Genomic DNA, 57,130 nt, shown 5'->3' on the forward strand with positions numbered 1-57,130 from the left:
GCCCGCCACGGCACGGACGGGTCGATCGTCGATCCCGGCCGCGCGTACATGTGCAGGTTGCCGGGGCATTCGGTGTCGTAGCCGAAGGAGTGCGGGAGGATCATGTTCCCGGTCTTGCGTTCGGCGGTGTGGCGCAGGTGGTCGATGAGGCCCCTGATCCCGCGCAGCATGGCCTCGCTCGCGACGTCCTGGGAGCGGATCATGCCTACGATCGAGTAGAAGCCCTCGTTGCGACCCACGTCCTCGATGTAGCCGGCGGCGTTCCCCTCGCCGCGTTCCTTTCCGCGTCCCTCGTAAATGTGGCCGTGCGGGCAGACGAGGTAGTTGTAGGCGATGTCTCCTTCGAATTCGCCGCCGGTCTTGTGTTTCACGTAGACCTCGGCGACCGCCTCGCGGCAGTCCTCCTCCGTCAGAAGGTTGCCGGTGCTGCCGGCGCCGAGGTAGTGCAGGAACACGCCCATGTGACCGGACCACAGCGGATTCTGACTGGGCACGGGATCAGCGGAGGCGTGTTGCCGCAGGTGCGAGGGGGCGTACTGTCCCCAGGTGGCACGCCGGTTGATGGTGATGGCCACGGTTCCTCGCTCCGGTCAGCAGGCGTAGTGCGGGTCGTGGATGTAGTCCGCGTCGTCGGTGAACCAGCGGTGGCCGCTGATCGCGTTGTCCGCCCAGCCGCCGTCGAGGAACCTCTCGTAGCCGAGGGACAGGTCGGCGTAGTAGCTGCCCGCCTCGATGCAGAACACCGACTGGTTCGTGCTCGGGTTCACGTCACGGCGCAGCGAGACTTCGCTGAAGAGGCCGGGGAACCCGTTGTTCCACAGTGAGGTGGCGCGGTCGTTGAAGTTGCCGCAGCTGTCGCCCCACCACTCGTCGTCGCGGTCCCACCGGCACCAGTCCCCCCTGAAGTTGGGCAGGTCGTAGGCGTAGAGGTAGCCGTCCGCCCCGTCGGCCGCGGCCAGTTTGCTGAGGTCGGCGCCGGGCCGTACCGGGGTCGGCGCGCCGGGCGCGGCACCGGCCGCCGCCGGTGCGGACGGTCCGGTGTCCGAGGCGGCCATCGCGGGACCCGCGGTGGCGACCAGCCCGATCACGGCCGCCGTGGCCAGGATGCTCCGTACGTACTGCTTCATCTCGTGCCCTTCTTGTGGGTGTTGAGCCGCGACGATTCTTCGTCGCGGACGATCCGGTCCGCCTCCGGCAGCGCGGCGAGCCGCATCCGGCGGGCGTTGATCACGTCGGCGAGGTACTGCTCGCGCACCTGCGCGAGGTGTCGCTCCTCGACGTCCGTGGCGACCTCCGCGAGGCCTGAGCCGACGGCGCAGGCCGCCTCGGCGACGGCGTACTCGATCTCCTTGGCCTCGGGCGCCTCGTCGCCCAGCGCTGCCCGCAGCCGCTGCGGGGACTCATGCGGCAGTCCGCGCCCGGCCATGCAGTCCGACCAGCCCCGCAGCGCCTTCGTGAACGCGGGGTCCGCCTGGGCCCGGCTCATGGCCAGCGCCGTGACCCCGCGGTCCACGGCGTCCGCGCCGAACCAGGTGCGGAAGTCGCCGTACAGCTCGCCGCGCGCCTCGCTGGTGCAGCCGCGGGTGCTCCGCCCGGTCGTCATCCCGCCGGGGAGGGTGACCTCGACGGTGTCGACGCCGCCGCCCTGCCAGGCGCGCAGCGCCTCGGCGCGCCGCTCGGGCGTCAATGCCCGTAGGTGGTCACCTACGGGGTCGTCCGCGCGCAGACGCGCGGTCTCCTCCGGGGTGCGCACGCGGGCGCCGTAGCCGTGCTCGCGGGCCCAGACCAGGTCGGCCAGGACGAGCGCCATCGGTGGCGGCTCAGGGCCGGTGCGGACCGGCTCGGGTGCCGCCGGCAGGTCGAACCCGGCGCGGGTCATGCAGCGCCGCTCCAGGATCTCCTCGGCCCGGCGCAGGGTCGCAAGCTCCTCAGCGGTGGCCTGGCGCGGGAGCGCCGCGTCCGGCTCGGCGCGCGCGGCGGGCGCCCCCGGGTCGCCCGGTCCGCAGGCGGCGAGCGTTGCGGTCAGCAGCAGTGACAACACGGCGAATCTGCGCACCAGGTCTCCCCCACACCCGTACGTCTTCGGTCGCCTTCAGGGTGTCCGGGAGCCCGAACGCACCGCACGCACTTTCGGTCTCACCCGAAAAGCCCCGCCGCACAAGGCCGTTGTGAAAGAAGCGACGCAACTGCCGCGCCCGTGCGGCCCTCTTACTTCACAGCCAGTCGCCTCGGGGGGTTTTCGCCTGTGCTGAACATTCATTTCTCTTCCGATGACCTGGGCCGGGTCCGTCTCGCCACCGCACCGGACCCGTCCTGGGAGATGCTGCTGAGCCTGCACGCGCTCGGCGGCTCACCGGACCACATCGTGTTCGGGCCCTGGCGGGCCACGGCCCTGAACCCGCTCGATCCGTCGATCTCCCTGCTGCGCCGGCTCGCACCACCGCGCGGCTACTCACCCGACTTCCTGACACCGGGCGTGGGCACCAGCCTCGAGTCCGCCGTGGACGCCGTCATGAGCGTCGGCCGCACCCGGCTGCGCCACGAACTCGCCCTGCTGCCCGCCCGGCGCCACACCGATCCGTGGATGCGCGCGCTGGCCCTGGGCGAACCGGAGACGATGCGCCGGCTCGGCGGGGCCATGCGCCGCTACCACCAGCGGGTGCTCGCACGCCCGTGGCCCCGCATCCGCGCGGTGATCGACGGCGAACGGGCCCTGCGTGCGCGCGACCTGCTGGACGGCGGCGTCGAGCGGCTGCTGGGCAACATCCATCCGCTGGCCCGCTGGGAGCCGCCGGTGCTCAGGGTGGACTACCCGGTGCGCCAGGACCTCTTCCTCAACGGCCGCGGACTGCTGCTGATCCCCTCGTACTTCTGCTGGCGCCGCCCCATCACGCTGCGCGACGGGGAACTGGACCCGGTGCTGGTCTATCCTGCCAACCGCGGCCTCCAGCTCCTCACCGAGGACCGCGGCACCCCCCAACTGACCGCGCTCGCCCGCCTGCTGGGCCGCACCCGCGCGGCGGTCCTGGAGGAGATCGCGGCGTCCAACGGCACGACCGGCGGGGAGCTCGCCCGGCGGCTGGGCATCTCGGCCGCCTCGGCCAGCGAGCACGCCGCGACCATGCGGGACGCCAACCTGATCATCAGCCGCCGGGTGACGAACACCGTGTGGCACACCCTGTCCCCGCTCGGCCAGGCTCTGCTCGAAGGGCGCCGACCGGACGACGAGCCGCACGCCCCGGGCCGGGCCCGGATCGGCGCGCGGTCGGCGTGACCCGGCGGCGGCGTGCTCCCCGTCCAGACGGTTTCGTTTGGATCAGTCGGTCGTTGGTCCGGGTGTGCCGTTGACTGATGCGCGGCGAGTGCCAGCGGCGTTGTGAAAGCTCGGTCGGGGTCGTACTGCATTTCGTCGGCCGGAGGAGGCGAGGATGGGGAAGCACGTTCACGTCCGTATCAGGGACGGTCTGAGTGTGAGCGACGAAGGCGAATTGATTGAGCTGTCTCGTTGCCGCTGTGGTGCCACGTGGACCAGGACCTACCGGGTGGACGGAGCCCCCGAGTAGGGATGTTCCTCGCGAGCGAGGGCCACGATGGTGCCTCCGGCGAGTACGGTGCGGCGGCGGCCCTCGGAGAGGTGATGACCGACCTGGTAGGTCTCGTCCTTGGTGGTGTTGTGGAGCCGCAGATGTGGCTCGGCATCGGCGGCCAGGGCGCTGTGGAGGTTCTCCAGCCGTAGCTGGTCACCCGGGTCGATGCGGTCGTAGTCGCCCGGGTCGTCGAACTCCAGCGGCAGGATGCCGAAGTTGGTCAGGTTCTGCCAGTGGATGCGGGCGTAGGACTTGGCGACGACGGCGCGCAGCCCCAGGTGACGTGGGGTGATGGCGGCGTGCTCGCGGGAGGAGCCCTGACCGTAGTTCTCCCCGCCGATGACGAAGTGCGCGCCGGACCTGCCGTCGGTGGCCAGGGCGGCGGCGTGCCGGGGGTAGTCCGGGTCGATCCGGGTGAAGGTGAACTCGGCGAGCTTGGGGATGTTCGAGCGGTACGGCAGTGCCTTCGCCCCGGCCGGTGAGATCTCGTCGGTGGAGACGTTGTCTCCGCATTTGAGCAGGACGGGCCCCTCCAGCACGTCGGACAGCGGGTCGAAGTCGGGCAGGCCGGAGATGTTGGGTCCGCGTTCCAGCGTGATACGGGCGGCCTCCTCGGGCGGCAGCGGAGGCTCGAGCATCGCCCGGTTGACCGACGCGTGCTCCGGAAGGCGCAGCCGCGGGTACGGCACACCCTCCTTGGCCGCCCACGCGCGCGGGTCGGTGATCTCGCCCGTGAGGGCGGAGACGGCGGCGGTCTCCGGGGAGCAGAGCCAGACGGCGTCCTGCTCGGTGCCGGAGCGACCGGGGAAGTTGCGGGGGAAGGTGCGCAGGCTGTTGCGGCCCGGGGCCGGTGCCTGGCCCATGCCGATGCAGCCCAGGCAGCCGGCCTGATGGATGCGGGCACCTGCGGCGATGAGGTCGAAGGTGGAGCCCATCTTGGTGAGGTCGGCGAGGATCTCTCGGGAGGTGGGGTTGACGTCGAAGCTGACGGCGGGATGGGTCTGGTGTCCGGCGACGATCGCGGCGGCGACGGCGAAGTCGCGCAGCCCGGGGTTGGCGGAGGAGCCGATGACGGCCTGCCCGATGGGCTCGCCCGCGACCTCGCGCACCGGAACGACGTTTCCTGGCGAGGTGGGACGGGCGATGAGTGGTTCGAGCGAGGCGAGGTCGATCTTGTCGGTCAGGTCGTAGACGGCGTCCGGCTCGGCGGCGAGTTCGCGGAAGTCGGCCTCACGGTCCTCGGCGCACAGGAAGGTGCGCACTGCGGCATCGGAGGGGAAGACGGAGGCGGTCGCGCCCAACTCGGCGCCCATGTTGGCGATGACATGCCGGTCCATGGCGGTCAGCGCTGCCAGGCCCGGGCCGTGGTACTCGAGGATCCTGTTGACCGCGCCCTTCACGCCGTGCCGCCGCAGCAGCTCCAGCACTACGTCCTTGGCGCTCACCCACTCCGGCAGGTGGCCGGTCAGACGGATGCCCCAGATCTCTGGCATGGTCACGCGCAGGGGCCGTCCGGCCATGGCGAGAGCCACCTCAAGGCCGCCGGTGCCCATCGCGAGCATGCCGAGCGAACCCGCGGCGCAGGTGTGCGAGTCGGATCCGGCCAGTGTCTTGCCGGGTACGCCGAAGCGCTGCATGTGGGTGGGGTGGGAGACGCCGTTGCCGGGCTTGGAGTACCAGAGGCCGAAGCGACGGCATGCGGAGCGTAGGAAGGCGTGGTCCTCGGCATTGCGCTCGTCCGCCTGGAGGAGGTTGTGGTCGACGTACTGGACGCTGACCTCGGTACGCACCCGGTCCAGACCGAGAGCCTCCAGCTCCTGCATGACCAGCGTGCCGGTCGCGTCCTGGGTGAGCGTCTGGTCGATCCGCAACGCGATCTCACGGCCGGGTTCCATCCGGCCGTCGACGAGATGGTCGGCGATCAGCCGATGCGCCAGCGTGCCGTGGGAACGCGTCACAACACCAGACTGCGTCCTTCGCCCGACGGTCGGCAAGCCGCCGGTGCGCCGGCCGACCCGGCCGCGCGAGAAGCACCCTACGGAACCGCTGACCAAGGGCGAGATCGCCGGTCTGAAGGTCCTGCGGATCATCAACGAGCCGACCGCCGCCGCACTGGCGTACGGACTGGACGAGGAGAACGACCAGACAGTTCTCGTCTTCGACCTGGGCGGCGGCACCTTCGACGTGTCCCTGCTGGAGATCGGCGAGGGCGTCATCGAGGTCAAGACGACCAACGGCGACACCCACCTCGGCGGCGACGACTGGGACGAGCGGATCGTCGATCACCTGGTCAGGACGTTCAAGAACGACTACGGCGTCGACCTGTCCAAGGACAAGATGGCCGTGCAGCGGCTGCGCGAGGCCGCCGAGAAGGCCAAGATCGAGCTGTCCAGCTCGACGGAGACGACGCCGAGAACGACGACGACAAGCCGCAGGCGGGCCGACGATGCAAAGGGGCCGACCGCCGAACCCCGGCTACCGGCTCGGCCCCGGGCCGCCGCCGCTCAACGGGCCACCGGCTCCGAGGCAGGCGTCTCAGCTGAGCGCCGCTCCGATTCCTCCGGCACAGGGAGCGGCTGCCGCCAAGGCGTGGATGTGTCGGCCTTTGGTGCCAGCCGGTGGAGCCTTTGGGCCAGGGTCCCGGCTTCCCGATCGGTCCGCGCGGCGACGGCGAGAAGGCGGAACGGGGCGGACGGCCACAGTTCGACGCAGACCACGGGTCTGCCGGGCCGTACCGCCACGAAGTCCATGCCGGCCTGGTGGCTGCGCGTGCCGAGGCACAAGGTGCCAGGGATGCAGATGCCACGCTCGTGGAGTCCGCGCAGGGCACGCCACCAGTCCGGTTCGACCGTCACCCGGCGCACTGCTGCCAGCGGCACACGCACGACCCTGCGGCGCACGGCCGCCTTCTCCCACCAGGCCAGTCGTACGACCAGGTCGTCACCCTCGTCATGCATGCGTGCCATCGTTGTGCGCCTCCCTTCCATCTTCGCTCATGGGAGGCCTCAACGGAGCTGGTCGTAGCGCCCCAGGAAGCGGAAGGTGTTCCCCTTCGCCTGGAACAGGAAGTACAGAGCGTCCTGCTCCAGGGCTTTGCTGCCGTCGGTGGCGAAGCGGAGGGGCTTGGCGAGTCCCTGGTAGGTGACGCCGAACAGGCGCTGAGCCACGGCCCCCGGTTCGATGTCGGCCGTTCCGCCCAGTTTCTCCAGGGTGCGCGCTACCAGTCCCACCGCGTCGTATGCCTCCGGGGACCAGCGCCCGGGTGCCGTGCCGTACCGCGCGCGGTAGGCGGTCCGGAAGGTGCGGGACACGCTGCCGGGGTCGGTGAAGGGGGCGCCGAACACCCAGTCCTGGCCCGCGTTTCCGGCCTGCTGGAGGAAGGCCGGGCGCAGGATGTGCCAGGTGCCCACGCGCGGTCCGGTGAAGCCCGCGTCGGCCAGCGTGCGGGCGCAGCGCGCGGCGCGCTCGGGCGATGTGCCGCTGAAGACGACGGCCTGCGCCTTGGCGGCGAGGGCGGCGCGGACGGCGGGGGCGAAGTCGTCGCTGTCGGCGGCCACGGGGTGGACGCTGGTCGTGCCCTCGTTCGGCGGGAGCAGCGAGAGCTGATTGGTGAGGGCCGAGCCCGCCGTGCCCGCCGCCCTGTCGTCGATGACTGCGGTGCGGTCGACCCGTCGTACGGAGGTCAGATACGACGTCAGCGGCACAGCCAGGGATTTTTCGGGCCCCCGGGTGGCGCACCAGGTGCTGAAGTGCTGCTCCGCGCGCCCGAGTTCCTCACCGTCGTCGGAGATGAGCACCATGGCCGTGCGGGCGTCCTGGTAGAGCGGGGCGGCGGCGAGTGCCGCAGCGGGTGTGCCCAGGCCGAGCACCGCGGTCACCCCGGCCTCGGTGAAGCGCCGGGCCGCCTCTTTGGCGTGGGCCGCGTTGGCCCGGTCGTCGACGGTTTCGAGGGCGAGGCGGAACGTGATGTCCGTGCGCGCGTTGTGGTGCTCCACGGCGAGCCGCGCCCCGCGCTCCTGCGCAACACCGTCCGCCTTGTCCGTGCCGCTCAGGTCGGCCTGGAAGCCGAGGGTGTGCACGGGAAGAGCACCGCCGCTGCCCCCTCCCCCGGCCGCCAGATAGGCGGTGACCCCGCCGCCGGCGGCGAGCAGGGAGGCCGCCGCGCTGCCCATCAGCAGCACGCGCCGCCGGGTCGGCGGGCGGGCGTCCTGCGGGGGCGACGGCGCCGGGTCGGCGGCCGTCGGTTGCCGTGGGGAGCGGCGCGGGGTGGGCACGTCCAGGGCCCGCGCGGAGCGTTCGGCGACCACGCGCAGGACGGCGGGCGGAAGCCATCCCTCGGTGGTCTCCCGCGCGAGCGGTGCCCTGGGATCCCGGAGCGTGGCCGCGGCCTTCGCGGCCGTCGGCCGCTGGCCCGGCTCCTTGGCCAGGCACGCACCGATCAGCGCGCGCAACTCCCCCGGCACCTGCGCCAGGTCCGGCTCCTCGTGCACCGTGCGAAACAGGACACCCGCCGCGTTCCCGGTTCCGAACGGCCTCCGTCCCGAGGCCGCGTACGCCAGCACACAGCCCAGGGAGAAAACGTCGCTCGCCGGGCCCACCTCCCCCGCCCGGGCCTGTGCCTGCTCCGGCGCGAGGAAGCCGGGTGTGCCGACGACGGCGTCGGGCGCGGTGAGAGCGGTTGCGCCCGACGCGTAGGCAATGCCGAAGTCGATGAGGCGAGGGCCGTCGAGGGCGAGCAGGACATTGGCCGGCTTCACATCACGGTGCACAAGTCCCGCCGTGTGGACGGCGCTCAGCGCGTCGGCCAGCCGGGATCCCAGGGTCCGTACGGCGGTGACGGGCAGCGCGCCGAAGCCGTCGACCGCCTCGGCCAGCGACGGCCCGGGGACGAACTCCGTTGCCAGCCAGGGCTCCCGGGCCTCGGTGTCGGCGGCCACGACCGGCACCAGCCAGCGCCCGGTCAGTGCGCGGGCCGCCGTCACCTCACGCCGGAAACGGGTGCGGAAGGCCGGGTCCGCCGCGTGTTCGGCGCGGATCGTCTTGAGCGCGACGAGCGCACCGCCCGCCGTACGGGCGAGGTAGACGACGCCCATGCCGCCCGCGCCGAGCCGGGCCAGCAGCCGGTGCCCGCCGATGTCCTCGGGGTCGTCGGCAGTCAGGGGTTGCATCAGAGGTCGACCTTGCCCGCGTAGGAGTACCGGCCGCCCTTCACCTCGTAGCGGAAGATCTCATAACTGTTGAGCCACCACCCGTACTCCTCGTCGAACGCGTACGTCCGGACGAGTCCCTTGTACGCGCGCTTCGCCAGCAGGTCGTACAGCCTGTTCCGGGAGGGCCGGCCGCCGGCCTCGGTGAGTCGGGTGATGACCATGCGGGCCACGTCGTACGCCTCGGCCGCCCAGTACGCAGGTGCGGAGCCGTAGCGCTTTCGGTAGGCGGTGGCGAAGGCGCGGACGGGGGCGGCCGACGGGTCGATGTACGGGGCGAAGACCTGCCAGCCGTCGGCGGCGGTGCCCGCGGCGGTCAGGAAGTCCGGTCCGGCGGCCGGGTAGCCGAGCACGCGCAGGCCGTCGAAATCCGTCTGTGCCAGGGCGCGGGCGACGGCGGCGGCGCGGGCGGGAGTGCCCGTGTAGACGAAGCCGTCCGGCCGGCCCGCGGCCATCTCGGCGACCACCGCCGTGAGGTCCTCGGCCAGCCGCGGTACGACGCGCGGCTCGCCGGCGATCTTGAGGACGCCGAGGTTCTGGAACATCGTACGGCCGAGCTGCCAGGCCGGGATGCCGCCGTCGCGGTCGATCAGTACACCCACGCGCCGGGCGCCCTGGCTCTGGACGTGGAAGGCGGCCGTGGCGGGCAGGTTCGTGTAGCCGGGGACGGCCTGAAGGAAGTGGCGGGGCTCGGAAACGCCGTACACGGACTGCGCGGAGGAGGCCGTGAGCTGCGGGACGAGCTGTTCGTCGTAGCTGTCGAGGCTCGCCCCGGTGGTCTCGTCGCCGGTCGAGCCGATGACGGCGAGCAGGTCGCGGTCGGCGGCGAGGGTGCGGGCCACCTTGGCGGCGCGGGTGGCGTCGCCCCCGTCGTCGGCCGTCTTGAGGGTGAGGGTGAAGGGCTTGTCCTTGCGGGAGTTGAACTGCTCGACGGCCAGCCGTATCCCGCGTTCCTGGGCCTGTCCGACGGACTTCTGAGGGCCCGTCAGGTCGGCCTGGACGCCGAGGATCCAGCGGCGGGTGCCGGAGGAGGAGGTCGGCGCGGTGTCGTCGGCGCGCCGGGTGGCCCAAAGGGCGGCACCCCCGCCGGCGGCGAGCAGGGCCGCGCCGCCGCCGAGCAGGAGGAAACGGCGTCGGCTGCCGGGGCGGGGCGCGTCTGCGGGAACTTCCGTCGGCTGCTCGTCCGTTGTCGCGTCGAGGGCCGTCGCCTCGATGTCCGGGAGGGCGAGCATCGCGGCGGAGCGGTCCGCGATGAGTCGTACGACAGCGTCGGGCAGCCAGTCGGCGGTGTCGTGGGGCGTGTCCTCGACGAGCGTCTCGTCCACCTCACGTGCGGTGGGCCGGGCGGCCGGGTCCTTGGCGAGGCAGCGCTCCAGGAGTTGGCGCGTGTCGTCGGGGACACCGTCGAGGTCGGGCTCGTCGTGCACGGTGCGGTACAGGAGGGCGTCCACGGCACCCGTGCCGAAGGGCGGGCGCCCGGTGGCGGCGTAGGAGAGGAGACAGCCCAGGGCGAAGACATCACTGGCGGGCGAGGCAGGCTGCGCCCGGGCCTGCTCCGGGGCGAGGAAGCCGGGCGTGCCGACGACCATGTCGGCCGAGGTGAGTGCCGTCTCCTCGGTGGCGCGGGCGATACCGAAGTCGATGAGACGGGGACCGTCGACGTCGAGCAGCACATTGCCGGGCTTGACGTCGCGGTGCACAAGTCCCGCGTCGTGTACGGCGGTCAGGGCACGGGCGAGCATCCGGCCGAGGATGCGCACACCGCGCGGCGGCAGCGGACCGCAGGTGGCGACGGCCTCGGCGAGCGAGGGGCCGGGGACGAAGGCGGTGGCGAGCCAGGGTGCGGCCGCGTCCGGGTCGGCGCCGGTGACCGGCACGGCCCAGGGACTGTCCACGCGCCGGGCGGCGGCGACCTCACGCCGGAAGCGGGCGCGGAACTCGGGCTGGTCGGCGTACTCGGGCAGGATCACCTTGACGGCGGCCAGCTCCCCCGACTCGGCACGGCCGAGGTAGACGACGCCCATGCCGCCGGCGCCGAGCCGGGCGAGCAGACGGTGGCCGCCGATACGGGCCGGGTCGGAGGGGGTGAGCTTCTCGGTCATCAGCGGCCGTCCTTCGTACCCGCACCCGACTCCGACGGGTCCCGCTGGATCTCGGCTCTGAGGCGGGCGCGCATGCCGACGTGCGGATCCAGCAGCCGGTCGAACAGCTCTGCCCGGGACCAGCCCTTGGCTCCCTTGGCGGAGACGGCGAGGGTGAACTGGCCGATGCGGGTCTGTTCCCAGATGTACGGGTGGGGGCCGCCGGCTTCGGCGCTCGTGTACTTGCCGAGTTCGGTGAGGGCGTCATCGGCGTACCCGTTCCCGGAGTCGCCGAAGGCGCTCGGGACGTCGTTGAGGGACGTGATCAACTCGGCCGAGCGCAGCTGCTGTGTGGGGCAGCGCATCATCTCCTCCAGGACTTCGGCGTTCTCCCAGTCGGCCTGCTCGGGCGTGCGGTGCACCGTGACGACGGCGCTCAGGCGGAGCGGGCCCTTGCCGCCGCTCGCCGGTATCTCGTAGGAGCGGGTCAGCGTGGCGAGGACGTCCTTCGGGAGCGGCTGCTGCTGCCAGACACAGTCGTCGCCGAGGACCGGCCAGCGCCGTGGGTCGCTCTCGTACGGGGTGCGGCGGACGGCGGCGGGGCCGAACGCGGAGGGCTCCGGGTTGACCTTCCGGATCAGCGCGGCGGCCTGGGCCCTCGTCGTGGGCAGTTCGGCCGGATCGATGTCCACGACGGCAGTCGACGACGGGCTGGGAGTCCTCGTGGCACCGGCCTTCCCGGCAGGCGCCGATCCGGACGCCTCGCCTCCACCGGAGGTACAGCCGGCAAGTACTAAGCCGCACACCACGACGGCGCAGCCGAGGCGCCCCGCTTCCCTGATCACGACCACAAGCCCCCCTGGAATCACCAGCTCACCATGCGTCCGCCGTGATGCTAAGCGGTAACCGGCGTGAGATCACCACCGCTTGACGATCACGTGGCACAGCCGTACCTCACCTGTCACACACCCGGCACAGGCCCGGCGCCGCGCCCGAGGCGAGCCGGAGCAGCGGTGCCGGTGGGGCTGGGGATGCGTGCATGGTGCGGCGCGGCGTCGGGTACCCGGCGACGGCAGAGACGGACGCCGCCCACCGGCACCGGCCGGCCGGCGGTGGAGCCACACCGGAGGAGGTGCGGCGATGCCAGCCAGGTTGTTCGACCGGCAGGAAGTCCTGCGACTCGTCGAGCAGGACATGGCCCAGCTCGTCGAGGTGCTGCCGCGGGCGTCGTACGAGCAGGCCCATCTGCCCGGTGCCGTGCACATCGGGTTGCGCGAGCTCGACGAGGAGGCACCGAGGCAGCTGGATACGCGGCGGCCGGTCATCGTCTACTGCGCGGACCAGCTGTGCGACCTCAGCCCCCGGGCCGCCGCGCGGCTGCGGCAGCTCGGCTTCTCCCGGGTCTACGACTACATGCCCGGCAAGGCCGACTGGCTGGCCGCCGGGATGCCCACGGAGGGACAGGCGGTATCCGCGCCCCTGGCCGGGGACGTGGCCGACCGGAACGTGCCCCTGAGCACGGTCGACCAGCCGCTCGACGACGCCCTGGACATGCTCGACGAGACGGGGCACCGGTTCGCCGTGGTGGTCGACGACGAAGAGGTGATCGTCGGCCTTCTGTACCACGAGGACGCGGCGGCAGGCTCCGAGGGCCGGGTCGGGGACGCCATGCGGCCGGGCCCCACGACGGTCCGGGCCGACGCGCCGCTCGCCGCGCTGCTGGAACGGATGACACGGGCCGACGTCGCGGCCGTCCCGGTCACCGACCCCGAGGGGCGCCTGCTCGGCCTCCTGGAACGCGAACATCTCGAACAAGCTGTCGCACGCCTGCCGGAAACCGCCGAGGGGTGAGCCTGGACCGCCGAGGGGTGAGCCTGGACGCGTCACACGCCCACGGGCCATGTCTGTTCCTCCGGGCTCTCCGCGGCCACGGGGTGCAGGGGCGTGAGCGCCTGGGTGTGATCGAGGTAGCAGAAGGCGTCGTAGCGCTGGGCCAGGACCGTGGGGACGTAATTGCCGACGCGTTCGAACTGCGGCCGGTAGACCACGCCGATCGCGCGGTGACCGCGCTCTTCGTGGAACCACTCGCCCCGACCGGACGAGGGGGGCCGCTGGAGTTGCACATGGGGGAAGACGAACAGGGCACGCTCGCCGGGCAGCGCCCGGTGCAGCAGATCCTCCAGGCTGCCCGTGCGGGCTGGCGGCACTTCCATGGTCCTCGGTACGTCGCCCCACGCGTCCGCGGCGATCACGGTGCCGGAGTACGAACCGAACCCCAGCAGCACCACGCCCCTGCCCATATGGCGTTCCCGCACCAGCTGACCGACGTTGACCTCGCCGATGTCGGCCATGTCCGTGGCCCGGGCATCACCGATGTGGGTGTTGTGCTCCCACACCACTGCCTTGGCGTCAGGGCCGTGGTGTTCCATGAGCCGGTCCAGCGTGTCGGCCATGTGCTGGTCGCGGATGTTCCACGACTCGGGCCCGCTGTCGAGCATGGCGCGGTAGTACCGCTCGGCACCGGCCAGCACCTCGGCGTTCTGCCGAGCGGCGAACTCCGCGAGGGAGCCGTCCAGGTGGGCCATGTCCGCGGCCCGTCGCCGCAGTTCCGTGAGCAGCGACACGACCTGCGGCTCACAGCCCTCGGGCACGTAACGAGTGGCCAGCGCGTAGGACTGGGGATCCCGCGCGTACGGTTCGAAGCAGCGGTACGCCTCGAGGGCGGCGTCCACCCGGTCGGGGTCGTGCTCGCGCAGATGGGCGAGTACGGCGTGCAGCGACTCCCACATGCTGTAGACGTCCAGCCCGAAGAAGCCGACGCGTCGCTCCGGCGGCAGCCCTTCGTTGTGCCGGCGCAGCCATCGGGTGAAGGCGGCCACGTCGGTGTTGCCCCACATCCACGTCGGCCAGCGCTCGAAGCCGGCCAGTACCTCGCCGGGATCCTCGGGCGCGCCCGGCGCGGCAGTCACCGCGCAGTGCACGGCGAGGCAGTCCGGCCAGTCGCCCTCGACCGCGACGAAGGAGAAGCCCTTGTCCTCGATGAGTCGACGGGTCAGCACGTCACGCAGTCGGTAGTAGTCGGCGGTGCCGTGGGACGCCTCACCCAGCAGTACGTAGTGGGCGTCGCCGATGCGTTCCATCAGCGGGTCCAGCGACGCCGGATCGGTCAGCGGCAGGGCGCGGCTCCGGATGCGGGCCTGGTCGGTGTCGGGCACGGCATGCTCCCACTTCGACGGACGCCGCACCGGGTTCCCGTCGTGCCGCAGCCGGAAACCGTGTGCGAGGGCCGGGCCCAGGCCCATGGCACGCATCCCGAGGCTCCCGCCGGGTACGTCACCAGCGCCTCGGAGCGCTGAAGGACAAGGCTGGGAGTGACAGCAAAGGAGGGAAGACCATGGATCACGACACCTTCATCGGGCAGGTCCAGGCGCGCGCCCACCTCGACAGCCGGGGCAGTGCCGAGGTGGCCACCCGCGCCACTCTGGAGACCCTGGGCGAACGCATCCCCGCCTCCCTGGCGGACAACCTCGCAGCCCAGCTTCGGCGGGAGATCGGCGAGCACCTGCGGCGGGTCGCCACCGCACCGGACCAGCCGGCCACCGGTATCCGGATGGACTACGGCACCTTCATCGACCGTGTCGCCGAGCGCGCGGGCGCCGACAGGGCGAAGGCCACGCACGAGGCCCGCACCGTCATGGAACTCGTGGGCGAGGCCACCCAAGGTGTGACCGACAAGGTCCGCCAGTCGCTGGACGACGAACTCGCCCGGGTTCTCTTCGCAGGCAGCACCGGCGGCATCACCTGACACACGAGGAGGCGGCGGTCAGGCTTCGCCTTCGACGAGGGCATCCAGTCGGCGTCCGGCCCTGGTTCTGGGCGTAGGCGTTGCGCTGCGTGTCGAGGTAGAGCCGGCCGCGGCTTTTGTCCTTGCGGGGTGCGGTGGTCAGCTTGTCGGGATGGCGGGCGGCGAGAAGGTCGGAGGCGCTGCGGGCGGAGGCCCGTGCAGTGTCGAAGTCCGTGCGCCGGTCGAGTAGCCCGACGTGGGTGAGGAGGTCGCCGAGTTCCCGGGTGGCCCAGCGGACGATCTCGAAGTCGTCGGCCGGCGGATCGAGGTCGAACACCAGCCGGTCGAGACGGTCGGTACGGCTCAGCCACGGGTGCGGAGTGATGCACGCCTGGTTGGCGAGGTAGGCGAGGGTGGCGGCGTCGTGGCAGACCCCCATGGTCACTGTGCCGCGCGGGTGGCGCAGCTTGCCGTCGTCGGTCCACTCGGTGAAGCCGATCTCGGCGACGAGTTCCGGCCGGACCAAGTGGGCGCCGCGTTCGCGTACGTCGTCCCCGGCAAACGGCGGGTCGTCACGTTTCAGGGCGTCCAGCCGTTTGCGCAGGCTCTTGCCGTCTCCCCCGGCGGTACGGCAGCAAACGCTGTCGGCAGCCGCTTGTCGTGCCGGTCGCTGGAGGGTCCCTTGCGGTGCACCTGTCCGCGTTCCATCCGGGTACCCCCATCAGTGACGGGGCCCCGACGGCGTTCCGGATTCCGGGTAGGGATGGACCATGCAAGAGATCACGGTGGCGGTGAGTGGCCGGCCGATGGTGGCCTGGCGGATCGCCGGACGGAAGCCGCCGGTGGTGTGCGTCCACGGCGCCGGGGTCTCCAGCCGGGAGTTCCAGCCGTTCGTCGAAGTCCTCGGCCGGCGCCACGACGCGTGGACGGTCGACCTTCCCGGGTTCGGCGCCAGCGCCGGACCCCGGCACCCGCTGGGGTTGCGGGCGCTGGCCGACGCGCTCGTCGAGTGGCTGACCGCCGTGGATCTGGACCAGGTAGTGCTCCTTGGCGGGTCCCTCGGCTGTCAGGTGGCTGTCGATGCCGCCGCCCGGCACCCGGACCGCATCGCCGGGCTGGTGCTCGTGGGACCGACCGTCGACCCGGCCGCCCGCAGCTTCCTCCATCAGCTGCTGCGGTGGATGCGCAACGCGCCCCACGAACAAGCCTCGATGGCACCGCTGAACCTCGCCGATTATCGCGACGCAGGCGCACGCCGCATTGTCGGCACGTTCGCCGAGGCGCTGCGCGACCGGATCGAGGACAAGCTGCCGCACGTCGTCATGCCGACGCTGGTGGTTCGCGGGGCGCAGGACCGGATGGTCCCCCAGGAGTGGGCGGAGGAAGTAACCCGCCTGCTGCCCGCGGGACGACTGGCCGTGGTGGAGAAATCCGGCCACATGGTTCCCTACCGGCAGGCGCACGCGCTGGCCGGACTCGTCACCGATTTCCTCACGCATGCATTCCCGGCCGCCGGTGCGGGCGGTATGTCGGGGCAGCGGAGGTCGGCGAGGTGAAGGCGTCCGAGGCGGTCGCCTCGTTCGACTCGGCCACCGGCATGCTGCGTGCCTTGTCGCGTTTCCTCGCAGGCAGGGACATCCCGGCCCTCGGCAAGTTCCCCGCCGCCTTCGAACCCCCGCTGTCCGGCCTGCTCGGTACCCTGAACCGCCTGCCGATCGCGGCCAGGGAACGGGCGTACGCGGTGAGTGGCTGGGCGGAGGCCATCCCCCAGCGCCGCGTCGGCGACGTACGGTCCGAGGCACTCGCCGAGTGGGTCACCGGTCACTACCCCCGGCGTCGCTACCCAGTGATCTTCATTGGATCCGCCAATGGCGCCCTGATCCACTTGGCCGCCGCCCTCGATGCGGCCTGGCTGCCGCAGACGCTGCTGTTGCCCGTGCGCCGCCGGGGTATCACTCCGGACGATCCACGCGGCGACCTGGCCGCCGTCGGTGAGTCCGGCCGGGCGCTGCTCGCGGCCAACCCGGACCTCGTACTGCACCACATGCACGACCCCAACCAGGACCGTCTCATGATCGCCGGAATGACGTACTTCCGGATCAAATGGCGCCGGCTGCCTGCCGCCTACCGTCGGTTCATCCGTGACCATCTGGTGCCCGGCGGCTTGCTCGTCTGTGTCGACTGCACACTGAGCTGGCCCACCACCAGGATCGACGACCGGTACGTGTTCCAGTTCGGCGCCCTCGGCGACGCGACGCCCGAGGAATATCGCCAGGGCGGTCCGCGCGTCGCCGACCTGCTCTCCCGCTACGGCGCCCCGGTGCGCCGCTGGGACCCGCCCGCCGCCGACGGCGAGAGCCCGGAAGCCGAATGGGGCCTGGATCCCGCGCTCCTCGACGACCTGCGCGCCTTCACCGGACAGCACCGGCTCGATACGCAACTGCTGCGCTTCGACACGCCGCAACGGCTCAGCCCCGCCGTCGCCGACCTCTACCGATCCTGGTACGCCGACCGCGGCCTGCCCACCGGGCGGCTCCTGGTCGAGTCGTTCCTCCTGCTCGAACCCTGGTGGACGCTACGCACCGGATCGGTGCCGTACTGGACCGTCTTCGGCACGGAGGCTTCCCGCGCGTCCCTCGAGGCATACCTGGACGCCTCCGACCCCTACGACGAGATCCGGATCCTGCTGTTCAATCACGGCACCGAATCCATCGGCCTGGCCGACGCGCAGGACTGGCGGCGTACGGCCGCCCGCGCACGCAAGATCGGCGTCCTGACCGGCGTGGATGCCGTCGCATATCCCCGCGACTTCGCCAGCTTCGTTCGCTCGCACCGGGAACTGAGCAGGATCCGCACCCGCTATCCACTGCCGCTGCCGCTCGACGCAGCCGGCGCAGCCGCGACGCTGAGCGCCCGAGACGACATCCTCTGGCGTCCGGTGCACTGAGTCGCTCAGCGGGGCGTTCCCGGCTGGGCGTTGCGCTGGGCGACTGCCTCGGCCGTACCCGACCGGCGTTGTCCGGCGGAGTTCGTGGACACGGGTCGGGCGAGCCAGTCGGTGCGGGTTCGGCGGGCCGTGGTCGAGATGTGTGCCTGCGGGTAGAGGGCGTCGAAGCCGTGGAAGCCGCTCGCCCAGACGTGGAGTTCGGCCTGACCGCCGGCCGCCCAGATGCGGGAAGAAGGCCATGGACGGCTTCATGGCGCAGGACGTGTTCACCAAGAGAGCGATGTCGCCGAGACGGTGTGGCGAGCCGTGCACGACACGACCGGCCAACTGCGGTTCCCGGCCGGTCCCGACGCGGTCCGGCTCGCGGAGGCATTCCCGGCCGCCACAACCGCGACCACCGCCGCCCTGATCCGCCCCCGCAGAAACTCGACCTGATCGAGGCCCACGGCACACACCGCCGGCCGAGCGCACTGAGAACACTCAACTCCTGCGCGGCAGCCGTCGCGTGTGATGCATTGATCAGTCCAGGACCGCATTCCACGAGGTGATCTTGGGCATGCATGGGCCGCAGCCCCCACACAGGAGGCGAGCCAAGGTCGTGACAGCCTCGCCTGCCATATCTGCCCCCACGCCGGCCGCACCGGGCGGTCTGCCCCTGATCGGACATGCGCACCGGCTCGCCCGCGATCCACTGCCGTTCATCGCGTCACTGCGCCGGCACGGCAGCGTCGTGTGCATACGGATCGGGCCGACGCCCGCATACGTGGTCACCGACCCCGCACTGACCCGCCGCGTCCTGGTCACGGTCGCCGCTCACTTCGCAAAGGGCGGCAAGATCATCGACGCCCTGCGCGTCTTCTTCGGCGACGGACTCGCGACGGTCGCCGACGGCGACGGTCGCCGACGGCGACACGCACCTGCGCAACCGGCGGCTGATGCAGCCGATGTTCAACAAGGCTCACATCGCCACCCGGGGTACCGCCATGATCGAGCAAGTGCGGGCGATGGTCGGAGCGTGGCGCGACGGCGAAGACCGCGACGTGTACGCCGACATGAACGACATCACCCTCGCCGCCTTCCTCCTTCCTCGTCGCCCTGTTCGGCACAGACCTGCCGGAGCACCTGCAGGCCCCCGCCGTCACAGCCCCCACGCCTGATCCCGCAGGATGTCCCCACGCCGCCCAGGCGCAACAGGAAGGCCTATCGCCACCCTGCTGACCGCAAACGACCCCTGACGCGCCAGCAGTTGCAGGACTAGGCCATCACCCTGCTGACCGGCGCGATCGAGACCACCGGCACCACCCTCGCGTGGACGCTGTACAAGATCACCCGGCATCCCGGAATCGAACAGCGCTGCGCGCCGAACTCGCCGCCGTGTGCGGCGACCGGCCGCTGGACCACGACGACCTCGACCGCCTCCCCTACGCCCGCCAGGTGCTGCAGGAAGCCGTCCGCAAGTACGGGCCGGCCTGGATGGTGACAAGGACAGCCACCCGCGACATCGACCTCGGCGGCCACCACATCCCCCAGGGCGCCGACGTGGTCTGGAGCCCCTACCCGCACCAGCACGATCCGGCGTACTTCCCTTCGCCTGGAGCGAGCTCCAGATCATTCTGGCGACCGTACTTCAGCTCTGGCCCTCCTTCCGTCTCACCTCGCAGGCTCCGCGGCCCCAAGCCGTCGTCACCGTCAAGCCCGACGCGATGACCATGGCGTACTGCCAACGTTGAACCAACCCGGTCCCGCAACTGCGCACCTCCGCAGCGGTGCAGCATTACCGGGGCACGGGTTGGAGCAGCCGAGGGTGGCGTCAGGACGCGAGGCTCCGAGCCTGGTCGATGGCGGATGCCAGCTGTCGTACCGCCTCGTCCTCCGTCCGCCGCGCCAGGTCGTGCGCGTGGTCGGCGAGTTCGCGGATGCCGGGGGCGCCCGGCAGCGGGGTGAAGCGGGTGTCCTCGCGGCGCAGGGCGTCGGCGAAATAGGCGGCCACCGCCGTGACCTGGAAGCGGGCGGACGCGCTGCGGACCGAGTCGTCGAGGGCCGCGGTCTCCACCTGGCCGGACTCCTCGTGCGGGGCACGGGTCTCGGGGTCGAGCCAGCGGACGGTGGCCGTGGCGAGGTGGCCGTCGGCGCCCGGCTTGGTGCGGACGGCGTACAGGGCGGTGACCGTGTGGCCGGGGCCGACCTCACCGCCGTCCACGCGGTCGTCACGGAAGTCCTCGTCGGCGACCTCACGGTTCTCGTAGCCGATCAGGCGGAACTCGGCGACCGTCTCCGGGTCGAAGGCGACCTGGGCCTTGGCGTCGCGGGCGGTGAGGTCGACGTGCTGCGGGAGTTCCTCGCAGAAGACCTCGCGGGCCTCCTCGGGCGTTGAGACGTACGTTGTATGGCCGTCGCCACGGTCGGCGAGGCGTTCCATGAGTTCGTCGCCGTAGTCGCTGCCGACGCCCACGCCGAAGAGGGTGATGCCGTGTTCGCGGCGGGCACCGGCGATGTTCTCCAGGATCGTGTCGGCGTCGGTGTCACCGGTGTTGGCGAGGGCGTCGGAGACGAGGACGACCCGGTTCGTGGCGCCCTCGCGCAGGCCCTCGACGGCCGTCGCGTAACCGCTCTCCACGCCCGCGCCGAGGTTGGTGGACTGCTGGGCCTTAAGGCCGGAGATGGCGTCGCGGATCCTGCCGCGGTTGCCGCCGAGTTCGGTCATCGGCAGGACCGTCTCGGCCTCGTCGCTGAAGGTGACCAGCGCGACCGAGTCGTCGTCGCGCAACCGGTCGGTCATCACGCCGAGGGACTCCTTCGCGAGGTCCAGGCGGCCGGGCTCGGCCATGGAGCCGGAGACGTCGAGGACGAAGGTGAGGGCGGCGGGTGGGCGCTCACCGTCGTCCTCGGCCGGGCGGGTGGCCAGGCCGACGCGGACCAGGGACCAGTCCTCATCGCTGGTGCGGGCGCCGTCGACGGTCACCGAGAAGCCGTTTCCGTCGGGGCGTTCGTAGTCCTGGCGGAAGCTGTTGACGAACTCCTCCGGGCGGATCGTCGACGGGTGCGGCCGACCGCCCTCGGCGAGGGTGCGGCGGGCGTAGCCGTACGAGGCCGTGTCGACGTCGAGTGCGAAGGTGGAGAGGTAGTCGGGCGCCGGCGCGAACTCGCCGTCTGTGTCGTCCTGCCGCTGCTCGCCGCTGCCCTCGCCGGAGTCCGGGGCGGGCGGGGCCGGTGCCGGGAAGCCATCGGCCCGTTCCGCTCTCTCCGCCCCGCTCCCGTCGCCGGTCCCACCCGCGCCGCAACCGGTGAGGAGCAGGCAGCCCGCCGTGGTGAAGGCGAGCAGCGCCCCGCTGAACCGCCGTATCCGGTACCGCTTCATGTCGTATGCCCCCTGTGTCCGTTGACTTCCGTCGAACGTCGCCATCTGTGACTGTGACGGCACAGGGGGCCGGAACGTGCGTGACGAAGCGTTGCGCTTGCATCTCGAAGGGGCTACGGCGCGGGCCTGCCGAGACCGGTAGGTGATCCTCCGGAGACCTGGGGCGCCGCGTCCTTGCGGGCGAAACCGCGCAAGGCCATGGGGAACAGCAGCAGTGCGTACGTTATGGAAACCCGCATCGAGAACGTTGCAGAAGCGCGCATCATCGAGCAGGTGGGTGTGCCGGGCGTCTGCCCCGAACCGGCGTTGACGGCTACGTTGTTGAATGGCAACCGAGTTGAACGGTGAAGCGGGTGTGGAGGGGCGAGGGATGAAACGGCTGAGGGGGATCGGCGTGGCGGTGGCCGCCGGGGCGGCGGCGATGCTGCTCGCGGGATGCAACAACGCCCCGACCGATTACAGCGAGATCGTCACGTTCACCGACGAGCACGGGCGCGTCTGCACCGGTGCGGTGGTCGTCGACCAGGAGCAGAACGAGGGCGACGACTACCAGATCTCCAGCCTCGACTGCGACTACCCCCCGGAGGGCCGAACGCCGGGACCCACCGGCTACTCACCCCTGCCGGAGCGGGATACGGAGTGACCGTCGCGCCTGCAGATGCCATGTCGGCGGCGCGCCCAAGCACGTAGTGCCCGGGCGCGCCGCCGATGCACGCAACGGGCGGTGAACGGCTATGGGTTCACCGGCACGCCGGGGTCAGTGGCGATCGCGGCGGCCATCGCCGCGGTCACCTCCGTGACGTCGTTCGTCGTTACGGCCGTCGTAGCGGCCGTTCCAGGAGATGGCGTCGATGAGGCGACCGCGGTCGTTGCGCAGGGTGGCGGTGTCGGAGCGGTTGTCCCACACGTGGGTGCGGCGGTCCTGGTACAGGTCGGCACCGCGGTCGCGGCCCTCGCCCGTGTGAATGCGGACCGTTGCCCGCCCGTCCAGGCGGAAGCGGTTGAAGGTGTACGTGTTGCCGTCCTCGTCGGACAGCGTCCAGCCGTCCAGGTTCACGCTGCGGCGCGTGGTGTTGGTGACCTCCACCCACTCCGCGTTCAGGGAGCGGTTCGAACGGGTGTCACGGCCCGGGGAGTCGTACTGCACAGAGCTGATCTGCACCGCCGGGCCGCGCCAGTCGCGCTCGGTCGCTGACGCCGGCACAACGCCGAGCCCCGCCAGAGCAGCAACCGCCAGAGTGACGGTGGCCAGACGGCGCGGGGTCACGTACGGGTAAGGGAACACGAGCTCTCCTTGCAGGTGCTGGGCACTCCGGGCCTGTGGCATGAGCCGCCCGCGGGTGCGTGGTGCGGATGTACGGCCTGCTGGCCGACGCCCACCACACTGCCCACCAGCCCGCGCAACGCGGGTACCACTCGACCGCTGTTACAAATTTCCGACATATCTGTAACAGTCGCCTGTATCGCTCATTTATCCATTTACCAGGGCGATTTGGGCGTTTGGGAGGCCGCTGTAGCCCGAGCATGGGTCACGACATCATTGGCCACACATGGCATGCTCGATCAGCGTCCGACGTGCGGCAGCTCGTGCGTCCTCCGCCGCGGGGTCGAACGAACGGCTGAACTCGGCGATGGTCAGTCGCCTGGCGCCGTCATGGGTGGCTATCACCTCGACGTTGTAGCCGATTCCGTTGCCGCCGTGGGTCCAGGAGCCACCGCCGCAGGGCAACGGGTGGTAGTACAGCCCGAGCCCGTATCCGGTGTGCCCGCGGAGATCGGACGGTACGTCCACCAGGGTCTGCATGTCGGCGAGTTGGGCCGCGGGCAGCAATCGGCCGCTGACGAGGGCGGTGATGAATGTGTTGAGGTCCTCGGCCGTGCTGATGATCGATCCGTCTGCGCCGCTGTCGAGTGACCGGACGGCGATCGTGGTGTCGATCAGCGGGCCGTCGGGTGTCCACTGCTGGTAGTTGTGGGCATGCGGGTGAGGGAGGAACGGCCAGGCACCGGGTGTGGTTGTGTGACGCAGTCGCAGTGGCGCGATGATCCGCTCGCGGACCTCGGTGGTCCAGTCACGGCCGGTGACGGATTTGATGACCATGCCGGCGACGACGTAATTGGTGTTGGAGTAGGCCCATATCTGATCTGCCGGGGCGTGCCGCATGGCCAGCGCGACGAGTTCGTCCGGGCCGGCGGTTCGCCACCGCTCGCGTCGGTAGTCCTCCGGCGTGATGAGGGTCGGGTAGATGTCGTTGGCGTAGTCGTAAAGCCCGCTGGTCTGCTGCAACAGCTGCCGTACGGTGACGTTCCGGCCGTCGTTGCCATTGCCCGCCACCACCCCCGGCAGCCACCGCTCGACCGGATCGGACAGTGACAACCGTCCTTCCGCGACCAACTGCAGCACCACGGTGGCCACGAACGTCTTGGTCACACTGCCTGCGCGCAGCACCGGGTTACCCGGCACAGGGCGGGCGGTACCGAACTCGGCCACACCGCTGCGCGCGGTCTGCACGCCGTCGGCTGTCTCCAACCGCGCAAGCGCCCCGGTGACACCCAGATCGCGCAAGGCATCCAGGTCCCGCTGGAGCTGGGTTTGCCCTGGGCCGGCGACCGCCGGTGTGCTGGTCACGAGCAACGCTCCGACCACGACCAGCATCACGGACACGATCCACGGCTTCGCTGAAGTCCCCATACAGTCGAGTGTGTCGAGGCCCGGCGGCAAGGTCACTGAGGTTAGCCAGCGAAGAGAACTGCGGTTAGCCCTACCCCTGGTTGGAACGCAGAGACTGGAAGGTCGCGTAGCGCCCGAGCGTTGTCCGGTCGAGACAGCGCAACGGCGCTGTCAACTGGAGCCGCTGGCCTCCGGGCGTGCCGTTCTCGTGCGCACCGTCAGTGGGTTGACGAAGTCGCCCTGGCCGGCGTTGTACTGCTTCTCGTGGAAGCGCTGGCCGGCGCCAGAGCCGTACATCCGGAAGAACCACTTGCTCTTCCACGCTTCCTTGGCCATGCCGAGGGCCATGTACTCCGCCTGTGCCTTCGCGCGCGTGACGTTCGCGAGTTCCTGGATCATCGTCACGATCCGGTCGCTCTCGAACGTGCCCTTGGGCGTCTTGCCCTCGCGGTTGAAGATCCAACCCGTGGTCGTCTTCCGGTACTCGGCGAGCAGTTTGCCCTCCAGCTCGTGCAGTGCCTTCTGCGCCTGCTGGTCGCGTGTGTAGTTCTCCAGCGTCACCCAGTCGTTGCCGTCGCGGCTGCGGGCGACGACTCCGGCGAAGTGGTAGTTCCAGACGTCCACGGCTCCCCGGTCCGTGGACGTCTCGCCCGCTGCGGCGGTCGCGTAGTCGATCTTGGCGTCGCTGCCGATCGACAGGGTGGCGAACGCCTCGCCCACCTCCGGCTGTACGTGATTGTTGACGCCCAACTCCCGTGCGGCACGGTCGGCTTCGTCGGGATGCTCGCGCAGCGCGGTCCCGTACTGCTGGGCCACGGAGGTGCCGGATCCGTCCGACCCGCTCCCGGTCGTCTCGCGAACCGACTTCGCCACCCGCTCGGCGATTTCGGCGCCCTGGCGCTCGCTCCAGGGCACGGTCTCGGTGGCGGAGCTTCCCTGCAGCACGATCTCCATCGCGTGACTGCCGATCACCTTGCGCGCCACGTCGATGCACTGCACCTTGATCAGATCGGCAAACCCCGCGGCCCTGGCCCGCTCCTCCTCGCCGCTGAGCACGGGTGTGATGCGCTCCAACTGCCCGCCAGCGGTGCGGATCGCTCCTCCGGACCGCACCAGGGTGTAGGCGCTGTTGCGGGCGGCCAGGTCCGCGACCGACTGCGTGAACACCTCCGAGGACGCGTAGAACTCCTTGGGCTCGCGCTCGGTGTCGTGGACGGCGAGCGTGCCGTCGTCCGAGATCAGCAGGGAGACGTCACCGGGATGGTGCCGGCGGACGTCCATGTGGTCGATCTCGTGGCCGATCAGATTGTTGGGTGACTTGCCCGGACGCAGCACGGCGTCGGGCGCCTGCGTCACAAAGTGGTCGACTCCCTGCTCTCCGCCCTCGACGTCCCGGCGCTCGCCCACCACACCGGTGAGGCCGCCGGGCGCGTACCGCTGCACGGCCGGGAGCCCGGCGGCTGCACCACACACCAACGGCCCCTCGGAGGGCGTCCGTTGGACGTCCGGTGCCGGTCCAGCCATCACCCGGGACGCGTTCGCCTCGGCCGCCCGTTCGAACCGGTCCGCCGGGTCGCTGACGGCAAGCCCGTTGCCGTTGTCGGTGCCGGAGACGGGACCCTGCCGCTGCTGGATGACGTGCGTGAGTTCGTGGGCGAGGGTGTGCTTGTCCGCACCGCCGTCGCCGACGACGATGTGGCTGCCGGAGGTGTACGCGCGGGCCCCGATCTCCTTCGCGGAGGCACGGGCCGCGTGGTCGCTGTGGATGCGCACGTCGGAGAAGTCGGCGCCGAGGCGGGCCTCCATCTCGCCGCGGAGGGTGTCGTCGAGCGGGCTGCCGGATCTGCGGAGTACGTCATGTACGGCGGACCGCTGCACGGCCCGCTGATGCCCGGGGTCCGGATTGTGATGCTGCTGCTCGTCATCGCTCCTGTGTCCGTGCCCGGCTCTGCGGAGCATCTGGACGACGGCGGCGTTCCCCGCGCCGCGCTGCTGGGCGAGCAGCTCTGCCGGGGTCGCGGCGAGCGCCCGCGCGGACGACGAGGTGCTGGACGACTGAGGGGTACGCCGCGGCTCCAACGGCTGCTTTTTCGGCGTGTCGTCTCGACGTTGGGCGTGCATGAATCTCCTTGACGTCCGGGGAGCGCTCCAGCCACATGTACGGCGCCGTGGCCGACTGGGCCAGGGCTCTGAGGGCAGAGCAGGTGCACGGCACACCGCCCTTTCGTGCTGCGGGCCGTTCGGGGTCGGCCGACAATGGGCAGTGGGTCGCCTGTCCGCCCCGTCCACGACACCGCGACGCCGCCCGAGAGGAACGTGCCCATGCGCGCTGAGTCTTCGCCGGACGCGCGGAGGGGGGCCTTCGACCGGCTCGTCGTCTTGGCGGTGCGCCACCGGCTCGGCGGCACGGCGGTACGCCACCGGATCCTCGGCAGGGTGCCGCCGCCCGGCTCCCGCGCGCCACGTGGCGAGCGTGTGCCGTGAAGGGCGCAGCGCATCGGACCGAGATCCTGCACCGGTCGGTGCGGGTGACGCTCGCCGCGTCCGCGGGCTTCTATCCCTTCCTGTACGGCTTCCAGTCGCCGGTGCTGGCGCTGTACGCCCTGTTCGCGCCGATCGCCCTCGGTCTGCTGTCCTCGATCCCCGGGTCCGGGCGGCAGCGGGCGGAGGTGATGCTGAAGGCACTGCCGGTGGGCCTGGTGCTGGTGGCGCTGGGTACCGTGCTGGCGGTGGCGACCTGGGCGGCGGTGCTCGGGATGCTCGTCGTGGGCTTTCTCCTCGCCTTCGCGGCGATCGCGGGGCCGCGGCCGGCCGGGGCCGCGCCGGGACTGCAGCTCTTCTACATCCTGGCCTGCTTCCCGCCGTACGAACCCCAGACCCTGTGGCTACGGCTGGCCGGGCTCGCCTTCGGCGTGGTGGTGCTGGCGCTGTGCGAGCTGTTCCTGCTGCCGCAGCCGCCGGGCCCGGCGTACCGGAAGACGCTCGCGGAGGCCCTGGTGACGGCGGGCGACACCGTCGCGGGGCGTATCCGCCTCTCCCCTGAAGCCCTGCGGGCCGCCGGCGCGCGGCTGCGGCTGTCCGAGACGCCGCCCGCCGAACGCCCAGCCGGACCGGGCCGTGCGGTCCGCGGTCTCTCCCAGGCGGGGTCCGCCACCCGCCGGCTGCTCGAACTGCTGGCCCATCTGACCGAGACCGGCGAACTACGCGAGCTCCTCCAGGACGACGCCGGTGGCAGGGCCCCTCTCGACACAGCCTCCCGGTCGCTGCTGCCGAGCTTGGCGTCCTTGTGCCACGAGACCGCCGCGGCCCTGCGGCAGGGCCGACCCGCCCCCGGCCCGCAGCGGATGGACGAGGTGATCGACGGCTTCCAGCGGATGCGCGTGCGGCAGGTGACGGGACCCGCCACCGAGGTTCCGCCGGTGTCGGTGCTGCGTCGGCAGGCGGCGCTGCTGGCCGTCGCCGAGTCGGTGCGGATCGTGGAGATCTCCGTGCGGGTCGCTCTCGACGGGCGGCGCACCCCGCCGATCGAGCCGCGGGAGCTGTTCTGGTACACGGAGGCTTCCACCCCGCACCTGTGGGTGCGCCGGATCATCGGCAACATGACGCTCCGCTCGGTCCAGTTCCAGAACGCCCTACGGATCGCTCTGGCGCTCGCCGCCGCCCGGTTGGTCGCCGGTTCGCTCGATCTGGCCCACGGCTTCTGGGTGCTGCTGGCGGTGCTGACGCTGAGCCGGACCACCGTGGGGGCCACCTGGGCGGCCATCCGCCAGGCCGTCGCCGGCAATCTCGTGGGTGCCGTCGTGGCGGGCGCCCTGCTCATCGGCCTCGGCCGGCACACGGAGGCGTACGCCGCGATCCTGGCACCGGGCATGCTGTTCGCCTTCGCGCTCGGGCCGCTGCTCGGCATCGCCTGGGCGCAGGGACTGTTCACCCTCGTCGTGGCCACCGCGTTCGCCCAGATCGCCCCGTCGTCCTGGCGACTTGCCGAGGAGCGGATCGTGGATGTGGTGACCGGCAGTGCCATCGGTCTGCTGTGCGCGATGCTCGCCTGGCCGGCCGGTGCCCGGCGGGAGGTGCGCAGAACCATGGCGGGGCTGCTGCGGGAGTGCGGCCCCCTGATCCAGGGCACCGTCGCGGCGCTGACGGCCGTACCACCGGGCTCGGCCGCTCCCCCGCCGACGTTCCCCGCCCTGCACCGGCTGCGCCTCGCCGAGTCCGCCTACGCCCAGTTCCGCAGCGAACCGGCGGGCGGAGCGTCCGTTCGCGCCGACTGGCACGCCGTGCTCATCGCGGCCAACCAGATCCTGCTCGGCGCCCACTGGCTGCCCCGTGTCGACCTGCCCACCAGCGCCCTGCCCCAGGATGCCGCCGACCGGGCGCGGGGCGACGCGCGGGCGCTGGCGGAGACCACCGACCGGCTCGCCGCCCTGTGCGCCGGTGCCCGGCCGCAGCCGGACCGGACGCGGTCGGCCCCCTCGCGGGCCGCACAGCCGGACGGGACCCCGCTGCCCGCGTTGGTCGACCTCGACGAGTGGCTGCGCAGCCTCACCGCCCAGCTCACCCGTGTCGAGGCCCGGATGCCCGACCTGTCCGGCGGGGCGCGGCGCGGCACGACGGCCGCCGGCACCGCGGGCCCCGGGTCCGGCCCTGGCGGGCACGGAAGTTAGGGGCGCGTCGTGTCCGGTCGGAACCTGCGCACCGCGCTGCGGCCGCCGTCCCCGCGCCGGGGGTGGGCGTGGTGGCTGCCGCTGATCGTGGTGGCCGTCGACGTGCTCGTGGAAGTACTCATCGGGGGCCGTGAGCCGGTGAGCTTCATGCTCGTCGCCGTACCGCCGCTGGCCGCTGCGACGCGCGGGCCGCGGGGCACCGCGTTGTTCGCAGTGGTGTGCCTTGGACTGCAGATGTGGATGGCCGCCCGCCGTCCCGGCCACTTCGCCGAACAGCACCACATCGCCATCTACGCCGCCACGTTCCTCATCGGTGTCGCCGGCGTCGGGCTGTCCTGGCAGCGGGAGCGGACCCGGCAGCACCTCATCCGGGCCAATTCCGTCGCCGAGGCCATGCAGCGGACCCTGCTGCGGCCCGTGCCGCGCCGCCTCGGCCCGGTGCGTGCCGCCGGGTTCTACCAGGCCGGGGAGGGAGGCACGCTGGTCGGCGGGGATCTGTACGACGTGTGCGAGACGCCCTTCGGAGTTCGGGCGATCATCGGCGACGTCCGGGGCAAGGGGCTGGGCGCGGTCCAGACCGTCGCGGCCGTGCTGGGGAGCTTTCGGGTGTCGGCCCACGAGTGGCAGAGCCTGAGCAGCCTGGCTGACCGGCTGGAGCTCAGCATCGCCCGCAACAGCCCGGCCGCCGACGAAGGCGACCCCGAGTTGTTCGTCACCGCACTGGTGCTGGAGTTCCCGCCGGAGGGCCGCGAGGTGCGCATCGTCGACCGCGGCCATCCCTCGCCGCTGGTGATCGGCCCGCAGGGCGCCCGTCGACTGATCACGGCGCCCGGGCTGCCCCTGGGCCTGGGGAAACTGGCGGCGCACGGGGACGACACGACGGTGCATCCGCTCGGGCCCGGGGAGGTCCTCGTGGTGTACACGGACGGGGTGAGCGAGGCACGCGACGCGGACGGCGTCTTCTATCCGGTCCTGGAGCGGCTGGCCGAACGGTTCCGCGGCGAGCACGCGCCGCGCCCGGAGACCGTCGTGTCGTTCGTGCGGACCGACGCGGAACGCTGGTCGGCCCGGTCGGACGACGACGACCGGGCTGTCCTCGCGCTTTCCGTGGACAGGACGGCGCCACCGCGCAAGGGCACCAGCCCCGCACGCCGCGTCCCGCATGGGTAGGCTCGCCGCCCCCGGTGGTATCAGCAGCGCGCGCCCGTCGTACGTGTCAGGTCGTCGACAGGTCGATCGCGCGGTCTACGTCCTGGGGTCGCAGTACCTGCAGGATGCCCTCCAACAGGTAGTAGTCGGCGTAGGGCAGCGAGATCTCGATCCCGTCCTCGGCCGGTCGGTTGCGGGTGCAGCGCGCCACCACCGCCTCGCCCCGGGGCGACTTCCTGGTCAGGCAGGTCCGCGACAGCGCGGAGAGCAGTCGCAGCGCCACGTCCCGGTAGTGGGAACGGCCCGTTGCGGCGGCCAGATCGAGCAGTCCGCATGCCGTGATCGCACCGGCCGACGCGTCCTTGATGTCGTGGGGCTGCTGGGGCGCCCGGTAGTCCCAGACGGGGACGTGGTCCGCGGTCAATGCCTCGATCGCGAAGTCGGCGAGTGCGCGTGCGGTGGTCAGGAACTGTGCGTTGCCCGTGCGCCGGTACATGGTGGTGAACCCGTAGAGGCCCCATGCCTGCCCACGCGCCCAGCATGATGTGGCGCTGTAGCCCTGAACGGTGTTCGGGCCGATCGGTGCGCCGGTGGCCGCGTCGAAGTCGAAGACGTGCGGGGTCGAGCCGTCCGGGCGCGGAAAGACCCGCTGGGTCGTCGTGGCATGCTGCACGGCGATGTCCAGGTACTTCTCGTCGCCGGTCTGCCGAGTGGCGAAGGCGAGGAGATCGAGGTTCATCATCGTGTCGATGATGACCCGGCCGGCGTTGTTCGGATCGTCCAGCGCTCCCCACGCGCGGATGAAGCGGCCTCGCGGGTTGTACCGCCGGATCAGCGAGTCGGCGGCCCTGATGGCGCCCGCCTGCCAGCTGTCGTCGCCCGTCAGACGCCAGGCGGTGACCCAGGACGGATAGAACAGGAAGCCGAGGTCGTGGGTGGTGGTGTCGTACTGGCGAGGGGCGAGCCGTCGTGCCGAGTCGAGCGCCAGGGTGCGCAGTGCGTCGTCTCCGCTGTGCAGGTGCGCCATCCACAGCGTTCCCGGCCAGAATCCGCCCACCCAGTCGCCGTTCTGGGAGTACACCCACTTCTCGAATTTCGTCCCGACGGGGAAGGCCCGCACGCCCGGCGCGACCGAGGCGATCTTCTCCACCGCGTAGTCGGCCGCCGCGCGCAGTTCACGCAGGGTCGACGCCTCTGATCGGGCGTCGTCCTGGGCGGCGGCGGGCTGGACCGGGGCACCAACCGCGGCCGCCGTACCGACCGCCGTGGCAAGGACCGTACGCCGGGTAAGACTCATGGCTGCCTTCTCCATCAACTGGGGGACGTTATGCATGTGCAGAGGCGGTCGTTCGTCAGTCGTCGCGCAGGTCCCGCTGTGCGCGGTACAGGTTGCGTGGGCGCACCGCGTCCGTGGTGCCGTACAGCTCCAGGCGGGAGCGCAGGTCGCCCGTGAAGTCGGGAACGTCGATCTGGTCGAACTCCGTGACGTGGTTGATGCCGACCGTGGCGGAACAGGGCGCCAGACCGTCGATCTTCATCAGCCCCGCGCGGCCGTTGGTGACCCGGATGTTCCAGTGGGTGAAGCGTGCGCCGAACAGCGGGCCTGCACTCGCGTCGCCGCCGTGGCGGCCGTTGTTGTTGACGGTGATGTCGGTGCGGACATTGGCGAACGGCATGCCGCGATGGCTGTCGAAGGTGCCCATCTCCATGACGCCGCGCGACCACACGTTGTAGGAGGACAGGCCCTCGACGTTGATGCCGTGCAGTTGTGTGGCGGACGGTGCGGGAACGGTGCGCTGCTCGATGGTGAAGTCCTCGACGAGGTTGTCGTGCGATCCCTCACGGCAGTAGTACGGGTGGTGGGAGCCGCGTCCCGTCACTCGTGTGCGGCGCAGGGTGCACGCCGAGGCGGCGACCAGGCCGAAGCCGTTGTCGACGTGGCGCACCGTCACGTCGTCGACCCAGCAGTCGTAGGCACACTGCAGGGCGACGCCGTTGTAGCCCTTGTCGAGCAGGTGCGGGGACTGGGGGGTTTCCACCGCCTCCAGGGTCAGGCCCTCGACGCCCGCCCCCGTGAGCGGGGTGACGAGAGTGGTCAGCTGCGGCTGCCACTCGGGGCGCACGTCGAGCGGAAGGGGGCGTTCGAGGGTGATGTCACGGCCGTGGACGCGGGTGACACGGACGGGCCACTCGTAGGGCACGTAGGAGGTCAGTTTCGTCTTGTCGTCCCAGTGGTACGCCTCCGGGCCGGGTCCGCCGCCCGCCATGTGTTCCAGCAGTGTGTGGTCGGCGTCGTCGGAGAGTCGGAGCAGGACCAGCGCGCCGGGGCGGAGCGGTGAGGGGTCGGTGACCCGTACGGTCCAGGAGCCCTGCCGGGCGGATTCGACCGGGGTGAGGGTGCGCCACTCGTCCCGCCGGTTGCCGGTCCAGCCCTCGAAGGGCCACGCCCGCGCCCTGATCGCCGCCACCAGCGAGGCCCAACGGGCCTGCGGAGCCAGCCAGATGAGACCTCCCGCCCACGACCAGGACGACTTGTCGCCGCCGTACCGGGACCCGTAGACACCGATCAGATCGGTGAGGTTCCGTGTCGCGTACAGGGTGGTACGTCCGCTGCCGGCGCCCCGCAGTACGACGTTCGAGTGGCCGATGCGGATCAGGTCGTCGATGCGGAAAGTGCCGGACGGAAGGGTGACCGTGCCACCGCCGGCCCTCGCTGCGGCGGCGATGGCACGGTTGATCGCGGGAGCGCAGTCGGTCCTGCCGTCCGCCACCGCTCCGTAGTCGCGGACGTCGGCCACGACCGGGCGGCGGGGCAGGCGGGTTGCTCCCCCGCGGCAGCCCGCGCGACCGACGTAGGGGATCTGGCGGTGGGCGTAGGGATTGCGGAGGAATTCCCGCCAGAGGGTGGGGACTTGAGCTTGCTCGCCGGGGGCGGCCTCAGCCGTGCCTCCGGCCGCCACCAGCGCGGCACCGGCGAGCAGCCCGCGTCTGGTGATCCCTCTGACGGGGCGTGCGTCGCTCCCCCGGTCCTGGTCTGCCGTCACGGGCCAACTCCCTTCGCGTGCTGGACTCCTGCACCGATTCACGTACATGAACAGCGGGTGCGCTGAGTCGCAGGTTAGGAAAGTTCCCTTACGAGCGAGCTATAACGTGGACCTTCGGCTCGTACACGTCAACCCCGCAGACAGAACACGGGCTCAGATCCGGCTGTTCTGTACGGCCTGTTGCCTCGCACACCCTGCACCCCTACGCTCGCACGGCCTTGAGCATGAATTGCGTTCATCCACATGAATGGAGGCGCGATGGCTGGAAGATCTCCGGCGGCCGTCGTCCTGGCTCTGATCACCACGCTCGTGGCCGCGGTCGTCGTGCCCTCGGCTTCCGCGAACGCGGCACCCGTGACACCCAGGACCGTGGTCCTGGACGGCTCCCGGCTCCGGCAGGCGAAGGCCGACCTGCGGCACGGCGATCCCGAACTCCGGCGAGCCGTCGCGAGCCTGACGCGGCGCGCCGACGGGTGGCTGGAGCAGGGCCCGTGGACGGTCGTGGACAAACCCCGCCCCGCACCGAGCGGCGACGTGCACGACTATCTGAGCCAGGCGCCCTACTGGTGGCCGACCACCACGCCCTCACCCGACAATCCGTGGAGCTGTCCGTACGTCCAGCGGGACGGGGAACGCAACCCCGAAGTCGACTCGGGCACCGACCGCCAGGACGTCGAGAAGGTCTTCGACTCGACGTACGACCTCGCGCTCGCCTGGTACTACACGGGTCACCGGCAGTACGCGCAGAAGGCCGCGCAGATCCTGCGCACCTGGTTCCTGGACCCGGCCACGCGGATGAACCCCCACCTGAACCACGCCCAGTTCATCCCGTGCAAGTACGACGGGCGGGCGATCGGCATCATCGACTTCTCGCAGTCGTACACGAACGTCGTCGACGCCCTCGCGATCCTCGACACTGGCGCTCCCGGCTGGACGAAGGGCGACCGCGTCGCCATGCGGCGGTGGAACACCGCGTTCCTCACCTGGCTGACGACCAGCGAGTTCGGCAAGCAGGAGGCCGCGGCCGCCAACAACCACGGCACCTTCTACGACATGCTGGTCGCCGCCCTCGCCCTGTCGACCGGTGACGACGAGCTGGCCCGCACGACCGTACGGGAGGCGGCTGCCAAGCGGATCGACATCCAGATCGCGGCCGACGGCAGCCAGCCCCAGGAACTGGCTCGCACCAGGAGCTGGCACTACTCGGCCTTCGCCCTTGTCGCCCACACCCGCCTGGCCGCGGTCGGCCGCCAGGTCGACGTGGATCTGTGGGCCCACCGCGGCCCTGACGGCCAGAGCCTGACCGAGGCCGTGCGCTATCTGCTCCCCGCCGCGACCGGCGCGGCCGACTGGCCGCACCCTGAGCTGGAGTTCCACCGGTACGCGGCCGGTGACGTCGTCCGCGCGGCCGCGGACGCGGGTGACGCGGCGGCGAGGAAAGCCGTCCCGCTGCTGGAGGCCCCGCCGGGAGGAAACCTGTGGCCGCTGCGGCCGGCCGCCGAACAGCTCGACTCGATCGCGGGCTGAGGAGCGGCGCGTTGCCCACTGCCCGCTACGGGGCTATGCCGACGCCCTCGACACGGCTCCAGGCCTTCTCCTGCCGCGCGGTCATGGCAGGCCAGTCCGTACCGCCGGGGCGCGGCGTGACCCGTGCGGCGTAGGGAGCGGGGCGGAAGTCCGGGCGGTAGAAGCATCCGGTGCCGTAGGTGCGGTCGAACGTCGCGCAGGATGCCGCGATGGACTGCGGAGTCGGCTTCCTTCCGGTGCGCACCCACGTGTCCAGGGCGGAGATGGAGGTGGCGTACTCGGAAGTGCTCAGCTCGCTGTGCTCGTGCTCCTCGGTGAACGTCTGCACGAGGTACCGGTCGCGGTGGGCGCCCTGGAGCGTGGCGCGGTAGGCCGCCTCGTGCTCGACGAATGCCGTCGGGTCGTCGATCGCGTGGAGGGTGAGGACGGGGATGGCGACCTTTCCCGTGAGGTCGCTGTCGTAGGACAGGTCCCGCACGGCGGCCGGGTCGGCGGAAAAGCGCTCGACTCCGGCATTGAGGGCCTCGTCGTCGTGCGATCCGGAGTACCGCACACCCCGGTTGCTGAACGGGTTACGGCCGCCGAGGCGGTCGTGGACGATGTCGCGGAACGTGAAGGTGGCGAACCGCAGATGGGACTCAAGGGTGCGTTCCGGAATCTTCGTCACGGCGAGGATGTCGTCGAGGTTGCGCTGCTGCAGGGCCGTGCGGTCCTGTCGGGCGGAGGCATAGCCGGTGCACTCCTGAAGGCGGGCGCGCAGGCCGCTCGTCGTCATGGTGGAGTCGGCACGCAGCCCCTGCCACAGGGGGTACTGCGGTTCGGTGGGCCGGGGGTGGTTGCGGCAGTAGTACTGGTAGACCGCCCGCAGGTCGACGCGGTGGTCGTAGCCGCGGGAGCCGCCGGCCAGGACGCCGTTGGTGAGCAGCGCCCCGTCGTAGGGGCCGTTCTTCCTGCCGTAGACCTCGGCGACCTTGGCCGCGACGTTCCCGCCCCAGGACTGGCCGTGCACATACGTCCGCTTCGGCCCGCCGAATTCCGCGACGAACAGGCGACGCACGTTCTCGGTGTCGGCGGCGGCCATCCGTGTGCCGTAGCCCCCGCGGCGGTACGACGAACCGGCCCAGGCATACCCCTGGTCCACCATGACAGACCACCGCCCCAGGTCGTCGAGGCTGCGCTCGGGATCGGAGCCGTCGCCCAGGTCGGGGCCGCCGTGGGCGTGCACGATGAGCGATCCGTTCCAGTGTGTGGGCACGGCGATCGCGTAGTGGGCGCCGCTGGCGTCCTGCCCGGTGTAGCACGTGGCCTTTCCGGCAAGGTCACCCGGGCAGGCGGTGGTCGTGGGGCGTGGGGCGTCCATGGCGGCGGGCGTCGCGCCGGCGAGCGTACCGACGAGCACGCCCGCGGCGCCGACGGCCAGCGCCGTACGAAGCTTCCTGGGGAGACGAGTGCCTGACTGCCGTGGTGGGGTGCGTCCGATCAAGGTTCTGCTCCCTGCCTCCGCCGACGCGTCCTCGCGCCGCGCGCAGCGATGCTAGGAACGGGCGGCACCCCGCACCATGGCCTGATCTTTTCTGTTCATAGTGTTCGCCCGCGGGGGCGCGCGTGGCCGACCGGTTGCTGGGCGGCGTTGCCGCTGCTCCCCTCGGGCGGTGTGGGCGATTCGGAAGACGCGCCGCATCGGTTCTCACGTATAACGGCACAAAACGGGTCTTATTCATTCATGCAGAAATATACGCGGCGCACCTTGCTCGGTGCCTCGATCGTGGCCGCCGGCTCTGGAGTCCTGACCGCCTGTTCCGGGTCCGACACGCGCCCCGAGGCCGGGGCCACCGGCCACAGGGGCAGCAAGCACACCGTCGGCAACTTCGTCCCCAAGGGACCCAAGGGATACGTCAACCCGTCCGATCCCGAGGTTGTCGCCGTCGAGAAGAAGCGCGGGGCCGGTCCCGTCCGAAAGTTCACGCTCACCGCCACCGAGACGTCCCTCGACCTGGGCGGACGGACCGTCAGGTCATGGGCGTACGGCGACGCATTGCCAGGCAAGGAGGTCCGGATCACCGCGGGCGACGTACTCGAACTCACGCTCGCCAACCATCTGCGCGAGTCGACGACGCTGCACTCGCACGGTGTGCGCATGCGCTGCGACATGGACGGCGTACCGGGCCTGACCCAGTACTCCATCAAGCCCGGTGCGGACTACACCTACCGCTTCGCCGTGCCGCACCCGGGCACCTACTGGCTGCATTCGCACTCGGGCATGCAGCTCGACCGCGGCCTGTACGCCCCGCTGATCGTCGAGGACCCCAAGGAGCCGTTGGCGTACGACAAGGAGTGGGTCGTCGTCCTGGACGACTGGCTGGACGGCGTGTCCGGCTCCACTCCGGACGGCGTGCTCTCGCAGCTGCGGGGCGGCAAGGCGCCGATGGACATGGGTGAGGGCTCCGGACATCACGGTCCGAGCTCGCACAAGTCCGCCGACGGGCACGCCTCGCCCTCCAGCAGGTCCGCCGGCCCCTCCCGGGTCCTGCGGGGGTCCCACAGCCGCATCCTGCACAGCATGGGCGGCAATGTCGACTATCCGCACTACCTGGTCAACGGCCGCCTCCCGAAGGCGCCCTCGGTCTTCCGGGCCCGCCGTGGGGAGCGCATCCGGCTGCGGATCATCAACGCCGGGGGCGACACGGCCTTCCGGGTGGCACTGGGCGGTCACGAGATGACGGTGACGCACACGGACGGCTACCCGGTCGAGCACACGAAGACGGACGCGCTGCTGATCGGCATGGCCGAGCGCTACGACGTGCTGGTCACCGCCAAGGACGGGGTGTTCCCGCTGGTCGCGATGGCCGAGGGCAAGGACGCGCGGGCCCTTGCAGTCCTGCGTACCGGCAGCGGGGAGAATCCCCCGCCCACCGCGCACCCGGACGAACTCGAAGGCCGTATCGTGCCCGCCAGACGGCTCGTGCCGCACGAGTCCGTGGCGCTCAACGACGACGAACCGGACCGCGAGATGCGCATCAAACTGACCGGCAACATGAAGGACTTCGACTGGAGCTTCGACCACGAGCCGTACTCCATCGAAAAACGCGTCCCGGTCCGGGAAGGCGAACGTGTGCGTGTGTCGCTCATCAACGCCACCAACATGTGGCACCCGGTGCACCTGCACGGTCACACGTTCGCCCTCACCGGCATCGACGCGGCCGGGGCCCGGAAGGACACCGCGCATGTGCTGCCTCACCGCAAAATCGTCATCGACTTCTACGCCGACAACCCGGGCCTGTGGATGCTGCACTGCCACAACCAGTACCACTCCGAGTCCGGCATGATGACCATCCTCGGCTACCGGAAATGATGGCCCGGTGAACCACGACCCCGGGTCCTGGCCGCGGGCCGGGACCCGACAGGTCGGGGACCTCAGGCTCAGCTCGTCGAGGGTCGGCGCACCGACGCGGCCGGAGGGCGTTCGCGCAGGGCGCCGTAGGCCAGGAAGTAGGCGGGCACCCGGTTCACCCAGCGTGAGGTGGTGACCAGTTCGGTCAGGCGCTTGGCCCGCTTGGGGTCGCCGAGGGGCGGTCGGCCCAGCAGGAGGGGCTCGATGACGTGGCTGTGGGCGAAGCGTTGCAGGCCCTGGGTGAGGGCCGTGGTGGGCCAGCGGCGGCGCTGGACACGGCGTACCGCCGCAGGCAGGCCTGCCGCCGAGTCGCTCAGCGGCCCGACGAGGTGGCGGGCGGCGGCCACCGCGTCCTGGACGGCGAGGTTGATGCCGATGCCGAACACCGGCGACATGGCGTGTGCCGCGTCCCCGATGCACAGCAGCCCCGGCCGGTGCCAGCGCCGGAGCCGGTCCAGCCGTACGTCGAGCAGCTTCACTTCGTCCCATGAGGTGAGGGTGTGCATGCGGTCCGCGACCCACGCGACGGCAGTCCCGTACGCCTCCCTGAACTGGTCGAGACCGCCTGCGCGGAGCCGTGCGTCGCTGCCCTTGGGGATCAGCGCGGCGCACTGCCAGTAGTCCCCGCGGTCGATCATGGCGCTGAGGAACCGGTCGCCGACGCCCCCCACCAGCCCGTGCGGATCGCCTTCGCGCCGCGGCAGCCGGAACCACCAGGCGTCCATCGGGCAGCGGAAGGTGCGCAGCTCCAGGTCGGGCAGCGAGCGGGCCAGCGATCCCCGGCCGTCGCAGGCCACCGTGAGGGTGGCCCGCAGCTCGCCGGTGCGGCCGTCGGACGTGCGGTAGGACACCCCGGTGACGCGTCCCCGTTCCACGAGGAACGAGGTCGCCTCGGTGTTCATGCGCAGGGAGAAGGCAGGCTCCCGGCCGGCCTCGTCGGCGAGGAGGTCGAGCAGGTCCCACTGGGGGACCATCGCGATGTAGTTGTACCGGCGTCGCAGCGCGCCGATGTTCCCCACGGTGACCAGCGACCGGTCGGGCCCGAGCGGCAGCTGGATCGTCGTGACCCGCCGCTGCGGCAGCCGGGCGAACCGCTCACTGAGGCCGAGCTCGTCCAGGAGTGCCAGGGTGGTCGGATGGACGGTGTCGCCGCGGAAGTCGCGCAGGAAGTCGCCGTGCTTCTCCAGGACCGTCACCGCCACCCCGGCCCGGGCCAGTAGCAGGGCGAGGACCATTCCGGCGGGCCCACCGCCCACCACGCAGCACGTGGTCCGCTCCCCCGACGCCGGCGCGTCCCTCGTGTCCCTTGAGTCCATCGCGCTTCGTCCCTTCACCGGCGCCACCAATAGGTCACACTGGTATACATACCCACAAGTAGCAGCAAACCTTCGCGCATGGTTGCTACGTGCCCGGGAGGCGTGATGAGCCAGCAGCCGGTCCTTCTGCCCTACTCCGATCCGGCCTTCGTGGCGGATCCCTTCCCGCTCTACCGACAGCTGCGCGAGGACGGCCCGGTCCGGCGCGCGATCATCGCGGGCGGCCTGGACGCCTGGTTGGTCACCCGTTACGAGGACGGTCTCGCGGCGCTGTCCGACCCAAGACTGAGCAGCGATGTCCGTGACGCATCGGACCCCCGCCTCCTGGGCCAGCTGCCCGAGGTCGAGCGCGAATCGATGATGAGCAGCATGCTGCGCTCCGACCCGCCCGATCACACCCGGCTGCGCCGCCTGGTCTCGAAGGCGTTCACCGCGCGCCGGGTCGCCGAGCTGCGGCCCCGCATCCAGGAGATCACCGACCGGCTGCTGGACGCGGTGGTGCCGGCGGGCCGGGCCGAGCTCGTCGCGGACTTCGCGCTCCCGCTGCCGGTGACCGTGATCAGCGAACTGCTCGGCGTACCGGTGGACGACCGGTACGACTTCCAGCGGTGGACCGACGACATGCTGCTGCGCGGGGAAAAGATGCCGGACCCCGCGATCGTGAACGAGGCGTGGCAGCACATGCGCGGGTACCTCACGAAGCTTCTGGAGGCCAAGCGCGCCCGGCCCGCGGACGATCTCCTCAGTGCGCTGATCAGCGCCCGCGACGAGGAGCAGCGGCTGAACGAGGACGAGCTGATCTCCATGGCGTTCCTGCTGCTGGTCGCCGGGTACATCACGACGGTCAATCTGATCGGCGGCGGCATCGCCGCGCTCCTGGCCCACCCCGACCAGCTTCAGCTGCTGCGGGACGATCCTGAACTGCTGCCCGGCGCGATCGAGGAGTTCCTGCGCTACGACGGTCCGGTCAGCCCGGGCATCGCCCGGTTCGCACGCGAGGACGTGGAGATCGCAGGCGTGACGATCCCGCGCGGCGCGACCGTGCTGATCGCGTCCGCGATCGCCGATCGCGATCCGGCACGGTTCCCCGACCCCGACCGGCTGGACGTCACCCGGCAGGACAACGGTCATCTGGCCTTCGGGCACGGCATCCACTACTGCCTGGGCGCGCCTCTCGCCCGGCTGGAGGGTCAGATCGCCATCGGCACGGTGCTGCGCCGCCTTCCGGACCTGGCCCTGGCCGTGCCGCCGGCCGAGCTGAGCTGGCGGCCCGGCGGGCTGCGCGGCCCGGTGCGGCTACCCGTCACCTTCAGCGGGTGTTCTTCAGGGTGACCCTCCCGGCCTTCTTGGTGAACAGGGCACCGCCGACGCTCATGGAGACGAGCAGGCTGTACTTTCCAGCCGGAATGTCCGAGACGTCGATTCCGTCAGCCCCGGTGCTGAAGTATCCGGAGTCGTAGTTGCCGAGGTCACCTGGCTGTTTGTGCGGCCGCACGGCGTCGGGGTTCTTCTGCACGCTCAGCGGGAAGGAGTGGCATCCGGCCCTGCCCTGGAGTACGAGGTAGTAGGCGGCGTGCGCGTCGCGGTCGGCATTCCTTCCGGGCAGGAAGAAGACACCTTCCGCCTGGATCTTCCGGTCGCGCACCGCCACCTTCTCGGCAGAGAAGCACACTCCGCCGGAATCGACCCCGACGATGCTCCTCTTGACCACCTTGAGGCCGCCCTTGCCGCCGCGGAAGAGAAGCTCCGAGTCGCCGCAGGCCTGGCGTCGGTCGACCGCGTTCTGTGAGATCAGCCGGGTTCGCCGTGCGATCCCCTCGTCCTTGCTCGTGACGCAGACGGAAACGTCATAGGTGCCCTGGGGGAGTTCGGTGAAGGTCAGGTCTCCCTGAGAGGCGAACCCGCCCGTGGCGTACTCGCAGAAGTACTCGTCGAAGTAGTCCCGGTAGAGCCGGATCTCCTTGGTCGTCTCCAGTGGGTACGCCCAGGTTTCGCCGTTCTTCTCCAGGACGAGCTGCTTGGTCTCGGCAGTCGGACCATCGGCCGACTCGCCCGGCAGGAAGGCGTGTCCCTTCAGCTGGAGATGCCCGTCCGCGAACTCGGCACGATTGAGGGTGGCCAGAGCGGTGTCGCGCTTTCGGAGCTCGGCGAGGTATTCGGCGGCCACCTCCGGGTCCTCGGGGTCGGCTCCTATCCGGACCTCTCCCCATCGGGGTGCGGCTCCCTCGGTCAGGGAATACACGATGCTCAGAATGGACGGCAGCGCCTGCCGGACCACCTCGTCGTGCCGTCGCACCGTGGGAGATTCCACGAACAGGAAGTTGAAGTTCTCGTATTCCCGCAGCGCGGGGAGACAGTGCTTGACTTCCTGCTCGTACTGGTAATCCCCGGGAGAGGAAACAACGTATATGTTCCGCTTGAGGTCCGTGTCCTTTTCGAGGACGTCCTTCATGACGGCGTCCATGATGGCCACGTTCTCGTCGGACTGCCCCTCGCCGAGGACGGCGTCTCCGAGCTGGCCGTGGCCCTTTGAGTAACTTCCGAGGAAATACTGCGGCGTCGACGCCACGATGTTCTTGTAGTCGTACTTCAGGCCGTAGTAGAGCGCCGCGCTTCCGCCCTTGGAAGCACCCAGGAGAGTCACCTCGTCCCGGGTCACGCGCAGACGTCGCATGTAGTCCGCTATGAGGGCCTGTATGGACTCAGTGACACTGAAGTCCATGTTCCTGGCGACGTAGTAGGAGGCCCCGCCGTCGAAGTGGTCACGAATCCTGAGGATGTTGCACTTGACGCTCTCCAGCGCGTTACCGAATCCGTACTTGCTGCCCACGGACGAAAACACCACCAGCAGGTGCCGGTGGTCGCCCTGGGCCGGGCGGAACTGGAATTCGACCGGCCACTTCCCGTGCACCTCCACGCCTTCTTTGTAGGCGCGGTTTTTTTGTGTTGCGTAGTTGGGCGACAGCGGGGGCAGGGAATTCTTCATAACGGCGTGCGGACTCTCTGGCCGGGTGCTGGGCTGGGCGGTGCTCCGGCGGAGTATACGGAGTGGCCATCTGGCGGTCATCCAGAGGTAGGTTCTGGACACGCTGGCTTCATGGCGACACGGGCGGAAAGCGCGGCGCGCGGGGGCTGGGGTGCGGCGGGACAATGGGGGTATGGCACAGCACGCCGGACGGTACGGCGAGCGGGTGTTCCGGCCGGAGGACACGGGTGAGGACAGCCGGATCGACCTGGGGGCGCTCGTGTACGACGCCGTCACGATGGACCGGCTGCGGCAGCTGGGCGTCGGCCCGGGGTGGCGATGTCTCGACGTGGGGGCCGGTACGGGCAGTGTGGCGCGGCGGCTGCTGCGGGAGGCGGGGGTGGCGGAGGTCGTGGCGGCGGACCGGGACGTCCGGTTCCTGACCGCCGAGAAGGTTGCGGGGCTGACGCCGTACGAGTCGGATGTCACGTCCGAGGACTTCGCGCCGGGCCGCTTCGACCTGGTGCACGCACGCTTCCTGCTGATGCACCTGCCCGATCGGGTACAGGTGATCCCCCGGCTGGCGGGTCTGCTCACGCCGGGCGGGATCCTGGTCGTCAGCGACGCGGTGGACCTGACCACCGCATACGCCCCGGACGGCCCGTACGCGGCCGCGATGCGGGCCATGTGGCAGGGACTGCGGGACACGATCGGCACGGACGTCACGTGGGTTCCGCGCTGTCCGCAACTGCTGCAGGACGCCGGGCTCGAGTCCGTCGCCGCGGAGATCCATGTGCCGCCCCTGGTGCCCGGCAGTCCCATCAGCCGCTTCTGGGCCGAGACGTGGCAGCGGGCGCGGGAGGCGATGGTCGCGACGGGACTGGTGGACGACGCCGACGTGGACGAGGCCGTCCGCTGCCTCGACTCCCCCGCGTTCACGGGGTTGTCCCCCGGCATGCTGACGGCGTGGGGCCGGGCGCCGGACTGACGGCCCCGGACCGCCGTACGCGCGTGTCGTGGTCGGGTGGGCGGGAGCGCCGTCGCGCCATGACACACCGGCAACGGTGTGACGGGCGTGTCGCGAGGAAGTTGGCGGCGTTCGGCCAGTGACGCCGGACAGTGCCGCTCCCGCCCGCGGATTCCGTCGCTTCAGATGTGACGTTTTCGGCCCGGTTCCGTGTGGAGACTTTGCGAAGAACGCTGGTAATTTGAGAGCGCCGCGATGCCCCGGTGGGACGGGGAGGGGGAGTCAGGGTTTGCGGCCGCTGCTGCGGCAACACCACCAAACCACGTACGTCTGTACGGTCTGCCTGCGCGAGCAACACGGAGTGCGGAGGGAGGCACAGGGGTGGCCCAGGGAGGGCAGGGGGGACGCCATCAAAGTGGCGAGGAGGTGCCTCCGGAACCGGACGCCACCATGCAGTTGAAGGCCCCGGAGCCGGACGTCACCATGCAGTTGAAGATCCCGGCGCAGCCGCAAGCGGCCGCGGACGAGACCATGCAACTGCGCATACCCGAGGGCGGCATACCGGCCGGGTTCCATATATCCGCCGATTCGGTCAACTCCGGTAAATCCGAGGAGTCTGACACCACATCCGGTATATCCGAGGAGTCTGACACTACTTCCGGCATTTCCGAGGAACCTGACACCTCATCCGACATATCCCAGAAACCTGACACCACATCCGGCATATCCGAGCAATCTGACACCGCATCCGACACATCCCGCACATCCCGCACCCCCTCCCGGCGCCGCCGCAAAGCCCCCCGCCCCTCCCCCGCCGCCCGCCTCACCGCGGCCCTCGGCCCCCTGCTGGCCCCCGTGCTCGGCCCTCTCGTCGCCCGCCTCGGCCCCTACGCCCGCCGACTGCGCCCGCAGTACCCCCGGCCGGGCCGCACCGGATGGCGCCGCTGGGTCCCCTCCTGGCGGCAGACCCTCGGTGGCTTCTTCGCCTCCCTCGGTCTGAGCACCCTCTTCCTGGTCGTCGCCTACGCCGCCACGGACATCCCGGACAACCTCAACACCTACGCCACCCAGCAGGACAACGTGTACTTCTGGGCCGACGGCACCCCGATGGCCCGCACCGGCTGGGTGCAGCGACAGGCGATGCCGCTGGAGGACGTACCCGAGGACGTCCGCTGGGCGGTGCTCGCCGCCGAGAACTCGAGCTTCTACAGCGATCCCGGCGTCTCCTTCAAGGGCATCACCCGCGCCCTGTTCCGCACCCTCGGCGCGGGCGACACCCAGGGCGGGTCGACCATCACCCAGCAGTACGTCAAGAACGTCTACCTCAACCAGGACCAGACACTCACCCGCAAGTTCACCGAGGCGATGATCGCGCTCAAGCTCGACAACAAGATGAGCAAGGACGAGATCCTGGAGAGCTATCTCAACACCAGCTGGTTCGGCCGCGGCACCTACGGCATCCAGCGCGCCGCCCAGGCCTACTACGGCAAGGACGTCAGCGAGCTGAACGTCAGCGAGGCCGCCTTCCTCGCGTCCCTGCTCAAGGGTGCCGGCCTGTACGACCCCACGCTCAGCCAGGCGAACCACGAGCGGGCCGTGGAGCGCTGGTCGTGGATCCTCGACCGGATGGTCGCGATCGGCAAGCTGTCGCCGCAGGAGCGCGCCAAGTACCGGACGTTCCCCGCGCCGCTGAAGAGCAATCCGCTGTACGACACCGGCGAGCAGAGCGACTACCTGGTGGAACTCGCCTCCCAGTACGCCAAGAAGACCGCGCGCATCTCCGACAAGGACTTCGACCTCGGCGGCTACCAGATCTACACGACCTTCGACAAGAACCGTGAGGCCCAGCTCACCGACGCCGTCACCAAGGCCCGTGAGCAGGCCAAGAAGGACGATCCGAAGGCCGCCAAGACCGCCCATTTCGGCGCCGCCTCCATCGCGACCGACGGCCGGATCCTCGCCGTCTACGGCGGCCCCGACCACCGTACGCAGGGCTACAACGAGTCCAACGCGACCACCGTGCCCGCCGGTTCGGCGTTCCTGCCGTTCGTCTACGCCGCCGGACTGGAGCACGGCGTACGCAAGACCCGCGACGGCGACCGCACGCCGGTGACCGGGGAGACCCTCTACAACGGCGACGACGGCGTGCCCGTCACCACGCCCGAGGGCCCTTACTGGGACCGCAGCGGCCGCAAGGTCGCCGCACGCAACGACGACGGCAAGTCCTACGGGCAGATCTCCCTGCACCAGGCGCTCGCCCTGTCCGTCAACACCCCGTTCATGCAGCTCGGCATGGACACCGGGCTGGACAAGGTGCGCTCCACCGCCGAGGCGGCCGGGCTGCTGCCCTCCAGCATCGGCGCCCAGGTGCCCACGTTGTCGACCGGCAGCTCCACGCCCAGCGCCATCCGCATGGCCAGCGGCTACGCCACCTTCTCCGCCGACGGCGTGCACACCGAGCCGTACTCGGTGCGGCGCATCACGCACAACGGTCACAAGGTCGCCCTCGACGCGCCGCCCACCCGCCGCGCGATGGGCGCCGACACCGCCCGCGAGGTCCAGTCCGCCCTCACCGACGCCTTCCTGGCCGCCCACCCGGACGCCGCGCCCGCCGGCGCGGAGGTCGCCGGCAAGGTGGGCACGACCGAGGACGACACGGCCGCCTGGTACGTCGGCACCGCCAAGAAGGTGGCCACCGCGGTCGTCGTCTACCGCATCGACCTGAACAAGAGCCTCGAACCCCTGCCGCTCCAGGGACTGGGTGGCACGGGAACCGACAGCGTCCCGTACGGCATCTGGTCACGCGCCATGAGTCCGCTCGGCTGATCACCGACGCGAACCGGCACCGTCCCAGCCCCTGTTCCCAAGAGATTGAGCCGCAAGATGAAACAGCCGTCGGGCCGCCGCCGCAAGGCCCGCGTACCCCGCCACCCCGCGACCCGTCCGGGATTCCTCACCCTGGCGGCGTTCCTCGTCGTCACCTCCCTCGTCGCCGGCTATCTGGTGCTCTCCCGCACCAACAGCACCGCCTCGACCGGGTCGGCCAAGGACGGCTCAGGGCAGCCGTCGTCCTCGCGGGCGACCGAGGAGGCGGAGTGGGACGGCAAGACCAAGGTGCTGGGTGACGGCTCGACGTCCTACACCGGTCCGCAGAAGAACCAGTTCAAGCCGGAGCCGCTCAAGCCCGGTCAGAAACCGCCCCAGTTCGTCGTCTTCTCCTGGGACGGTGCCCTCCAGGGCGACGACGAGCTCTTCTCCCACTACCGGGAGATGGCCAAGCGGTACAACGCGCATATGACCTTCTTCCTCACGGGCATCTACCTGCTGCCCAAGAGCAAGAACGACCTCTACTCCCCGCCGCAGCACCCCAAGGGCACCGCGGCGATCAGCTTCCCCACCGACGAGCACATACGCACCACCTTGGAGCAGCTCGCCGGCGCCTGGGAGGACGGCAACGAGATCGGCACCCACTTCAACGGCCACTTCTGCGGCGAGAAGGGCGGCGGCGACTGGAGCGTCGAGGAGTGGAAGAGCGAGATCGACCAGTTCTACGACTTCGTGGAGAAGTGGAAGACCAACACCGGCTACACCGACATCGACCCGCTGCCCTTCGACATCAGGAAGGCGGTCACCGGCGGCCGCGCGCCCTGCCTGGAGGGCCAGGAGAACCTGCTGAAGGCGGCCAAGAGCTACGGCTGGCGCTACGACGCCAGCTCCGCCGGCGACTTCCAGATCTGGCCGAGGAAGAAGAACGGCATCTGGGACTTCCCGCTCCAGATGCTGCCGTACGAGGGCGGCAAGTACCAGGGCCTGTCCATGGACTTCAACTTCCTCTACAACCAGTCCGACGGCGAGACCGACGGCGACCCGGCGATGTACCCGCAGTGGCAGCAGGAGACGGTCGACGCCTACATGGCGGGCTTCAATCGCGTGTACTACGGCAGCCGGGCCCCGATGTTCATCGGCAACCACTTCGAGGAGTGGAACGGCGGCATCTATATGAAGGCCGTCGACGAGGTCATCAAGACGGTGTGCACCAAGAAGGACGTCAAGTGCGTGTCGTTCCAGGAGCTCGCCGACTGGATGGACGTCCAGAAACCGGCCACGCTGGAGCGGCTGCGCAGCCTGGACCCGGCGCAGTCCCCGGACTGGTCCACGGTCGTGCAGTGACCGCCCCCAGCCCGGCTCGGCGGGCGTCGGTGACGGTCCGATAACTCCCGTGCCGTTGGGGCTGCAACCCCCTTCACACCAGCCACACACGGCATGCAAAGATTCCGCTTGCCTCGGCAGTCCTGCGCCGGGGAAAGAGGGGAACTTCAGTGAAGTCAAGGAAATTGAGCCGTACGCGGCGTCGCGCGACGATACTCACGGCGGCCGCCGCCTCGGTCGTCGCGGGTGCGGCGCTGCTGCCCAACTGGAGCGCGGGCGCGTCCACGGCCGAGCCCGAGGTGGACGCCAAGACCAAGGCCACGTTTCAACGACTGGCCGACGCGGTCTTCACCGACCGTACCAACGCGCTGGTCGACAAGCCGGGCAAGGGCAAGAAGCCTCTGATCGACGGCTTCTCCGGCGACGTCGCGGTCTCCTCCGGGGCCGCCCGCACCGAGGACAGCGCCCTGGATCAGCTCGGCGATCGCAAGGACGGGCTCGCGCGGCTCGGCGAGAAGTACAGCGCGGCGAGCACCTCCGTCACCCTGGACCGCACCAGCGTCAGGGGCCGCAAGGCCGTCGTCGCGGTCACCGAGACCACGACGCTGACGTACAAGAAGGTCCGTGGCGATGAGCCGAGGACGACCGGATTCCAGGCGCACCACAAGCTGACCTTCAAGGCCGACAAGGACGGCAACTGGCGGCTGACGGACATCCGCGAGACCGACGACGGCTATCTCGCGGTCAACCAGACCGCCAAGCCCAAGGTCGCCGCGGCCACCACCACCGCCGACGACACCATGCCGTCGGCCCCGCGCGCGGCCATCACCCGGCCCGCGCCGTCCAACCCGAAGAACTTCACCGCGAGCGGCTACGACTACAAGGCGATGGCCGCCTACGCGGAGAAGTACTGGCGCAACTACAACCCCGACTACCCGGACTTCAACGGGCAGGGCGCGGGCGGCGACTGCACCAACTTCGTCAGCCAGTCCCTGAAGGCGGGCGGCTGGAAGCACGTGCCCGGCTATGTGTACGACTACACGCGGTGGTTCGGCAACGCCGACATCCAGTCGCACTCGTTCGTCGGCGTCAACGAGTGGTCGTGGTTCGCGCTGAACTCCAAGCGCGTCACCAGCCTCGCCAACGTCTACCAGATGGACGTCGGCGATGTGCTCCAGATCGACTTCGACAAGGACGGGTCCAAGGACCACACGATGATCGTCACGTACCGCAGCCCGCAGGGCGTGCCGTACCTGACGTACCACTCCACCAACACCTACCGCCGGTCGGTGGCGAGCATCATCGCGTCGTACCCGAACGCCGCGTACTACGCCTACCGCACCTGATCGGCACCGCCCGGCCGATCCGCCGCTCCGGCCCCGCCAGGCCGGAGCGGCTGCGGCTGAGCGTCAGGACGGGGCGAGGACGCAGAACTCGTGGCCCTCCGGTTCGGCCAGGCACGTCCACGGGACGTCGCCCTGGCCGATGTCGAGGTCGGTGGCGCCGAGGGTCCGCAGCCGGGCCACCTCCGCTGCCTTGTCGTCACCGGGGTACGGCAGCAGGTCGAGATGGATGCGGTCGGGCACGGTCTTCGCGTCGGGCGTGCGGAGGAACTCGAGATACGGGCCGACACCCTTGGCGGAGCGCAACACCGCATGGTCGTCGGTCACCTCGTGCAGGGTCCAGTCCATCGCCTCACCCCAGAACCGGGCCATGGCCCGCGGATCCGCACAGTCGACCACCACCGCGGCGATCGGCCCGGTGTCCCAGTAGATCTCCCGAGGCTCCAGCACGCAGAACTCGTTGCCCTCGGGGTCGGCGAGGACCGTCCACGGCACATCGCCCTGGCCCACGTCGGCGGGCGTCGCACCCACCGCCTTCAGGCGCGCGACCAACTCCGCCTGATGGGCCGCAGAGGTGGTGGCGAGATCGAGGTGCGTACGGTTCTTTGTCGTGGTCTTGGCTTCCGGGACGGGAATGACGTCCACGCAGACGGCGTCCGGGTGCGGCCAAACGACGCCGCCGGCGGGTCCGACGTAGGTGACCACGCCAAGACTGTAGGCACTCCAGCCGAGCGCCTCCGCCCAGAACCGGTCGACCGTCGACGTATCAAGAGCCTTTATGTTCACCTGAACAGGTCGCAGTGCCATGCGGGCGATCCTAAATGGCCTCGATCACCCCCGCGGTGCGAGGCCGGGCTACAGGTCGAAGCCGATGTCTTCGACATCGGTGAACTCCACGTCGAGGCCGTGTGCGCGTCGGTTGCGGTCGCGGAAGTAGATCTCGCCCAGGCCCTCGGCCGCGATGCGGCGCAGCTGCTGTTCGGTCGCCCCCTGTTCCTGTGCCTCGAACAGGCGCGCCGCGTACTCGGGTGGCAGCGCCACGGTGAGGTGGCGCAGTCTCGCGTCGTCGGTCGTGCCGGGTGCGGCGGTGTAACCGAAGCGGGCGCGGGTGTCGATGACGATGCCGCCCGTGGTGGCCGCGGTCTGCTTGGCCCTGGCGCGGATCTGCGGCTGCCACCGCCGCTTCACCTCGCGCTCCAGCCGGTCCGCGAGGTCCGGGCGAGGGCGCCTGATCTGGTCCTTCACATACCGTTCGACGGTGCGCTGGGTGATGCCGAGCAGCTCGGCCACCGGCCTGGTGCCCTTGAGCTGCTTGACGAGGTAGCGCATCTGCGCGCCCGCGCTCTTCGGGATGGGGCGGGTGAACGCCTTCTGCAGCGCGGCGTTCAGGCCTTCCCCGACCGTGTCCATCGGACTCGTCTCCTACTCTCCGTCGTCCTTGGCGCTGACCTCGCCCGTCTTGATGTACCGGGCGAGGTTGAGGAACTGGCCGTGCTTCTCGCGCACTTCCTCGGCCCACAGGGTGGTCTGGGTGCCCTCGTGCTTGACCATGCCGGGCGACACACCGAGGCGGAAGCTGCCGGGCACCGTCCGGCCTTCGGCGTCGTACGGCAGGACGTGCAGCGGGCCGGGTCCGTCGGCGGCGTACACGGCGCAGTCCGACAGGACCGCCACCGGGTAGCTGCCGGTGGCCGCGGCGAGGGCGACCATCTTGCGGTGCATGTTGACGCGGGCCCGGGAGATGACGGCCGCGCGGATGTCGGGCCGCCACGTCGCCCGTGACAGAGCAGGCCACGCCTGGCCCGGCTTCCAGCCGCCGCCGCGCGCCCGCTCACGCAGCTTGCCGATGCCGCCCTTCACCGTGGACTTGATCGCGTCCAGGACGATCGCCATCTGCGGGTCGCGCTGCTTGTAGCCGTCCATCGCCTCCAGGAACTCCCCCGGCGTCAGCTTCTCGCCCACGCCCAGGTCCGCCATGGTGTCGACGTAGGCGTTGCGGAGCCGCTTGTACCAGGCGTCCAGGTACTTGCCCTTCTCCCGCCGCACCCACGCCTCGACCGGCGCGACCTCGTAGCCGAGCTCCACCGCGTACGCCACCGTCGGCGTCGCGTACCAGGCCGGGCCCGTGGGCCGCTCGCCGGTCGGCGTGAACGGGCTGGGCAGCAACTCGCCTTCGAGCCGCCGCCACTGCTTGCCGACCAGGACACGGGAGAGGTCGACGTGGGAAAGGTCGACCAGCCACGCACCGGGCAACGTCGGGTCGAAGGCGGGGCGGGTGACATGCACCGGCGGCTGGGAGAGGCCGACGACCACGCCGTTCGCGGCGGCGCCGAAGGCGAGGTTGACGTCGATGCCGACCAGGTAGCGCCGCATGCACTCGGCGTCGGTGAGCTCGCGCGCCCAGTCGTAGGCCTCCTCGAACAGCATCTCCGCAGGTCCCCGCTGGTGGAACCGGGGCAGATCCGCGAGCAGCGGGTGCCCGTCGGGGGCCTCGCACGGGGCGCAGTCGATCGGGTGCTCGCCCAGCGATCCGGGCCGGTGTTCCTTGTGCCGCTTGCCGGTCTCGTCCGGTTCGCTCGCGCGGGTCGGCGGGTTCAGGGCGGTCATCAGCTCAAGCCCCGTTACGGCGGTGGAGCCGCGCGGCGTCATCACGCGCCGCGCGTACGTGCCGAGCAGCCGGGCGAGTTCGGCCGGCGGCAACTGCGCGGCGTCGCCCCAGGTGCGCGCGTCGAGGGCGTTCCATGACGGGACGCACAACTGCACGCACTGCCGCGTGCGTCCCTGGGCGGGGCGGTAGATCCGCGCCCACGGGCCGAACCCACGCTTGGTCAACTGCCAGTCCGCGCGCTGCAGTTGCTTGAGAATCTTGTGCCCGTCCGGGAGCCGCCCGGCGAGCCGGTCGCTCTCCGACAGCGTCACGGGCAGCCCGTACCGCCGGCAAGCGGCCTCGGTGAGCACCAGCAGAGGATCGGCGTCCTTGCCGGAACCATGCAGCTTCTCCGCCCCGAGCTGTGCCTCCTTCAGCGTCCACTCCAGCAGCGCCGGGAGCGACTTGGCGGGGACGTCCAGGACCAGTCCGCCGACGCAGTACGCCGTGACCTGCCGGTCGGCGTCGGCATCGACGACGGCGAGCGGGCCGTTCGCGAATCGGGGGTCGGTGCCCGCCGCCGCGGCAGGGGTCGTCCTGGGGGCGGCCTTCTTCGGGCCCGGGCGAGGCGACGGCGGTGACGGCTCCGCCGGGGTGGCGGCTTCCGGGGCCGGGGCAGGGTCGGTGGGGGTGGCGTGCTCGTCGGCCGTGTCCTGCGCGGGCGCGGGGTCGCTGGTGTCGGCGGGGTAGAGTTCCGCGAGCTGCTTCAGCAGGCGTGCGTACGCTTCCCGCTCCGGCGGCCGCGGCTCCGTTCGGCCCGCCTCCCAGCCGCTCACCGTCGCCCGCCGCACCTGCAGCGCGGCGGCCACCTCGTCCAGCGTCAGCCCGTGCGCCTGGCGCAACCGCTTGCGCTCCGCGGGAGGCGGCAGGGGGGAGCGGGACGCGACCAGGGCGTCGACCGCGCTGAACAGCTCGGACATGGTGCACCTCCTGTGCCGCCACCCTAGCGTGAAGCGCACCTTTCGCGTACCAAGCGCGTACCGACGGCGTTCATCGCACGCGAGGTCCTGATCATCGGGCACAACTGGGCGCGGCCATCGCCGCGAACTCGACGCACAGACGGGGAACGCCCAGGGCGGAGACGATCCGCCCTGGGCGTCAAAACAGTGCGCGCTCTACGGCTGGTTCCGCAGAACCCGCGTCAGGGATGTCACGGATAGATACGCGGCAGCAGCGCGAAGTCGTCCGCGTTCGGCACCGTGGTCGATGTCCGCGAGCTGTACATGCAGCTCGACGTGGAGGTGCCGTGGCCGAGCCCGAGCACGTGACCCGCCTCGTGGCAGGCGGTGTTGCGGCGCTGGGCGGCGGTACCGCCGTAGTAGTCGTTCAGCTGCATCGAGACGCTGCCGTCGATGAAGTACCGGTCGCCGTTGTACCGGTAGTACGTGACGCCGGTCCAGCCGGTGTTGCCGTAGTTGCTGCTGTAGGCGTGCACGCAGTGCCGTCCGCCGCCCGGGCAACCCGCCGTGTACCACCGGTAGTAGGAGTCGATGCCCACCGACTCGTGCCACTTCGGGACCACGGCGGTCATCGGCCAGGCCGAGGAGGTGTGGTCGAGGAAGTACACCTGCGGGTCGGCGTAGCCGTTGTGCGCCCAGCGGACGGGCGAGCACTCCAGTGTGCGGGCCGAGCCGTACGAGCAGGGCAGCGCGAGTGTCGTCACGTCACCCGACGCGGGCGCCTGCACCCCCTGCAAGCCCCTCGCCTTGAGCTTCTTGACCAGGGCGGCGGCGGTGATCCCCGGCGCCGGACGGTACACCGCGACGGACGTGGTGCCGTCGGCGTGCTCCTCGACCGCGTAGACGTTGCCGGTCGCGTCGGCCTGGCCCGCTGCGGGTGCGGCCTTGGGGCTCGGTGTGGCGGCCTGGGCCGGTATCCCCAGGCTCACGGCGAGCACGGTGAGCACCGTCAGTACCCAGCCGTTGGTTCTGCCTTTCAACAGGCGCTTCATGGTGGAGTGTTCTCCCTTGCTCGGTGGTGGTCGTATGGCGCACTGAGCAGGGAAGGGAAAAGTGAGGTCTGCTGACAGGCGGCGCTCGCCGCCCAGAAGGATCTGTTCCGGCCCCCGAATTTCCCCCGCCCCCGACCCGGCACGGTCAATGCCAGGCGTGTACACGACAAGCTAACGGCGTGTCGATGCCATGACAATACGCACGACCGCGCAACGCCTTGCGTTTTCCGAACGGTGCCGGGTGGGAACTCGTGCGCTCGTCCGGACCCGTACGGGACGCAGGAGGCCGACGTGACCGACCCGCAGCACACCCGCCAGAACCCGGTGACACAGCACCCGACGCCCGAGTTTCCGGCGCAGGACCAGCCGCACCCCGGCTGGACCGGTCCGATGGACCCACCGCCGGATCACGGTGAGGAGTCCTATCGCGGCGCCGGTCGGCTCACGGACCGCAAGATCGTCATCACGGGCGGGGACTCCGGCATCGGCCGCGCCGTGGCGCTCGCGTTCGCCCGTGAGGGCGCGGACGTGCTGTTCACCCACCTGCAGCAGGAGGAGAACGAAGCGCGCGAGACATCCCGGCTGGTGGAGGACGCAGGCCGCAAGGCGGTCGCGGTCTCCTGCGACATCCGCGAGGAGGAGAACTGCCGGGCGCTGATCGAGCGGGCGGTCGGCGAGTTCGGTCGTATCGACGTGCTGGTGAACAACGCCGCCTACCAGATGTCGCAGCCGGACGGTATCGAGGCGATCCCGACTGAGCAGTTCGACCGGGTGATGCGCACCAACCTCTACGGGATGTTCTGGCTGACGAAGTTCGCCCTGCCCCACATCCCGGAGGGCGGCAGCATCATCAACTCCACGTCGGTACAGGCGTACAAACCCAGCCCGCACCTGCTGGACTACGCGATGACCAAGGGCGCGATCGTGACCTTCACCCAGGGGCTGGCCCAGATGCTCGCCAAGCGGGGGATCCGCGTCAACGCGGTCGCGCCGGGGCCGGTGTGGACGCCGCTGATTCCGGCCACGCTGCCCGACACAGTGGAGTTCGGCAAGCAGAGCCCGCTGGGCCGGCCGGCACAGCCCGCCGAGCTGGCGCCCGCGTACGTCTACCTGGCCTCCCAGGAGGCGAGCTTCATCACGGCGGAGATCCTCAACGCGACCGGTGGCACGCCCCTGCCGTAGCACTGGACGAATCCCGGAGGCACAGCGATGAGCGAGCAGACACCGTCCCAGGCCGAAGGCGAGCGGGACGACGACATGGGCATCGAGGCCCTGCTGCGCGACCCGGGCCGGCGTGCCGCCGACCCACCCCGGACCACTCCTTCCCAGGCGGAGGGGGAACGCGACGACGAGGAAGAGGAGCGATCGCTGCCCGGCGAGAGGGGGCCGGAAGCCCGTTCCGGAGCCGAGAGTCAGCCCCGAGACCGGTGAGGGGAGGGGTACGCCTCACCGGCAAGGGCACGGAAAGGAACCACGAACATGCGGCACGACGAAATGATCGGCAAAGTGCAGGCCCTGGCTCACCTCCCGGATCGTGGGTCCACCGAGCTCGCGACCCGGTCGGTGCTCCAGACGCTGGCGGAAAGGGTGCCGACCGGTCTCGCCGACCACATGGCCGCGCAGCTCCCCCGCGATCTGGCGGCCTGCATCCATGACGTGACCGACTCGGCGGCCTCGGAGGGACGGCCGAGCGGTGCGGGAGAGCGGTTCGACCTGACGGCTTTCGCCGGGCGGGTCGCCGTCCGGGCCGGTACCACGGAGGACAGGGCACTCCGGTACTGCGCCGCGGTGCTGGAGGTTCTCGACGCCGCGGTCTCGCCCGAGGAGATGCGGAAGCTGACCGACGCCCTGCCCACCGACATCCGCGAACTGCTGCCCACGGCACGGGCCGACGAGCCCGCGGAGTAGCGAGCACATGCGCGTGGGTTCGGTCACGACCCCTCGGGTACCCGAGGTGTCCGGGACGTACGTGCGAAGAATGCCAAGAACAGGAGCGCGACGATGGCTCCCGCGACAAGCCGCCTCAGTGCTGTTCCCGAGCCCGATCAGGAACCGGATCTTCTGGGCCAGTATCTGCGGCAGATCGCGGCGACACCGCTGCTCGACGCGGCTGACGAGGTCCGGCTGGCGCAGCGCATCGAGGCCGGTGTGCGCGCCATGGAGGAGTTGGAGCAGGCCGCGAGCGGCGACCGCGACCTGACGCCTGAGCGGCGGCGCGAATTGGAGGCTGCCATGCGCGACGGGCAGGCGGCCAAGGACCACATGGTCCGCGCCAACCTCCGCCTCGTGGTGTCGATGGCCAAGCGCCACGCCCATCGCGGGCTGCACCTGCTCGACGTCATCCAGGAGGGCAACCTCGGGCTGATCAGGGCCGTGGAGAAGTTCGACTACACCAAGGGTTTCAAGTTCTCCACCTATGCGACGTGGTGGATCCGCCAGGCCATCGAACGCGGCGTGGCGACGCACGCCCGTGCGGTACGGCTGCCGGTGCACGTCGTGGAGCAGCTGCAGAAGCTCGCCAAGGTCGAACGCACGCTGCGTCTGCGTCTCGACCGGGAGCCGACCGTCGAGGAGGTGGCCCGCGAGGGCGGTGTCGCCGAGGACAAGGTCACCTGGCTGCGCAGGGTCGGACGGCAGGTGGTCAGCCTGGACACCCCCGTGGACGAGACCGGCGAGACGGTCGTCGGGGACCTCATCGCCGACACCGAGGTGCTGCAGGCCCCGGAGGTTGCCGAGTTCCAGGCACTCGCCGAGGAACTCAGGGGCGCCATGGACACGCTGGCACCGCGCGAGGCGATGATCCTCAGCCTCCGGTACGGCATGCACGACGGACGGCCGCGCACCCTGCAGGAGGTCGCCAAGCACGTGGGTCTGACGCGCGAACGCGTCCGTCAACTGGAGAAGCAGTCGCTGGCGCAGCTGCGGGAGCAGGAGCCGGGCGAGCGGCTCCTGGAGTGGGCGACCTGACGACCCAGGCCTGAGGTACGGAGCGCGGCCGCTGGGTACTCGCTGTGGATCGAGGCACAGCGGAGGTGGACCGTGCGTCAGCGCCTGCGGACAGCCCGTTGTCTGTGCGACTTCGATTCCTCGGTGGCAGCGGTGCGGGCGGTGGGCCGGTTTCTTCGCGGCAAGGACTTCAAGGGGCTGGGCATCGCTCCGGGATCCGCGTGGGCGGCCGACCTGATCGCCCATCTGCCCTCCCCGGCGCGACGACGACTGTTCATGCTCGGCGCCCACCTGCAGGGCGCACCGCTCACGCAGGTCCGCCGAGTGGGCGGCGAGGATCTGGCGGCCTGGACCACCGACCAGTACGGCCCCGGCCCGTACCCCGCGACCTTCATCGGGTCCGGCAGCGGGGCCGCCGTCCACCTCGCCGCCGCCCTGCACGCTCCCGTTCTGCCCCAGACGTACCTCGTGCCCGTGCGGGCCCGACTCGACCCCGACCAGCCGCGCGCGGCCATGACAGCGGGCCTGCAGTTCGGCCGGCAGATGGTGGCGGCCAATCCCGACCTCGCCCTGTGCCATATGCACGACCCGGTCCAGGACCGGGCGATGCTCGTGCGCTTCATGTACTTCCGGTTCAAGCGGCTCCGGCTGGGCGCGGTGCTGGAACGATTCCTGGAGCAGCGGCTCGCTCCGGGCGCGACCATCTTCATCGTCGACTGCACCCTCACCTGGCCCATGGCGGTACTGGGTGACCGGCACCGCTTCCAGTTCGGCGCCCTCGGCGGCATGCCGCCCGACGAGTACGCCGGCGGCAGCGACCGCGTCGCCCGGCACCTCGCCGAGCAGAAGTCCGCCGTCCGCCAGTGGGACGCCCCGCCACCGGACGAGCGGTATCCGGAAGCGGAATGGGGGTACGACGACAGCCTCACGGCCGACATCACGGCGCTGGCGGCACGCTGCGGCTACCGGGTGCGCCGCATCACCATCGGCGAACCGGAGCACCTCAGCCCGCTCGTCGCCGACCTGTACCGCTGGTGGTACCGCCGACGGGGCCTGCCGGGGGACCGGCTGCTCGTCGAGACGTACAACCAGTGGGAGCCGTACTGGGCGCTGCGGCTGGGCGCCGTCCCGTTCTGGCTGCAGTTCACCGCCGAGTCCTCACTGCACCTGCTCGAACGCTGGCTGGAGCAGAACAAGGACCCCTACCGGCACATCCACGTGAATCTCTTCTCCAACGGTCTGCGCTCGGTCGGTCAGGTCCCGGCCGGGCAATGGCGCGAGCTCGCCCGGCGGTATGCCGGCGCGCAGGGCGGGCTGCTCGGAGTGGACGAGCGGGCCTTTCCCGAGGACATCGGCAGCACGTTGCGCTATCAGCCCGCCCTGGCGTCCCTGCCCGAACGCCATCCGCTGCCGCCCCCGCTGGGCCTGGCGGA

The 57,130-nt window shown here is 70.6% G+C and carries 45 protein-coding genes and 3 pseudogenes (1 of these 48 cut by a window edge); 25 read left to right on the top strand and 23 right to left on the bottom strand.

Going from position 1 to position 57,130, the window contains the following annotated elements; translation table 11 throughout:
• From SSP24_RS00050 to SSP24_RS00060, 3 genes are all read right to left on the bottom strand, one after another.
• Positions 1–494, bottom strand: a 494-nt coding sequence (locus SSP24_RS00050; RefSeq protein WP_174864552.1) for a peptidoglycan recognition protein family protein, incomplete at its 3' end; no start/stop codon positions are given.
• Between the two features lie 96 nt (positions 495–590).
• Positions 591–1,127, bottom strand: a complete 537-nt coding sequence (locus SSP24_RS00055) for a peptidase inhibitor family I36 protein (protein ID WP_141306446.1) — start codon at positions 1,125–1,127, stop codon at positions 591–593.
• Positions 1,124–2,056, bottom strand: coding sequence for a hypothetical protein (locus SSP24_RS00060; RefSeq protein ID WP_141306447.1), 933 nt, complete (start codon positions 2,054–2,056; stop codon positions 1,124–1,126). The genes SSP24_RS00055 and SSP24_RS00060 overlap by 4 nt, the downstream gene beginning before the upstream one ends.
• A gap of 189 nt (positions 2,057–2,245) precedes the next feature.
• Here SSP24_RS00060 and SSP24_RS00065 point away from each other — a divergent pair, with 189 nt between their 5' ends.
• Positions 2,246–3,274, top strand: coding sequence for a MarR family transcriptional regulator (locus tag SSP24_RS00065; RefSeq protein WP_141306448.1), 1,029 nt, complete (start codon positions 2,246–2,248; stop codon positions 3,272–3,274).
• A gap of 261 nt (positions 3,275–3,535) precedes the next feature.
• On the opposite strand, the gene SSP24_RS00070 is transcribed toward SSP24_RS00065, so the two are convergent.
• Positions 3,536–5,545, bottom strand: a complete 2,010-nt coding sequence (locus SSP24_RS00070; RefSeq protein ID WP_229864825.1) for an aconitate hydratase — start codon at positions 5,543–5,545, stop codon at positions 3,536–3,538.
• Positions 5,546–5,642: 97 nt separating this feature from the next.
• On the opposite strand from SSP24_RS00070, the pseudogene SSP24_RS00075 reads away from it, so the two are divergent.
• Positions 5,643–5,996 (top strand): annotated as a pseudogene (locus SSP24_RS00075) (Hsp70 family protein); the annotation flags it as partial.
• Between the two features lie 596 nt (positions 5,997–6,592).
• On the opposite strand, the gene SSP24_RS00085 reads toward SSP24_RS00075, so the two are convergent.
• From SSP24_RS00085 to SSP24_RS00095, 3 genes are read right to left on the bottom strand one after another with little or no spacing between them, the layout of a single operon-like run.
• Entirely contained in the window at positions 6,593–8,755 is a 2,163-nt protein-coding gene (locus tag SSP24_RS00085; protein ID WP_141306450.1) for a bifunctional serine/threonine-protein kinase/ABC transporter substrate-binding protein, read from the bottom strand.
• Positions 8,755–10,896 carry a bifunctional serine/threonine-protein kinase/ABC transporter substrate-binding protein gene (locus tag SSP24_RS00090; protein ID WP_141306451.1) on the bottom strand — a complete coding sequence of 714 codons (2,142 nt, stop codon included), beginning with the start codon at positions 10,894–10,896 and terminating at the stop codon, positions 8,755–8,757. Before SSP24_RS00090 ends, SSP24_RS00085 begins: the two co-directional genes overlap by 1 nt.
• Positions 10,896–11,567, bottom strand: coding sequence for a hypothetical protein (locus SSP24_RS00095; protein ID WP_141306452.1), 672 nt, complete (start codon positions 11,565–11,567; stop codon positions 10,896–10,898). The genes SSP24_RS00090 and SSP24_RS00095 overlap by 1 nt, the downstream gene beginning before the upstream one ends.
• 448 nt (positions 11,568–12,015) lie before the next feature.
• Between SSP24_RS00095 and SSP24_RS00100 the strand changes: the two genes are divergently transcribed.
• Positions 12,016–12,726 (top strand): CBS domain-containing protein, encoded by a 711-nt coding sequence (locus SSP24_RS00100; RefSeq protein WP_141306453.1) that lies wholly within the window; start codon positions 12,016–12,018, stop codon positions 12,724–12,726.
• A gap of 32 nt (positions 12,727–12,758) precedes the next feature.
• On the opposite strand, the gene SSP24_RS00105 is transcribed toward SSP24_RS00100, so the two are convergent.
• Positions 12,759–14,186, bottom strand: coding sequence for an erythromycin esterase family protein (locus SSP24_RS00105; RefSeq protein ID WP_229864824.1), 1,428 nt, complete (start codon positions 14,184–14,186; stop codon positions 12,759–12,761).
• Positions 14,187–14,269: 83 nt separating this feature from the next.
• Between SSP24_RS00105 and SSP24_RS00110 the strand changes: the two genes are divergently transcribed.
• The gene (locus tag SSP24_RS00110) at positions 14,270–14,680 is read left to right on the top strand and encodes a DUF2267 domain-containing protein (protein WP_141306454.1); all 411 of its coding nucleotides are present in this window, start codon (positions 14,270–14,272) and stop codon (positions 14,678–14,680) included.
• Between the two features lie 67 nt (positions 14,681–14,747).
• On the opposite strand, the pseudogene ligD reads toward SSP24_RS00110, so the two are convergent.
• Positions 14,748–15,263, bottom strand: a pseudogene (ligD, locus tag SSP24_RS45220) (non-homologous end-joining DNA ligase LigD); the annotation flags it as partial.
• A 166-nt stretch (positions 15,264–15,429) separates the two neighbouring features.
• On the opposite strand from ligD, the gene SSP24_RS00120 reads away from it, so the two are divergent.
• Both SSP24_RS00120 and SSP24_RS00125 read left to right on the top strand, forming a co-directional pair.
• On the top strand, positions 15,430–16,215 hold the full coding sequence (locus tag SSP24_RS00120; protein ID WP_141306456.1) for an alpha/beta fold hydrolase: 786 nt from the start codon (positions 15,430–15,432) through the stop codon (positions 16,213–16,215).
• Positions 16,212–17,606 carry a hypothetical protein gene (locus tag SSP24_RS00125; RefSeq protein ID WP_174864553.1) on the top strand — a complete coding sequence of 465 codons (1,395 nt, stop codon included), beginning with the start codon at positions 16,212–16,214 and terminating at the stop codon, positions 17,604–17,606. Before SSP24_RS00120 ends, SSP24_RS00125 begins: the two co-directional genes overlap by 4 nt.
• A gap of 5 nt (positions 17,607–17,611) precedes the next feature.
• Here the strand turns inward: SSP24_RS00125 and SSP24_RS43715 are convergent.
• Positions 17,612–17,839, bottom strand: a pseudogene (locus SSP24_RS43715) (hypothetical protein); the annotation flags it as partial.
• Positions 17,840–17,912: 73 nt separating this feature from the next.
• On the opposite strand from SSP24_RS43715, the gene SSP24_RS44840 reads away from it, so the two are divergent.
• Together SSP24_RS44840 and SSP24_RS45225 are read left to right on the top strand one after the other, a co-directional pair.
• Complete coding sequence (locus tag SSP24_RS44840) at positions 17,913–18,041, top strand: hypothetical protein (protein WP_268255068.1); 129 nt, start codon at positions 17,913–17,915, stop codon at positions 18,039–18,041.
• A 939-nt stretch (positions 18,042–18,980) separates the two neighbouring features.
• Positions 18,981–19,313, top strand: coding sequence for a cytochrome P450 (locus SSP24_RS45225; RefSeq protein WP_445009697.1), 333 nt, complete (start codon positions 18,981–18,983; stop codon positions 19,311–19,313).
• A gap of 103 nt (positions 19,314–19,416) precedes the next feature.
• On the opposite strand, the gene SSP24_RS00145 is transcribed toward SSP24_RS45225, so the two are convergent.
• Entirely contained in the window at positions 19,417–20,964 is a 1,548-nt protein-coding gene (locus SSP24_RS00145) for a vWA domain-containing protein (protein WP_141306458.1), read from the bottom strand.
• Positions 20,965–21,189: 225 nt separating this feature from the next.
• Here SSP24_RS00145 and SSP24_RS44845 point away from each other — a divergent pair, with 225 nt between their 5' ends.
• Positions 21,190–21,312 (top strand): hypothetical protein, encoded by a 123-nt coding sequence (locus tag SSP24_RS44845; protein ID WP_268255067.1) that lies wholly within the window; start codon positions 21,190–21,192, stop codon positions 21,310–21,312.
• Positions 21,313–21,334: 22 nt separating this feature from the next.
• Positions 21,335–21,607 (top strand): hypothetical protein, encoded by a 273-nt coding sequence (locus SSP24_RS00150; RefSeq protein ID WP_141306459.1) that lies wholly within the window; start codon positions 21,335–21,337, stop codon positions 21,605–21,607.
• A gap of 114 nt (positions 21,608–21,721) precedes the next feature.
• Here SSP24_RS00150 and SSP24_RS00155 read toward each other — a convergent pair whose 3' ends face one another.
• The 3 genes from SSP24_RS00155 to SSP24_RS00165 form a co-directional block, all read right to left on the bottom strand.
• On the bottom strand, positions 21,722–22,291 hold the full coding sequence (locus tag SSP24_RS00155; RefSeq protein ID WP_141306460.1) for a lamin tail domain-containing protein: 570 nt from the start codon (positions 22,289–22,291) through the stop codon (positions 21,722–21,724).
• 210 nt (positions 22,292–22,501) lie between these two features.
• Positions 22,502–23,656, bottom strand: coding sequence for a serine hydrolase domain-containing protein (locus tag SSP24_RS00160; protein WP_229864822.1), 1,155 nt, complete (start codon positions 23,654–23,656; stop codon positions 22,502–22,504).
• A 150-nt stretch (positions 23,657–23,806) separates the two neighbouring features.
• On the bottom strand, positions 23,807–25,756 hold the full coding sequence (locus tag SSP24_RS00165) for an eCIS core domain-containing protein (protein WP_141306461.1): 1,950 nt from the start codon (positions 25,754–25,756) through the stop codon (positions 23,807–23,809).
• A gap of 201 nt (positions 25,757–25,957) precedes the next feature.
• On the opposite strand from SSP24_RS00165, the gene SSP24_RS42620 reads away from it, so the two are divergent.
• Genes SSP24_RS42620 through SSP24_RS00175 form a run of 3 tightly spaced genes read left to right on the top strand, consistent with a single transcriptional unit; the run spans position 25,958 to position 29,472 of the window.
• Positions 25,958–26,119 carry a hypothetical protein gene (locus SSP24_RS42620; RefSeq protein WP_167529468.1) on the top strand — a complete coding sequence of 54 codons (162 nt, stop codon included), beginning with the start codon at positions 25,958–25,960 and terminating at the stop codon, positions 26,117–26,119.
• Positions 26,116–28,302 (top strand): FUSC family protein, encoded by a 2,187-nt coding sequence (locus tag SSP24_RS00170; RefSeq protein WP_141306462.1) that lies wholly within the window; start codon positions 26,116–26,118, stop codon positions 28,300–28,302. The genes SSP24_RS42620 and SSP24_RS00170 overlap by 4 nt, the downstream gene beginning before the upstream one ends.
• A 9-nt stretch (positions 28,303–28,311) precedes the next feature.
• Positions 28,312–29,472 (top strand): PP2C family protein-serine/threonine phosphatase, encoded by a 1,161-nt coding sequence (locus SSP24_RS00175; protein WP_141306463.1) that lies wholly within the window; start codon positions 28,312–28,314, stop codon positions 29,470–29,472.
• A gap of 46 nt (positions 29,473–29,518) precedes the next feature.
• Here the strand turns inward: SSP24_RS00175 and SSP24_RS00180 are convergent, their stop codons facing one another.
• Entirely contained in the window at positions 29,519–30,748 is a 1,230-nt protein-coding gene (locus SSP24_RS00180) for a glycoside hydrolase family 88 protein (RefSeq protein WP_174864554.1), read from the bottom strand.
• 55 nt (positions 30,749–30,803) lie between these two features.
• Positions 30,804–32,495, bottom strand: coding sequence for a glycosyl hydrolase family 28-related protein (locus SSP24_RS00185; protein WP_229864821.1), 1,692 nt, complete (start codon positions 32,493–32,495; stop codon positions 30,804–30,806).
• A 258-nt stretch (positions 32,496–32,753) separates the two neighbouring features.
• On the opposite strand from SSP24_RS00185, the gene SSP24_RS00190 reads away from it, so the two are divergent.
• A complete protein-coding gene (locus SSP24_RS00190; RefSeq protein WP_141306465.1) occupies positions 32,754–34,022 on the top strand; it encodes an alginate lyase family protein in 1,269 nt (422 codons plus the stop codon).
• A gap of 25 nt (positions 34,023–34,047) precedes the next feature.
• Here SSP24_RS00190 and SSP24_RS00195 read toward each other — a convergent pair whose 3' ends face one another.
• Positions 34,048–35,382, bottom strand: coding sequence for an alpha/beta hydrolase (locus SSP24_RS00195; RefSeq protein ID WP_229864848.1), 1,335 nt, complete (start codon positions 35,380–35,382; stop codon positions 34,048–34,050).
• Between the two features lie 363 nt (positions 35,383–35,745).
• On the opposite strand from SSP24_RS00195, the gene SSP24_RS00200 reads away from it, so the two are divergent.
• On the top strand, positions 35,746–37,374 hold the full coding sequence (locus tag SSP24_RS00200; RefSeq protein WP_141306467.1) for a multicopper oxidase family protein: 1,629 nt from the start codon (positions 35,746–35,748) through the stop codon (positions 37,372–37,374).
• A gap of 68 nt (positions 37,375–37,442) precedes the next feature.
• Here SSP24_RS00200 and SSP24_RS00205 read toward each other — a convergent pair whose 3' ends face one another.
• The gene (locus SSP24_RS00205; protein WP_141306468.1) at positions 37,443–38,729 is read right to left on the bottom strand and encodes an FAD-dependent oxidoreductase; all 1,287 of its coding nucleotides are present in this window, start codon (positions 38,727–38,729) and stop codon (positions 37,443–37,445) included.
• Between the two features lie 105 nt (positions 38,730–38,834).
• On the opposite strand from SSP24_RS00205, the gene SSP24_RS00210 reads away from it, so the two are divergent.
• Positions 38,835–40,061, top strand: coding sequence for a cytochrome P450 family protein (locus tag SSP24_RS00210; protein ID WP_141306469.1), 1,227 nt, complete (start codon positions 38,835–38,837; stop codon positions 40,059–40,061).
• On the opposite strand, the gene SSP24_RS00215 is transcribed toward SSP24_RS00210, so the two are convergent.
• Positions 40,039–41,646 carry a hypothetical protein gene (locus tag SSP24_RS00215; RefSeq protein ID WP_229864820.1) on the bottom strand — a complete coding sequence of 536 codons (1,608 nt, stop codon included), beginning with the start codon at positions 41,644–41,646 and terminating at the stop codon, positions 40,039–40,041. The two genes, SSP24_RS00210 and SSP24_RS00215, sit on opposite strands and share 23 nt — an antisense overlap.
• Positions 41,647–41,887: 241 nt before the next feature.
• Here SSP24_RS00215 and SSP24_RS00220 point away from each other — a divergent pair, with 241 nt between their 5' ends.
• The 4 genes from SSP24_RS00220 to SSP24_RS00235 all read left to right on the top strand — a co-directional run bounded on the left by SSP24_RS00220 (position 41,888) and on the right by SSP24_RS00235 (position 48,156).
• Positions 41,888–42,682 carry a class I SAM-dependent methyltransferase gene (locus SSP24_RS00220; protein WP_141306470.1) on the top strand — a complete coding sequence of 265 codons (795 nt, stop codon included), beginning with the start codon at positions 41,888–41,890 and terminating at the stop codon, positions 42,680–42,682.
• A 462-nt stretch (positions 42,683–43,144) separates the two neighbouring features.
• Entirely contained in the window at positions 43,145–45,487 is a 2,343-nt protein-coding gene (locus SSP24_RS00225; RefSeq protein WP_373306648.1) for a transglycosylase domain-containing protein, read from the top strand.
• Positions 45,488–45,544: 57 nt separating this feature from the next.
• The gene (locus SSP24_RS00230) at positions 45,545–46,831 is read left to right on the top strand and encodes a polysaccharide deacetylase family protein (protein WP_141306471.1); all 1,287 of its coding nucleotides are present in this window, start codon (positions 45,545–45,547) and stop codon (positions 46,829–46,831) included.
• Positions 46,832–46,995: 164 nt separating this feature from the next.
• Positions 46,996–48,156 carry an amidase domain-containing protein gene (locus SSP24_RS00235; protein WP_229864819.1) on the top strand — a complete coding sequence of 387 codons (1,161 nt, stop codon included), beginning with the start codon at positions 46,996–46,998 and terminating at the stop codon, positions 48,154–48,156.
• Positions 48,157–48,219: 63 nt separating this feature from the next.
• Here the strand turns inward: SSP24_RS00235 and SSP24_RS00240 are convergent, their stop codons facing one another.
• From SSP24_RS00240 to SSP24_RS00255, 4 genes are all read right to left on the bottom strand, one after another.
• Complete coding sequence (locus SSP24_RS00240; RefSeq protein WP_141306473.1) at positions 48,220–48,960, bottom strand: VOC family protein; 741 nt, start codon at positions 48,958–48,960, stop codon at positions 48,220–48,222.
• Positions 48,961–49,008: 48 nt separating this feature from the next.
• Positions 49,009–49,563 (bottom strand): telomere-protecting terminal protein Tpg, encoded by a 555-nt coding sequence (tpg, locus tag SSP24_RS00245; RefSeq protein ID WP_141306474.1) that lies wholly within the window; start codon positions 49,561–49,563, stop codon positions 49,009–49,011.
• A 12-nt stretch (positions 49,564–49,575) separates the two neighbouring features.
• Positions 49,576–51,720, bottom strand: coding sequence for a telomere-associated protein Tap (gene tap, locus SSP24_RS00250; RefSeq protein WP_141306475.1), 2,145 nt, complete (start codon positions 51,718–51,720; stop codon positions 49,576–49,578).
• Positions 51,721–51,950: 230 nt separating this feature from the next.
• A complete protein-coding gene (locus tag SSP24_RS00255) occupies positions 51,951–52,751 on the bottom strand; it encodes a matrixin family metalloprotease (RefSeq protein ID WP_141306476.1) in 801 nt (266 codons plus the stop codon).
• Between the two features lie 291 nt (positions 52,752–53,042).
• Between SSP24_RS00255 and SSP24_RS00260 the strand changes: the two genes are divergently transcribed.
• From SSP24_RS00260 to SSP24_RS00280, 5 genes are all read left to right on the top strand, one after another.
• On the top strand, positions 53,043–53,933 hold the full coding sequence (locus tag SSP24_RS00260) for an SDR family oxidoreductase (RefSeq protein WP_141306477.1): 891 nt from the start codon (positions 53,043–53,045) through the stop codon (positions 53,931–53,933).
• Between the two features lie 27 nt (positions 53,934–53,960).
• The gene (locus SSP24_RS00265) at positions 53,961–54,182 is read left to right on the top strand and encodes a hypothetical protein (RefSeq protein WP_167529467.1); all 222 of its coding nucleotides are present in this window, start codon (positions 53,961–53,963) and stop codon (positions 54,180–54,182) included.
• A 48-nt stretch (positions 54,183–54,230) separates the two neighbouring features.
• The gene (locus tag SSP24_RS00270) at positions 54,231–54,659 is read left to right on the top strand and encodes a DUF2267 domain-containing protein (protein WP_141306478.1); all 429 of its coding nucleotides are present in this window, start codon (positions 54,231–54,233) and stop codon (positions 54,657–54,659) included.
• A 93-nt stretch (positions 54,660–54,752) separates the two neighbouring features.
• Positions 54,753–55,718 carry a sigma-70 family RNA polymerase sigma factor gene (locus SSP24_RS00275; protein ID WP_141306479.1) on the top strand — a complete coding sequence of 322 codons (966 nt, stop codon included), beginning with the start codon at positions 54,753–54,755 and terminating at the stop codon, positions 55,716–55,718.
• 123 nt (positions 55,719–55,841) lie between these two features.
• Positions 55,842–57,130 carry the 5' portion of a hypothetical protein gene (locus SSP24_RS00280; RefSeq protein ID WP_141306480.1) on the top strand. It continues 85 nt past the right edge of the window, so only the first 1,289 of its 1,374 coding nucleotides appear in the window; it begins with the start codon at positions 55,842–55,844; its stop codon lies beyond the right edge, outside the window.

It is taken from the genome of Streptomyces spinoverrucosus (assembly GCF_006539505.1).
In the GTDB taxonomy this organism is placed as follows: domain Bacteria; phylum Actinomycetota; class Actinomycetes; order Streptomycetales; family Streptomycetaceae; genus Streptomyces; species Streptomyces spinoverrucosus.

Bases quoted from the DNA above. Each gene is read 5' to 3' on its own strand.
- SSP24_RS00055 (WP_141306446.1), bottom strand. From the start codon at position 1,127: ATGAAGCAGTACGTACGGAGCATCCTGGCCACGGCGGCCGTGATCGGG.
- SSP24_RS00085 (WP_141306450.1), bottom strand. From the start codon at position 8,755: ATGCAACCCCTGACTGCCGACGACCCCGAGGACATCGGCGGGCACCGG.
- SSP24_RS00090 (WP_141306451.1), bottom strand. From the start codon at position 10,896: ATGACCGAGAAGCTCACCCCCTCCGACCCGGCCCGTATCGGCGGCCAC.
- SSP24_RS00100 (WP_141306453.1), top strand. From the start codon at position 12,016: ATGCCAGCCAGGTTGTTCGACCGGCAGGAAGTCCTGCGACTCGTCGAG.
- SSP24_RS00105 (WP_229864824.1), bottom strand. From the start codon at position 14,186: ATGCGTGCCATGGGCCTGGGCCCGGCCCTCGCACACGGTTTCCGGCTG.
- SSP24_RS00110 (WP_141306454.1), top strand. From the start codon at position 14,270: ATGGATCACGACACCTTCATCGGGCAGGTCCAGGCGCGCGCCCACCTC.
- SSP24_RS00120 (WP_141306456.1), top strand. From the start codon at position 15,430: ATGCAAGAGATCACGGTGGCGGTGAGTGGCCGGCCGATGGTGGCCTGG.
- SSP24_RS00145 (WP_141306458.1), bottom strand. From the start codon at position 20,964: ATGAAGCGGTACCGGATACGGCGGTTCAGCGGGGCGCTGCTCGCCTTC.
- SSP24_RS44845 (WP_268255067.1), top strand. From the start codon at position 21,190: ATGGAAACCCGCATCGAGAACGTTGCAGAAGCGCGCATCATCGAGCAG.
- SSP24_RS00150 (WP_141306459.1), top strand. From the start codon at position 21,335: ATGAAACGGCTGAGGGGGATCGGCGTGGCGGTGGCCGCCGGGGCGGCG.
- SSP24_RS00155 (WP_141306460.1), bottom strand. From the start codon at position 22,291: ATGCCACAGGCCCGGAGTGCCCAGCACCTGCAAGGAGAGCTCGTGTTC.
- SSP24_RS00160 (WP_229864822.1), bottom strand. From the start codon at position 23,656: ATGGGGACTTCAGCGAAGCCGTGGATCGTGTCCGTGATGCTGGTCGTG.
- SSP24_RS00165 (WP_141306461.1), bottom strand. From the start codon at position 25,756: ATGCACGCCCAACGTCGAGACGACACGCCGAAAAAGCAGCCGTTGGAG.
- SSP24_RS42620 (WP_167529468.1), top strand. From the start codon at position 25,958: ATGCGCGCTGAGTCTTCGCCGGACGCGCGGAGGGGGGCCTTCGACCGG.
- SSP24_RS00180 (WP_174864554.1), bottom strand. From the start codon at position 30,748: ATGAGTCTTACCCGGCGTACGGTCCTTGCCACGGCGGTCGGTACGGCG.
- SSP24_RS00190 (WP_141306465.1), top strand. From the start codon at position 32,754: ATGGCTGGAAGATCTCCGGCGGCCGTCGTCCTGGCTCTGATCACCACG.
- SSP24_RS00195 (WP_229864848.1), bottom strand. From the start codon at position 35,382: ATGGACGCCCCACGCCCCACGACCACCGCCTGCCCGGGTGACCTTGCC.
- SSP24_RS00200 (WP_141306467.1), top strand. From the start codon at position 35,746: ATGCAGAAATATACGCGGCGCACCTTGCTCGGTGCCTCGATCGTGGCC.
- SSP24_RS00205 (WP_141306468.1), bottom strand. From the start codon at position 38,729: ATGGACTCAAGGGACACGAGGGACGCGCCGGCGTCGGGGGAGCGGACC.
- SSP24_RS00210 (WP_141306469.1), top strand. From the start codon at position 38,835: ATGAGCCAGCAGCCGGTCCTTCTGCCCTACTCCGATCCGGCCTTCGTG.
- SSP24_RS00220 (WP_141306470.1), top strand. From the start codon at position 41,888: ATGGCACAGCACGCCGGACGGTACGGCGAGCGGGTGTTCCGGCCGGAG.
- SSP24_RS00225 (WP_373306648.1), top strand. From the start codon at position 43,145: ATGCAGTTGAAGATCCCGGCGCAGCCGCAAGCGGCCGCGGACGAGACC.
- SSP24_RS00230 (WP_141306471.1), top strand. From the start codon at position 45,545: ATGAAACAGCCGTCGGGCCGCCGCCGCAAGGCCCGCGTACCCCGCCAC.
- SSP24_RS00240 (WP_141306473.1), bottom strand. From the start codon at position 48,960: ATGGCACTGCGACCTGTTCAGGTGAACATAAAGGCTCTTGATACGTCG.
- tpg (WP_141306474.1), bottom strand. From the start codon at position 49,563: ATGGACACGGTCGGGGAAGGCCTGAACGCCGCGCTGCAGAAGGCGTTC.
- tap (WP_141306475.1), bottom strand. From the start codon at position 51,720: ATGTCCGAGCTGTTCAGCGCGGTCGACGCCCTGGTCGCGTCCCGCTCC.
- SSP24_RS00255 (WP_141306476.1), bottom strand. From the start codon at position 52,751: ATGAAGCGCCTGTTGAAAGGCAGAACCAACGGCTGGGTACTGACGGTG.
- SSP24_RS00265 (WP_167529467.1), top strand. From the start codon at position 53,961: ATGAGCGAGCAGACACCGTCCCAGGCCGAAGGCGAGCGGGACGACGAC.
- SSP24_RS00270 (WP_141306478.1), top strand. From the start codon at position 54,231: ATGCGGCACGACGAAATGATCGGCAAAGTGCAGGCCCTGGCTCACCTC.
- SSP24_RS00275 (WP_141306479.1), top strand. From the start codon at position 54,753: ATGGCTCCCGCGACAAGCCGCCTCAGTGCTGTTCCCGAGCCCGATCAG.